The sequence below is a fragment of the Streptomyces sp. NPDC044002 genome (assembly GCF_056434525.1).
In genome coordinates, this window is sequence record NZ_JBWKEZ010000014.1 from 51043 (window position 1) to 91977 (window position 40935).

Consider the following 40935-nt stretch of genomic DNA (forward strand, 5'->3'; position numbering starts at 1 on the left):
TACGCAACCCACAGACTCCACCCCCCCCCCCCCCCCCCCCCCCCCCCCCCCCCCCCCCCCCCCCCCCCCCCCCCCCCCCCCCCCCCCCCCCGGACCCCCCCCCCCCCCCCCCCCCCCCCCCCCCCCCCCCCCCCGGGGTCCACCAGCCAGAGCTGAGATCGACTCTAGGGGGGAGTTGAAATCCGCAATGAACACACAGGCAGAATGGCTCGCACCGTCGTACGCCACACCGGCGCAGAGGGCCGCGGAAGAATGGGGGGAGCGATGTGACGACCTCCTGGAACAGGTGGGACTGCAGTTCTTCTCACGGTCCGACCTCAGGAACCACGCCCAGGAATACGTCCGCTCCCTGCTCGTGGGAACCACCAGGGCCGAAAGCATTCTGCCGGTCGCGGCGGAGAGCGGTGCGTTCTGGCTGCAACAGCATCTGCTCGGCCGGTCGGTATGGGATGCCGACAGCCTGCGCGACTTCACCACGCGCTATGTCGTGGAAGGGCTGGCCGACAGCAGCGGAACCGGTGTCCTCGTCCTCGACGAGACCGCTTTCAAGAAGAAGGGCAACGCCTCGGCCGGGGTCGCCCGGCAGTATTCGGAGGAGCTCGGCGGCGCCGTCTCCTGCCAGATGGGGGTGATGGCCTCCTGGTCCACCCGGACCGGCACCGCCCTGGTCGACCGGGAGCTGTACCTGCCGCCGGACTGGGACACGGACCGGGTCAGACGCCGCAACGCGCACGTTCCCGACAGGGCCCGCCACGTCTCCAGGGCCGAGCTCGCGCGCCGCATCGTCCAGCGCTTCCGGACCCGGGCCCCGGCCGGCGCCGCGGCGGGGATGTGGGTCGTGGCCGATACCCGGCTGGGCTGCGACCGGGCCTTCTGCACCTACCTGGAGGAGCAGGGAGTACCCCACGTGGTGGGAGTGCCTCCGGACCACCCCGTGCTGCCGCATCCGGGCTGGCGCCGGGTGTCCCGGCTGGTGCAGCGGTACGCCGAGGAGCGGGAATGGGACAGGCTGGCCGTCGGCTCCGACACGATGGACGCCGGCCCCTGGGAGTGGTGGGTGCGGCGCATACCGTCGGAGCCGGTGCAGACGGCCGGACAGGCGGCCGCGAGGCCGGGCGGCATGGCGCGCTGGCTCCTCGCCTGCCGCCGGGCGGGGGACCCGCAGCCGCGGCGGTATTTCATCGCCCGCGGCCCGGTGGACGTCTCCCTCTACGACCTGGCGCAGGCGGTCGCGGCCTGGCGGCACGGCCGCGACGCGATCGCCGGGGCCACCGAGCGCTGCGGCCTGGGGGCGTACCGCGTGCGCTCCTGGCACGGCTGGTACCGGCACATCACGCTCGCCCAGCTCGCGGCGGGCTTCCTGGCCGTGCACGCCGGCGGGCACTCCTACGGCGCGGCCCCGTGGGAGCCGGGGCCGTCCGTCCCGTGGGAGCCGCTGGCGGGCGTCGGCGGGGGGTGCTGACGGACGCCGTCCGGACATGGCGGCGGCGACGCCTGGCGTTCCTGTCGCCGGGCGTCGCCGCCGCCATGTCCGTGGCCTCTGCGCGGGATGCGTGCGGGATGCGTGCGGGCATCCGGGGAGGGCTCAGTCCAGTACGCGTCCGCGCACCCCGTCGAGCCATACGTCGCTGTGGACGTCGGCGGCGGCGTCGTCGCGGAAGGCGTACGTCTTCAGGAGCCAGCGCAGCCGCGTGGTCTCGAAGTGCTGGATGTCCACCATCTGGCGGCTGTGCAGGCCGTCCTGGTTGGCGATCACGAGGAGGTCGCCCTCCTGGATGCGGTGGTACTGCTCGCGGCTCTTGGCCAGCGCGTCACGGAACTGCCGCAGTGCCTCGTAGTGCGCCGCCGAGGAGGGGTCCGCGGGCATGGTGCGGGTGTCGTAGTAGCGGAAGCTGTGCTCGTTCTCCAGGAGCGTGTGCAGGTCGGAGACCTGCTGCTTCCGGTTGGAGGCCCGGGACAGCTCGTCGTAGGGGGTGACGAACGCCTTCTCCCGCAGCAGCTCCTGGTTCTCGGGGGAGATGAACTTCAGGAGTTCACGGCCGTCCACGTACTTCGTGTACACGAGGTCGTCGGTGGGGCAGCGCATGCCGAGCAGGGCCAGGTAGTCGGCCCGGACCGGGTGCGCCGTACGGTCGTTGTGCCAGTAGAGCTCCCAGTCCGTCTTCTGCGTCTGGGTGCCGCTGTAGCGGTTGTCGGCGTACACGTCGTGGAAGAAGTCGCCGTTGTTGCGCGTGGCGTAGGACAGGAGCGGGGTCGCGGTGAGCTGGGCGAGGAGTTCGAGCACTCCCTCCCCTACGAAGGTCTGCTTCTGTAGGTACTTGTCGTCCACCGGGTTCGCCTGGTCGAAGACCGGCCTGTCCACGTCCAGCGGGCAGTTGGACACTACGTGCGCGTAGGTCACCTTTTCCTCGCGCTGACTCTTGATCAGGCGGCAGGCTTCGACGAAGGCGGCCGGTACGCGCTCGTCGGCAATGAGGTTCCCGATCGCTTCGCGGAACTTCTCGTAATCCGCGTACGGGTTCGCCCCGAGGAACGTAAGAGAATCCGAAAGGCTGTTGCGGTCGGTTTCCGAGAAGGTGTAAACGGACTTCATGGGGCAGGTGATCCTCTGAGACTTGGAGGCGTGCTGCACCGGGATTCCCGGTGCAGCACAGTGGCGTTGATCGTCGACCTGGAGCGCTGTGGAGACGGGTTGTGCCCGAATCTCTGGCCGAATGGCTCCAATTGACTGCGTGCCGCCCTCTTGAGGCTTGATCAACTTATCCAAATCCCGTCGGCGGCAGGCGGATTCCGGCAGACGAGGATCTCCACCTGCAGAACTTTCTTTTCCTGTAAAAGGCACGCCTCCGCGCCCGAAGGGTTGTCCCGCGCGAATACGGGGAGACCGTCCCGGAACGGCCGGCGGCGGCCGGGACCGGGGCCGACGCCTGGTGCTGTACTTCGCCGCCCGGCCGATGTGTGACCCAGCGCACACCGACGGGGCCGATGAGTCCTCTCCTCGCCGCCGGTCATATGGGCGACACGTTCGAAGCGAGGAAGGCCCAGCCATGACCGACACGCTCACCGCGCCCCGCCGCGTCCTCTCCGCCGTGCCCGCGTCGCGATCCGCCGCGCGGCGGGCCCTGGCCGCTGGTGTCGTGGCGGGTCCGCTGTTCCTGGCGGCCGGACTCGCCCAGGGGTTCGTCCGGGACGGCTTCGACTTCACCCGGAACGCGATCAGCCAGCTCGCCCTCGGTGAGGCGGGCTGGATCCAGACGGCGAGCTTCGTGCTCACCGGAGCACTGCTGCTCGCCGGCGCGACCGGACTGAGGCGTGTACTGCGCGGCGGCCCCGGCGGGACGTGGGGCCCGGCCCTCGTCGCTGTCTTCGGCGTCTCCTTCTGGGCCGCGGCGGCCTTCCCCGCCGACGCCGGGGCGGGCTTCCCCGCCGGTGCGCCCGAGGCGACCGTGATGAGCGGGCACGGCGCCGCCCACATGTTCGGCGGCATGATCGGCTACCTCGCCCTGTGCGCCGCGCTCGTGGTTCTGGCCCGCCCGCTCGCGGCCAGGGGGCTGCGGGGCTGGGCCGTCGCGTCCCGGGCCGTGCCCGTGGCCGTCCTCGCCGGGTTCACGGCCTCGGCCGCCTCGGTGCTCGCGTTCACCGCCGGCGCCGGCCTCGGCCTGCTGTGGCTGAGCGCGGTGACGGCCCGCCTGGCCGCCGCTCCGGCCGACCGCTAGCCGCCCGGCGCCCTGACGGGCGTCATCCCTCCGCCGGCCGCTCCAGCCGCTCCGGCAGGCCGAACAGCGGGAAGAGGCGGGCGGTGTCGCGGAAGGCGGTGATGTCCGCGATGCGGTCGCCGGAGAATTCGACGACCTGGAGCGCCCAGGGCTCGTAGCCGGTTCCGTCTGTGTGGGGGCGGTACTGGCCGAAGGCGGGGGAGCCGTTGGCCACGGTCGGGACGAGCCGCGATCCGCGGCAGGCCGCATGTCGGCTCGACGGCTTGCCGATGAGCTGGGGGTCTCCGTGCGCACCGCCTACCGCGATCTCGACCGCTTGCAGGCGTCCGGGGTCCCGGTCTACGCCGAGCCTGGACCGAGGCCGTCATCCCGACCGAGAGCACCGGACACGCCTGCGGAGAACTGCTGCGGCTCGGTGCCGATGTCGAGGTCGTCGCGCCGGACGAACTGCGCCGGGCCATGACCGACGCCGTAACCGCACTCGCTCGGACCTATGGGCACGGCCGACCGGCCGCCGGCACGCCACGAGCGAGTTCCTGACCGAAGCCACTGAGGCGGCGTGCCTCGCGGAGGCCCCGGACCTGGTCAGGGGGTCTGGCGTGGAGAGTCCAGGGAGTCGAGCCAGCGGAGGAGGCGGGCTCCCTCGCGGGTCATGACGTCCGGGTCGCGCAGGGCGTTGGCCAGGAGTGACATGCCCTGATAGGCGGAGACGAGGGTGAGGGCGAGGTCGTCCGGGTCGGGCAGGCTCAGGGCGGCGAACTGCTGTCCGGCCCAGTCCAGCAGGCGCCGGATCACTGCACCGGCCTCCGCGTCGAGGGTCCCGTCCGCGCGCTTGTCCAGTTCGACGGCCAGGGTGCCGGTGGGGCACCCGTGGCGGGCGGCGACGTCGCGCTGGCCGACCCAGGCTTCGATCAGGGCCTTGAGGCGGTCGCGGGGGTCGGTCAACTCATCGAGCTGGCGGGTGAGTTCATCCAGATGCGCGCTGTGCTCGGACAGTGCGGCCCGGACCAGCTCGTCCTTGGTCTTGAAGTAGTAGTAGACGTTCCCGACGGGGACGTCGGCCACGCGCGCGATGTCGGCGAGGGTGGTCCGTTCGACGCCCTGCTCGTGCAGGATCCGGGCCGCCGCGGCCGTGAGCCGTCGGCGCTTGTCGGCCCCCCGAGTCGCCCGGGGCTTCACTGAGTCAGTCACCCAACCAACTATAGACAACACCCGAAGGGGCCGTGCTACAGTCCATCTCAGTCAGTCAGTCAGCCAACTAACTCTCTCGGGGGCCGTAATGATCGTGGTGACGGGTGCGACGGGCAACATCGGGCGGACGCTGGTGCCGCTGCTGGCCGAGGCGGGCGAGGAGGTCGTGGCCGTCTCGCGGCAGCCGCAGCATGCCGGGCTTCCGGCCGGCGCCCGGCACGCCCAGGCCGACGTCGGAGACGCCGCGAACATGCGGCCGGTCCTCGACGGCGCCGACGCCTTCTTCGTCCTGCTGGGCGGCGAGCTCAACGGCCACGGCGAGAGTCCGGAGGCCCTGTTGGCTGCGGCCGAGGCTGCCGGGGTCAAGCGGATCGTCCTGCTCTCCTCCCAGATCAACTCCACCCGCCCCGAGGCCCTCTCGCACACCCGCCTGCGCGAGTTCGAGGCCGCCGTGCGTGAGTCCGGACCGGACTTCACCATCCTGCGCCCGGGCGGTTTCGCCTCCAACGCCTTCGCCTGGGCCGAGTCGGTCCGCACGAAGCGCACGGTCTTCGCCCCGTTCGGAGACGTGGCACTGCCCGTCATCGACCCGGCGGACATCGCCGCGGTCGCCGCTGCCGCGCTGCGCGAGGACGGCCACACGGGCCGTACGTACGAGCTGACCGGCCCCGAGGCGATCAGCCCCCGGCAGCAGGCCGCAGTGATGTCCGAGGCCTTGGGTGAGGAAGTGGCCTTCGTGGAACTGTCCCGCGAAGACGCCCACGCGCACATGGCGCAGTTCATGCCGGAGGAGGTCATCGGCGGGACCCTGGACGTCCTCGGCCTCCCGCTGCCGGCCGAGCGGGAGGTCAGCCCCGATGTGGAGAGCGTCCTCCACCGTCCGGCCAGGTCCTTCGGTGACTGGGTCGCGCGCAACCTGCCGGCCTTCCGCTAGAGCCAGCCTCGTGGATCCCTCGGCGTCGTTCATCACTGGGCAATCCGTTCGCGCCGACGGCGGCCGGCTGCTGCACTGAGACCGTCAACAAGCAAGGAGACAGGCCGAAATGAAGGAACGAGTCCGCGCCGTCCTCGTCACCGCTGACGAAACGATGCTGGTCATCCGCCGCACCAAGCCCGACATCCCCCAGTACTGGGTCCTCCCCGGCGGCGGCGTCGAGCCCGGCGACGAGTCCCGGGAGGCCGCACTCCATCGGGAGATCCACGAGGAGATCGCCGGGAAGGCCGACATCGTCCGCCTCCTCCACACGATGGAGTCCGACGAGGAGCGTCAGCTCTTCTACCTCGCCCGCATCACGACCTGGTCCTTCGACGACCGCACCGGTCCCGAGTTCGGCGCCGAGGGACGCGGCGAGTACGCGCTGGAGGAGATTCCGCTGACCGCGGAAGGGCTCGACGGCATCGACCTCAAGCCCGAGGAGATCGCCCACGTCCTGCGGGGCGCCATCAGCGCCGGGACCCTCGCCCCGTTCAGTCGCTGAACGACCCGGGCGCGCTTCCGGGGCACACCTGCCTGCTCCGGGAGGGACGTGTCCGCCGCCAGTGATGGCGGCGGACATCGGCCTGCCGTCCGATCCGGCGACCGCCCGCGTCGGGGTGCGGTCGGGCCGCTCGGGCGAGGTGATCCTCACAAGGGGCACGTCACCAAACCTGATGCCCTGTGAGAGAACTTGTGGCACGCGAATGGCACGCGAGCCTCGATAGGTCTAGGCAACAAACAAGCCCCAGGTCGCTGACCTGGGGCTTTGCAATGGAGCGGATGACGGGAATCGAGGCCACTGCGCCGCATGTGCGCGGCGCTCAAGGGCGCCGTCCCGGCCTAAGCGCCGGCGGGCGCGGTTCTGTTGCGGAGGTGGCCGGGGGTGGTGCCGAGGCGCTGGCGCAGCAGGGTGGTGAGCGTGGAGGCGTTCTCGTAGCCGACGCGGCGGGCGACGGTTTCCGTGGGTAGGTCCGTGGTGCGCAGGAGGTGGGCGGCCTGTTCGAGCCGGATGGTCTGGGCGAATCGCAGGGGTGAGACGCCCAGGACCTTGTCCACGGCGCGCTGGAGGGTCCGCTCGCTCGCGCCGACAGCCCGGGCCGCTTCGGCCATTCGCAGGGGCTGGTCGAGGTGCGCGCGGACCCAGCTCTCGAAGGCGCTGACGGTGGGATCGGTGCGGGCGAGGTGGCTGGGAATGGCGTAGCCGGCTTGGGTGGGGCGGTCGTCGACCACGAGGTAGCGGGCTGTGAGGTCGGCGAGGGTCGGGCTTGCCTGCCTCACCAGGGCGAGGGCGAGGTCGAGGTGCGCCATGGCGGCTCCGGCCGTGGTCACCCCCGGGGCGTGGACCAGCATGTGGCTCTCGTCCAGGGTCACGTGGGGGTACGTCTGCCGGAAGGCCGGGGCCAGCCACCAGCTGGTGGTGGCGGCGAGCCCGTCCAGCACCCCTGCCTCGGCGAGGAGGAACGTACTCGTGCAGGCTGCGGCCAGGGGGACGCCCTCGCCCCGGGCCCGCCGGAGCGCCTCGCGTTCGGGTTCGCGTTCCGGCGCGGCCACCCACTCCAGCAGGGGTGCGGGCTGTTTGGGGCCGGCCCCGGGCACGATGAGGAGGTCGGGCCGGGGTCCGTCGCCGGCGGCCTGGGCTTCGATCACGTGCCCGGAGGCCGTGCGGACGGCACCCCGCCCGCTGACGCGGGTCAGTTCCCAGCGCGGTGGGGGGTGGGGTAGTTCCTCACGCAGTTCGTTGGCCATCTGCAGGACGTCGAGGACCGTGGCCAGCCCGGAGTCGAAGAGGTCGTCCATGACCAGTACCGAAATCCTCATGTCGGAAACGGTAAAACATCCGGCGGATCCGCCACTGACCGGAGCCCCTCGGCCGCTCATACGGTGATCACATCGCACGACGGCGCGACACCCCACCGGGTCGCCCCGCACCCACCATGCACCGAGGAGCACTCCATGACCAACGCCCTTGTCCCCGAGACCACCCGCATCGGTCTGCTCGCCCGCATCGAGGCCAAGCCGGAGTGCGTCCGCGAGGTCGAGGAACTCCTCACCGGTGCCCTCGCCCTGGCCCGGGAAGAGGCCGGCACCACCGTCTGGTTCGCCCTGCGCCTGAGCCCCACCACCTTCGGCATCTTCGACGCCTTCGGAACCGAGGAGAACCGCCAGGCACACCTCCAGGGCAAGATCGCGGCCGCGCTCATGGAGCACGCCCCCGAGCTGCTCGCCGAGGCCCCCGAGATCCTGCCCGTCGACGTCCTGGCCGCGAAGCTCTCCTAACCCGCCCGCACCCCCACGACGACGCCTGTCAGAACTCCCAACGCCCCGTCAACACCCCGGGAACCGCATGAGAATCCGCACCCTGGCCGGCCTCGCCGCCATCGGCACCGCCGTCGCCCTCACCACCCCCACGCCGGCCCTGGCTGCCGAGGCGCCCCGGCACTGCGTGGTGGACCTGTCCCAGGGCCCGGCGGCGCAGCCCGTCTGTGTCACCTCCTTCACTGCAGCCATTGCGAGGGCCACGGGCGGCCGCGTCACCGATGCTCCGGCCGACCCCGCCAAGGCCCTGAAGGACAGGAAGCTGGCCGACCGCATCTACAACAGCCCCGGCGGCGCGCCCCCGCTCGCCAAGGCCGACGGCCCGCGTCCCGCAGCGATGGCCACCGCGGACTCAGGCGGGGTCATCGTTGCCACGTTCTTCGAGCACTGGAACTACCAGGGCCCCAGCTTGACCTTCACCGCTCCCGCCAAGTGCAAGGACGACGGAGGCTGGGACTGGGGCTATCCCACGCTCAAGTACAACGACGCGGTCTCCTCCTTCTTCACCGCCGGCAACTGTCATGTCGAACTGTTCGAAGACACCTACTTCAAGGGCGCCCACGCCTACTACGAGAACGCGGTGCCGCGCCTGACCGTGATGAACGATGCGGCCAGCTCGATCAGGCTCCACTGATCCTGAAGGACACGCGCCCGCCGAGAGGTCTAGACAACGACGAAGGTCCAGGTCGCTGACCTGGGCCTTCTTTAAAGAGCGGATGACGGGAATCGAACCCGCGCTATAAGCTTGGGAATCGCGCGGCACTTGGCCCTGGCCGACCCTGTTGACCTGCGGGAACGCCCACCTTGAGGGTGTCGTGACTGCTTCTGGCGTGGCCCCTGTTGACCGCTGGTTACCGCCCCTGCTGGCACGTTGCGGCACGGTCCTGCCGAGGTGTCAGGCGCCGCAGGCAGGGCCATTCGGGTATTCTTCAGCTCTTTCATCATGAAAAGGACGCTATGGTCCGGGCACCGGCTTCTCGATGATGAGGACGCACTGCCTATGCGACGCGTTTCGGCCTTCGCCGCCACAGCCCTGCTCTTCTCGTCCCTGAGTGGGACCGCCTACGCGGAACCATCACCCCCTGAGCCCCGTGCGGCTTTCATCTGCCAAGTCAACGAGCACGCTCCGACCTTGGATGCCGAGGGGCGGATCTACGGCTATGCGGATCACACCTGCGACTCACGCCCTGACTGGGCCCCGAAGTGGCTGGAGGTCCGCCTCCTGAGCCGGGCTTGCGAGCGATGTGCGGACCGTGAGGTGACCGTCTGGCGTCGAAGCGACCGCAAGGAGGACAACTGGAGGGTCTCCCGCACCTGGTTCGCCACGCCGTGCAAGAGGAGTTCCGCTGCCCGGTGGTACGTGACGGAGGCAAGGGCCTACGTCCAGAACGGCGTCTTTCACGGTGGGGGCAAGTCATCTCCGGCGAAGCTGGGGTGCTCGAATTGACGACGCCCACGCCTGAGGGGCTGGGGTGGCTCCGGCCGCCGGCCGACGGAGCGGACGGCGCTGTCTGGTTGTTCGCCGAGCGGACGACCTCAGGAACGGAACTTCTCGTCGGATCCGTGGTCGCCGCCGATCCTGACCGGGCTCCGGACCCCGTCTGCTTCGTACCCGGACCGGACACGGCCCCGATCGCGGCCGACGAGCTGACCCTCCTTGGCCCACCTCGGGCCCGCCTGTCCCAGCTCATCCTCCCGGACGCCCCCGGAAGCGACGCCCGCATCCTGCTTCCCGACCGGGGCGAACAGTACGCGCTCAACAGGCTCGCCGAACCTGACATCAAACCGGGCGCCTTCCTGCGACTCCTGCTCCCGGGGGCCGTCGTGCACGAGGACACCGAGTGGACCGTTCGGCACGGCGGGGTCGTGTCATCACCCCAAGGCTGCCACGTCACCGCCCACGCCGTGCGACGCCCGGGCGCCCCTGACTTCCCCGACCCCTGGCCGCAGCAGCCTCTGAGGCTTCTCTTCGAGCACGGTCCGGACATGGAGGACCCCGAGGAAATTTCCGGCGGAGGAAGCGGCACACCCCCGCACTTCGACGAGTACCGTGCCGTCACCGCCACCACGGATCGCCGACCGAACGCCGTTGTCGTCGTCCTGGACGATCCGACCCGTGAAGGTCCCCCGATCCGGCTGAGGCTCCCGCTCCCCGCAACCTGAGCGTGTACGCCCTTCGTTGTCGTACAGGTCGCAGGGGTAGCTGATGGCGACCGTGCTCGGGCCGCGGGACCGGCGGCGGCTCCGAACCGTGCGTACAGGCCGGCCAGATGGCCAGGCCTTCGGGCATCCGCAAGAGCGAAGTTACGAGCAGACCCGCCGAGGGTGGGCAGGTCTGTACACGACAAAGCCCCAGGTCGCTGACCTGGGGCTTTGCTATGGAGCGGATGACGGGAATCGAACCCGCGCTATAAGCTTGGGAATCCCCCGGCACTTGAGCGCCCGGATGGCCTCTGACCTGCGAAAAGGGCATCAGATGCAGGGCCCCCGGCCGTCTTCCCCGTGCCTGCTGTTGACCGCTGTTCACCGCCCCTACTGGCACGCTGTGGCACGTTGTCGCACGGGATGTGCGCAGTGCGAGCGGTACAGGGGCAGCCACCTGGCGTACCGCTCCAGCGAGCGTACGGAGGACAGGCACGATGACGCGACGTACGCCGGAGCCCGCGGGGGGAAGCACCGTCGATGTGCGGAATATCGAGGGCGTGGCTCGCGGGCCGCAAGCTCACAGGTCGGCGAAGGGCGGGATGACCCGGATGACGGCGATGAGTTTCATGCGGGGCACGGGGAGTGCGTAGAACCAACCGTCGGTCAGCAGGGGGATACGGCGCAGACCGCCAGGGCCACCGTGGCTGGGTCCGGCGCCGATGTCGGAGATGTCGACGCCGACCTCGGCGAGGGCGACCAGTTCGCCGGAGAGCCGCTCGACTTCATGGATGACGTGCTGGGGCAGGCCGGAGATGACGTGTTCGGCATCGGGGTCGTACTCCCAGCGCCACTGTTCCTCGTCGCTCACGTGGGGCCCTGTCCGGGCTCGATTCCGGCTTCGGTGCATGCGGTGTCGATGATGCGGCCGATCTCGGCGGCGATGGCACGGGCCTCGGAGAGGTCGGTGGTCTGGGTGGCGCGTGCCTCGAGCTCGTGGAGGCGGGCTGCGCGCTCCGGGTGGCGTTCGACGGCGACGTAGACGGCCCATTGGCCGACGAAGCGGCGCATCGGCGCAGCACTGACCTGCTCCCGGGCCTGTTGGAGGGCGAGGGCCCGCTCTGCGTCGAAGGTCGCCAGTGTCTCGGGGGCGAGGAGCGCGAGGGCAGCGCGTAGACCTTCGGGGGTACTGGCGGGCTGCGGCAGGCGGGGAGCGCCGGATGGAGGGTCCCAGGCGGTTGTCATGCGGCCTGCCTCGTCTTGTCGGAGTCGCTGCTGTGTTTCAGCGTCCCGAATGCGGTGTGGAAACTCAAGCGCGGGCCAAAGCCGTCGTCCTGCGCCGGAGCTCGGTCACCCTCCACCCGCTCGCCGTGCGGATCACCGAGGCGGCCCTGGAACTGGACACCGGCCGCCGGGTCGAGGGCGACACCAAGTCGGCGGCGGGCGTCCGCACCATCCACCTGCCGGCCTTCCTCTACATGGAGGTCAAGCGGCACCTGGACTGGTTCGCGGAGAAGGAGCCCGACGGGCTGCTGTTCGTGGGGGAGAAGGGGGCGCCGTTCCGCCGCACGACCTTCGGCCGGAAGTGGGCCCAGGCCCGCGCGCAGGTCGGCCTGCCGAAGGACTTCCGCTTCTACGACCTGCGCCACACGGGCCACCCTGTCGACGCAGTCCGGCGCCACGCTGAAGGACACGATGGTCCGCGCCGGCCAGTCCTCGGAGAAGGCCGCGATGATCTACCAGCACTCCGACGACGAACGCCAGCAGGAGGTCGCCGGAGGCATCGACGCTCGGGTCCGTGCCGCTCGCGAGAGGGCAGGGGCGAAGCAGAGGCCTCGACTCGCCTGGGAAGCCTAGACGTACGCCGGCGGGCGGGAACAACCTCTTGGGTCGTTCCCGCCCGCCGGCGTACGTGTGATCGGGTGACGTCAGGCAGTGGGCTGCGGCTGGTGCAGTTCGGCCTGTCCGAAGAGGAGCGCGTAGCCGGTGGGGAGCCGGTGGAGGATGCGGCCGAGGAGGTCGGGTCCGGCGAGGCGGGTGACGACGGCGAGTACGGCGCCGGTGTCCCAGCGGGCGATGGCCGGGCTGGTGCCGGTGCGGGCGGCCAGGTCCTTGACGAAGTTCCAGCCGGTGAGCTGTTCGGTGTCGGGGATCTGGGCGGTCAGGGCGAGGGCGGCTTCGACGGGCAGGGCCTGGGCGAGGTCGACGCGTTCGTCTCCGACGAGCTGGCGGCCGAGTGCGGCCAGGACGGTGCGGACGGCTTCTTCTGCGCGTTCGCGGGTGGGGTAGGCGCCTTCGTAGCGCACGCGTTCCAGCATCTGCTCGAACGTCATGGCGGGGTGGGCCCGGTGCGGTCGAGGCTGGTCGTACATGGTGCCGTGGTTGCCTTTCTCATCGCTGGTTCGGTGTGCGCCCGGCGTCGGCCGGTCAGGTGGGCTGGGGGTGGCCGAAGAGGAGGTCGTAGCCGGGCGGGAGCTGGAGCAGGGCTTCGCGGGTGAGGTCCTCTCCGGCCGCGGCGGCCACGGTGGACAGGACCGCGCCGATGTCCCACAAGGCCGTCTTCTCGGTGGCGCCTTCGATCCAGGCCGCGGTGGCGCGGACGAAGCGTTCGGGGGTGAGGGGCTCCGCGGCCTGCAGGGGGTTGAGGAGGATCAGGGCGTAGGTCTCGGGGAGCCGGGCGGCGAGTGCGGCCCGTACGGCGCCGACGAGGTGGGCGCCCAGCAGGGCCAGGACGACGCGGGCCGCGCGTTCGGCTTCTTCCCGGGTCTGGTACTCGCCGCGTTCCTGGACGTGGTCCAGGAAGGCATCCCGGCGCATCGACATCTCACGTCACCTCCAGGGGAGGGGTGAAAGGTGAAGGGGGGCGAGGGCTGCGGAGGACGGGGTGCCGGAGGGGGATCGGGTTCCCCGTCCTCCGCCGCTGGTGCCGGCCTGGTCAGCCGGAGATCTGCTTGCGGCCGGACTCGCCGCCGATGGCGATCTTCCGCGGCTTGGCGCGCTCGGCGATCGGGATCCGCAGGGTCAGGACGCCCGCGTCGTAGTCGGCTTCGATGTGCTCGGTGTCGAGGGTGTCGGCCAGCATGATCTGGCGGGAGAAGACACCGAGGGGCCGCTCGGAGAGTTCCATCTGCACGCCGTCGGACTTCTCCGCGGGCCGGCGCTCGGCCTTCACGGTCAGCATGTTCCGCTCGACGTCGATGTCGATCGCCTCGGTGCTCACACCGGGCAGGTCGAAGGCGATCACGTACGCGTCGCCGTCGCGGTAGGCGTCCATGGGCATCACGGACGGCTTCGACCACGTGCCGGACGCTCCGGAGAGCTGCTGAATGATCCGGTCCATCTCGCGGAACGGGTCGGTGCGCATCAACATCGCGAAACACCTCCAGTCGGTTCAGGCAGGAACTGCCAATGCGCTTCAACGTGCTCCCGTTGTAACATGTCATCGAAACGATGACAAGCGAGGCGTCATCTGGAGGATGACAGAGTACGGAGACCGTCATGAACGAGGCTGCAGACCGGACCTCACCCGTCACCTTCCTCGCCGCCGCCGCGGCGCTGGAGGCCATCGACCAGGCCGTCAAGGACGCGCAGCAAGGCTCCACAAGCACGCCGGCAGCGATTTCGGAACCGGGCGCCGGCCCGCACCCGGCCCTGGCCGCGCTGCTGCTTCTGCGCGAGGTGCGCGAGCAGCTCGCCGGCTGGGAAACCGGCCTCATCGAAACCGCCCGCGGCGAGGGCGCCAGCTGGGCCGACCTAGCAGGCCCCCTCGGGGTCTCCAGCCGCCAGGCCGCCGAGCGCCGCTACCTGCGGCTACGCCCCGGCAAGGCCGGAAGCACTGGCGAGGAACGCGTCCAGGCCACCCGCGACACCCGCGCCGCCGACCGGAGCGTGGACGCCTGGGCCCGAGGCAACGCCGCCGACCTGCGCCGCCTCGCTGGCCAGATCACCGCCCTCACCGGCCTCGCCGCCGGCGCCGAGGGTGCCATCGGCGACCTGAACCAGGCCCTCGCCCACAGCGACACCGCCCGGCTGGTGCGGCCCCTCGCCGACACCCGCGCCCACCTGCGGCCCGAGGACGCCGAGCTCGCCGAACGCATCGACGCCATGACCCGACATGCCGACCAGCTCCGCCAGGACACCCGCGATCAGCGCAGCACGTGACCCGTCCCCCTGGGCGCCGGGAAGGGGCACATCCGTCGATGGAAGGAGTGATCACCATGGCCGCACAGCTTCCCCAGGATGCCGGCGGCAACGGCGTCGCCGTGGAGGTCCTGGACCACGCTGTCGCGATCAGGCCCACGGGCGAGATCGACATCGACACGGCACCCGCCCTGCGCCGCGCCCTCTGTGAGGCCCTCGCCCACGCCTCGGCGGCCAAGCCCGTGGCGGTTGACTGCAGCGGCCTCACCTTCTGTGACTCCTCGGCGCTGAACGTGCTCCTCACCGCGCGCCGCACAGCCCAAGAGGGACCGGCACCGTCATCCGCCTGGCGCCCCCCAGCCACCAGCTTTAGCGTCTCCTGGAGATCACCGGCGCGCGGCCCCTCTTCCCTGTGGACCCGGAACCGCCAGCCCGTCGACAGGGCGCGGGGGTAGCCGCCGACTGAGCGGGCGTCCGTCAACTGCCTCTTTGGGGTTGTGAATTCGCACAGGGCGGCCGCTGTTGTGGCGCAGTTACGCGAATCGCTTCTCGCGATATGAGACGCCGGCGCGTCCGAGTGGTGGAGGCGGGGCGCGGAAGCTCTCCGGCCTGGGCAATCACGCGAGTTGGGGCACGCGGAGGGCACGGCCAGGGCTGAGAGGTCTAGACAACGACGAAGGCCCAGGTCGCTGACCTGGGCCTTCGTTCAAGAGCGGATGACGGGAATCGAACCCGCGCTATAAGCTTGGGAAGCTCATGTTCTACCATTAAACTACATCCGCGCAGTGGTCCAGTTGCCTGGATCCCTACCGTTGCACACTGTACCCCATGATCGACCCCCGGTGAATTCTCCCGTCGGGGTCGTCATCGCCCCCGGCGCGCAGGAGGGTTCGTGGGGGCGGGAGTTGGGGCGTACCGTTGGGGTGCGGAGCGGCGGCTGGAGTGGGTCTTGTTCATCCCCTAATGTGGCGATTCATCGCGTTACGGCTCGTTGGGGAAAGGGACTCGATGGAGCACACAGTCGTCCGTTGTGCCGAAGGGCATGTTTTCAACACCGCTTCGTTCCCGTTGCAGCACCTCGGTGCCGGACGGATCGGGCCCGGGCGGCTGCTCCGGTGTCCGCGGTGCGCGCGGCTGAGGCACGCGGTGCCCGTCGGCGGCGTCAAGCGGTAGGACGGCGGTTCGGCGGTACGGGCGCGCGGGGGCCTTCTCGATTGGGGGTGGCCCGCGCGCTCTGCGTATCCTCGGGACGTGCTTCTCTCCGACAAAGACATCCGGGCCGAGATCGACAGCGGACGGGTTCGCATTGACCCGTTCGACGAGTCGATGGTGCAGCCCTCCAGCATCGACGTACGCCTCGACCGGTTCTTCCGGGTCTTCGAGAACCACCGCTACGCGCACATCGACCCCGCCATCGAGCAGCCCGACCTGACCCGCATGGTCGAGCCCGAGGGCGACGAGGCGTTCATCCTGCATCCGGGTGAGTTCGTGCTCGCCTCGACGTACGAGGTCATCTCGCTCCCCGAGGACATCGCCTCCAGACTGGAGGGGAAGTCCAGCCTGGGACGCCTGGGTCTGGTGACGCATTCGACCGCCGGATTCATCGACCCCGGCTTCTCCGGGCACGTGACCCTGGAGCTGTCGAACCTGGCCACCCTTCCGATCAAGCTCTGGCCGGGCATGAAGATCGGGCAGCTGTGCATGTTCCGCCTCAGCTCGCCCGCGGAGTTCCCGTACGGCAGCGAGCGGTACGGCTCCAGGTACCAGGGGCAGCGCGGGCCGACCGCCTCGCGCTCCTTCCAGAACTTCCACCGCACCCAGGTGAGGCACGAAGCATGAGTGACGTAGTACGCGAGAACCTCTCCTACGAGGGCTTCGGGCGCGCCGTCCGCGAGCTGGCGCAGACCATCGCCGACGACGGCTACGAGCCGGACATCATCCTGAGCATCGCCCGCGGCGGCGTCTTCGTCGCCGGCGGTCTGGCGTACGCGCTCGACTGCAAGAACATCCACCTGGTGAACGTGGAGTTCTACACCGGCGTCGGCACCACGCTGGAGATGCCGGTCATGCTGGCGCCCGTCCCCGAGGCGATCGACTTCACCGACAAGAAGGTCCTGATCGCCGACGACGTGGCCGACACGGGCAAGACGCTCAAGCTCGTCCACGACTTCTGCCTCGGCCACGTCGCCGAGGTGCGCTCCGCGGTCATCTACGAGAAGTCCCACTCGCTCGTCCAGTGCGAGTACGTGTGGAAGCGCACGGACGACTGGATCGAGTTCCCCTGGTCGGTCCAGCCGCCCGTGGTGAAGCGCGAGGGCCAGGTCCTCGACGCCTGAGCCGGGATAGGGATACGGGAAGGGCCCGTCGCGCGGTCGCGCGGCGGGCCCTTCCCGTACGTGTGTCGTACGTGCCGGCTAGAGCGTGCCCAGCTTGATCATCGAGAGCAGTGCGACCAGCTGGATCGCGGACGCGCCCAGGGCCTTCTGCCAGGGCAGGTCGTGCGACTTGCTCACCATCGAGGTGAAGAGCGCGCCGGCCGCCAGCCAGGTCACCCAGCCCAGCACCTGCACGAACATGTTGTCGCCGCCCAGGAACACCGCCACCAGCAGGCGCGGCGCGTCCGTGAGGGACATGACCAGCATCGACAGGCCGATGGTCGGCTGCCACGCGCCGTCGCCGCCCAGCTGGCGGGCCAGGGTGTGGGTCACCGCGCCGAGGATCATGCCGCACAGGACGAAGGCCACGCCGGCGCTGAGGATGATCGGGATCACCTGGGTGAGGGTCGCCTTGATGGCGTCCTCGCGGGCCTTGTCGAAGCCGAAGACCGCGAGCATGCCGTAGACGAAGGTCACGACCAGCGCCGGGCCCCAGACGGGGTAGTCCCGCATCTGGAGGAAGGTCGGCCCCGGGCGCAGCACGATGCCGCGCAGCAGGTCCTTCCACTGCAGCCGCGGCCCGACGGGGGCCGCGGGGGCCGCGCCCGCCTGGTACGTCGCGCCCTGGCCGTACGGGTCCTCGCCGACCGAGAAGGCCTGGGTGTACCCCGGGTCGTTCGCGTACGAGGCCCCCTGCCGGCCCGCGTACGGGGCCTGCGGCGGCTGCGGGTGCGCGTGCGGGTGCGGCTGGGAGTACGGGTCGAAGTACTCCGGCTCGCCGTGGTCGCCCGCGCCGCCCTGGGCCGGCCAGTGCTGCTGCGGCGGCGGGCCGGCGGGCGGGTAGGGCTGATGACCGTACGGGGCCTGCGGCGCTTGCTGCTGCTGACCGTACGGCTGCTGCCGCGGGGTGTGCGGGGGTTGCTGCGGAGGGTGGTTGTCGTCCCTGCCGCGTCCGATCCTGAATCCAGCCACGTGATCGAAAGTACCTGCTCCGCCGGGCGGCCGTGGCCGGGCCGCCGGAACGGGCGGCCTTTGCGGCTGAGCTGTGACATCCCCTAGGGGGAGCAGGGGGAGGGCGTTTTACACGGTTGCGGGTGCTTCTGTGGTGGTTCGTTACGCAGCCGACGGAATCCGTACGTATCCGGTCCGTAGTTTCGTGAACGTCGCCGCCACGGAGTCACGAACCAGAACGGAAACCCAAGTCATGCGCCGTACCCGCCGCAGCACCACCCTTCGTACCGCCGCAGTCCTCACCGGCGCCGCCGCCGTGCTGGCGCTGCCCGCCGGCTCCGCCTTCGCGGACTCGCCGACGGTGCCGGAGCCCGAGGTGCTGCCGGGGGTCGAGCGGCCGGTGGTGGACCCGTCGGTCGAGCCCTCGGTGAAGCCGTCGGAGAAGCCGGCCGAGAAGCCCGTCGAGAAGCCGGTCGAGAAGCCCGTCGAGAAGCCGTCGAAGGGGCGGGCGTACGTCACCACCGTGAAGCTGGCCGACGGGTCGGTCGCCAAGGTCTACAAGCTCGGCGACGGCCACTTCGAGGCCGACGTCTTCGCCCGGGGCACGAAGCTGGACACCCTGGTCAGCAAGAACGGAAAGCCGGCCCACGGGCAGAACAACGGCCTGCACGTCGTCCTCCAGCCGAACGGCACCGTGACCTCGTGGATCGAGGGCGGCTCCCGCAAGCCGGTCGAGAAGCCGGTCGAGAAGCCGAAGCCGAAGCCGAAGCCGCAGGTCAAGAAGGAGACCTCGGTGCGCATCACCATGCCGGACGGGCGGATCGCGCGGCTGATCGACGGCCCGACGGGCAAGCGCGCCGAGATCTCCATGCCGAACGGGAACCTGCTCGGCACGATCGACATGAAGAACCGCAGCGCGCTGAACGACGGCTGGACGTACAAGCTCGTCCAGGACGGGAAGCGCGTGAAGTTCGTCGTCATCGACGGCAAGGGGGGCGGGGACAGCTGGGTGTACGACTTCTCCACCGGCAGGCTGATCGAGCAGTACAAGGCGGAGAAGAAGCCGTCGAAGATGGAGCGGGTCGTGCCGAAGGGCGGCGTGAACGCCGGTGCCGGCGGCTCCGCCGAGCAGGGCGAGACCCCGCTGCTGCTGGCCGCGGGCGGCGGCATGGCCGCGACGGGCGCGGCGGGCCTCGGCTTCGCGATGCTCCGCCGGAACCGCACCAACGACTGATCCGGATACGCCGAACGGCCGGCCCCCGTGAGGGGACCGGCCGTTCGGTGCGTACGGGGCGCTCGGCCCGGGGCTACTTGGCCGCCTCGGGCTTCGCCTCGCCCTTGCCGTCCTCGGCCGCGTCCGTCGCGTCGGCCGGAGCGTCCGCCTCGGCCTGGGCCGGAGCGTTCGCCTCGGCCTCGCCCGCCGCGGCGGCCTCGTCCTCGCCCTTAGCCTCAGCCTCGGCCTTGGCCTCAGCCTCGGCCGGAGCCTCCTCCTCGGCCTCAGCCTCCGGCTTCGCCGCAGGCGCCTCGTCGGCGGCCTCGGTCTTCGCTGCGGGCTTGTCTTCGGCCTTCGCCTCGGAGTTGGCCTTCGACGCCGCCTCGTCCGCGGCCGGAGCCTCGTCCGCGGCCTCCGGCTTCGCCGCAGGCGCCTCGGCCTCGGCCTCGGCCTCAGCCGGAGCGTCCGCCTTGGCCTCAGCCTCGGCCGGAGCGTCCGCCTCGGCCTTGGGCTCGTCCTCGGCCGGAGCCTCGTCCGCGGCCTCCGCCTCCGCCTCCGCCTCCGCCTTGGCCTTCGCCTCCGCAGCGGCAGCCGCCTCGGCCTCCGCCTTGGCCTTGGCTTCGGCCTCAGCCTTGGCCTTCGCCTCGGCTTCCGCAGCCGCCTTCGCCTCGGCTTCCGCAGCGGCAGCGGCAGCGGCAGCGGCTTCGGCGGCTTCGGCCTCCGCCGCCAGTGCCGCGAGCTCCTCCTCCGTCGGCTCCGGGGCCTTCACCGACTCCAGCAGCAGCTGCGCCACGTCCACGACCTGGACGGATTCCTTCGCCTGGCCGTCGTTCTTCTTGCCGTTCACCGAGTCGGTCAGCATCACCAGGCAGAACGGGCAGGCCGTGGAGACGATGTCCGGGTTCAGGGACAGGGCCTCGTCGACGCGCTCGTTGTTGATGCGCTTGCCGATCCGCTCCTCCATCCACATCCGCGCACCACCGGCGCCGCAGCAGAAGCCGCGCTCCTTGTGGCGGTGCATCTCCTGCTGCCGCAGCCCCGGTACGGCGGACATGATCTCGCGCGGCGGCGTGTAGACCTTGTTGTGCCGGCCCAGGTAGCAGGGGTCGTGGTACGTGATCAGGCCCTCGACCGGCGTCACCGGCGTCAGCCGGCCCTCGTCGATCAGGTGCTGGAGCAGCTGCGTGTGGTGGATGACCTCGTACTCGCCGCCCAGCTGCGGGTACTCGTTCGCGATGGTGTTGAAGCAGTGCGGGCAGGTGGAGACGATCCGCTTCGCCGACTTCGGCTTCTTCGTCGACGGGTCGTCGTCGTCCTCGCCGAACGCCATGTTCAGCATGGCCACGTTCTCCTGGCCCAGCTGCTGGAACAGCGGCTCGTTGCCCAGGCGGCGCGGCGAGTCACCGGTGCACTTCTCGTCGCCGCCCATGATCGCGAACTTGACGCCCGCGATGTTCAGCAGCTCCGCGAAGGCCTTCGTGGTCTTCTTCGCCCGGTCCTCCAGGGCGCCGGCGCAGCCGACCCAGTACAGGTAGTCGAACTCCGAGAGGTCCTCCGCGTCCTTCCCGATGATCGGGACCTCGAAGTCGACCTCCTTCGTCCACTCCACGCGCTGCTTCTTGGCCAGACCCCAGGGGTTGCCCTTCTTCTCCAGGTTCTTGAGCATCGTGCCCGCCTCCGACGGGAACGCGCTCTCGATCATCACCTGGTAGCGGCGCATGTCGACGATGTGGTCGATGTGCTCGATGTCGACCGGGCACTGCTCCACGCACGCGCCACAGGTCGTGCAGGACCACAGCACGTCCGGGTCGATGACGCCGTTCTCCTCGGCCGTGCCGATCAGCGGGCGCTCCGCCTCGGCCAGGGCCGCCGCCGGGACGTCCTTGAGCTGCTCGGCGGTGGCCTTCTCCTCGCCCTCCATCGTCTTGCCGCCGCCCGCGAGCAGGTACGGGGCCTTCGCGTGCGCGTGGTCGCGCAGCGACATGATCAGGAGCTTCGGGGACAGCGGCTTGCCGGTGTTCCAGGCGGGGCACTGCGACTGGCAGCGGCCGCACTCGGTGCAGGTGGAGAAGTCGAGGATGCCCTTCCAGGAGAACTGCTCGACCTGGGAGACGCCGAAGACGTCGTCCTCGCCGGGCTCCTCGAAGTCGATCTCCTTGCCGCCGCTCGTCATCGGCTGGAGGGCGCCGAGCGCCGTCGAGCCGTCGGCGTTGCGCTTGAACCAGATGTTCGGGAAGCCGAGGAAGCGGTGCCAGGCCACACCCATGTTGGTGTTGAGCGAGACCGTGATCATCCAGATGAAGGAGACGCTGATCTTCACCATCGCGGTGAAGTAGATGGCGTTCTGGATGCCGCCGTAGGTGAGCCCCTTGAAGGCCAGTACCAGCGGGTACGAGGCGAAGTACGCCGGCTCGTACGACTCGACGCCGTGGATCGCGCCCTCGAGGCCGCGCAGCGCGAGGATCGCGAGGCCGATGGTGAGGATGACGTACTCGACGAAGTACGCCTGCCAGGCCTTCGAGCCGGCGAAGCGCGACTTGCGACCGGCCCGCGAGGGGAGGTTGAGCAGGCGGATCACCATCAGGACGACGATGCCGACGACGGTCATCACGCCGATGAACTCGGTGTAGAGCTCGAAGGGCAGGAAGTCGCCGACGATCGGCAGCAGCCAGTCGGCCTGGAAGAGCTGGCCGAAGGCCTGCACCAGGGTGGGCGGCAGCGTCAGGAAGCCGATCGCGACGAACCAGTGCGCGAAGCCGACGATCCCCCACCGGTTCATCCGGGTGTGGCCGAGGAACTCCCGGACCAGGGTGATCGTTCGGTCCTTCGGGCGGTCCGTGCGGCTGCCCGCCGGTACGGGTTGGCCGAGCTTCACGAACCGGTAGATCTGCGCCACGGCTCGGGCGATCAGCGCGACGCCGACAACGGTCAGGACCAGCGACACGATGATCGCGGCGAGTTGCATGGGAGGGCTCCTCGGGCGGGACTTACTAAGCGGTAACTTATTGAGTCAAGGCTTGAGGTTACCCAGTTCCCGCGCCGCACTGTAGGTGAGCGTGCGGTGATCTGTGTCGCTCAGGCATGCCTCTGTCGGTAGGCCGCCCGAGGGGTCTGCGCGAGGATCGCGAGATCCATCCCCAGCCAATGGCTCTCCACATAGTGCCGGTCGAGCAGGGCCATCTCCTCCCAGGGGAGGTCGGAACGCGCGCTGACCTGCCACAATCCGGTCATTCCGGGACGTACGAGCAGCCGTTCCGGGTGGTCGGTACGGGCCTCGGGGCGCGGCCCGACCAGCGACATCTCGCCGCGCGCCACGTTGAGCAGCCGCGGCAGCCCCTCCAGTGCGCACCGCCGGACCAGCGCGCCGACCCGCCCGGCGTCCTCCGTGCGCAGCCGCCAGGCGAGGAAGGGGCGCCCGCCGAGCCCGAGCGCGGGTTCGCGTACGAGGACCCGCGCGCGGGTCGCCGCGTACAGCGCGGCGGCGGTCAGCAGCAGCGGGACGGCCGCCGCCGCGAGCAGGGCCACCGCGCCGATCAGGTCGAACACCCGCTTGGCCGGCGGCACGGCCGGCCGCAGCCCTGGCCGGGCGGTGAGGGTGGTCAGTCGCAGCCCTGGCCGGGCGGTGGGGAGGCGCAGCAGAGGCATGCCAGCACGCTGCCGGACGCCTGTCCGCCCCCCGGCGCGCCGCGCGGCCGTGGCTCCACCGGGAACCCGTTCGGGTGCGGCCCGGCGGGCTGGGGGCTCTGCCCCCAGACCCCCGCGCCTCAATCGCCGGCGGGGCTGAGGATGCTGCGGCCCCCGGCGGGGCTGGGTTCGGCTGCGAGCGACGGCCGCTGGCCGCCGGCCGCAGGTCCGGCCGCGCCGGCGATCGGGGCGACGGGTGCGCAGCGCCTGCGCGGTCCCGCGGCTCGGCGCGGGTGCGGGCTCGGGGCCGGCCCGGGCCAGGGGCTGTGCCCCTGAGCGTAAGCGCAGCCTAAAGGTTGAGCCCCCTCGACTCACCTCTGTTGACGCCAGCGCAGCGTTACGGCATTCTTGAGCCTGTTCCACTCAAGTCAGCTGGAGGAATTGAAATGGCACGTGCGGTCGGCATCGACCTGGGCACCACTAACTCCGTCGTCAGCGTTCTCGAAGGCGGCGAGCCCACCGTCATCACCAACGCCGAGGGTGCCAGGACCACGCCGTCCGTCGTCGCCTTCGCCAAGAACGGCGAGGTCCTCGTCGGCGAGGTGGCCAAGCGCCAGGCGGTCACGAACGTTGACCGGACCATCCGCTCCGTCAAGCGCCACATGGGCACTGACTGGAAGATCAACCTGGATGGCAAGGACTTCAACCCGCAGCAGATGAGCGCCTTCATCCTGCAGAAGCTGAAGCGCGACGCCGAGGCGTACCTGGGCGAGAAGGTCACGGACGCGGTCATCACCGTTCCTGCCTACTTCAACGACTCCGAGCGCCAGGCGACGAAGGAGGCCGGCGAGATCGCCGGTCTGAACGTCCTGCGCATCGTCAACGAGCCGACCGCCGCCGCCCTGGCGTACGGCCTCGACAAGGACGACCAGACCATTCTCGTCTTCGACCTCGGTGGCGGCACCTTCGACGTGTCGCTCCTGGAGATCGGCGACGGTGTCGTCGAGGTCAAGGCCACCAACGGTGACAACCACCTCGGTGGCGACGACTGGGACCAGCGCGTCGTCGACTACCTGGTGAAGCAGTTCGCCAACGGCCACGGCGTCGACCTGTCCAAGGACAAGATGGCGCTCCAGCGCCTGCGCGAGGCCGCCGAGAAGGCGAAGATCGAGCTGTCCTCCTCCACGGAGACCTCGATCAACCTGCCCTACATCACGGCCTCCGCCGAGGGCCCGCTGCACCTGGACGAGAAGCTCACCCGCGCCCAGTTCCAGCAGCTGACCGCGGACCTGCTCGACCGCTGCAAGACCCCGTTCCACAACGTCATCAAGGACGCCGGCATCGCGCTGTCCGAGATCGACCACGTGGTCCTGGTCGGCGGCTCCACCCGCATGCCGGCCGTCGCCGAGCTCGTCAAGGAGCTCACCGGCGGTCAGGACGCCAACAAGGGCGTCAACCCGGACGAGGTCGTCGCCATCGGCGCCACCCTCCAGGCCGGTGTCCTCAAGGGTGAGGTCAAGGACGTCCTGCTCCTCGACGTGACCCCGCTGTCCCTCGGCATCGAGACCAAGGGCGGCATCATGACCAAGCTCATCGAGCGCAACACGACCATCCCGACCAAGCGGTCGGAGATCTTCACGACGGCCGAGGACAACCAGCCGTCCGTGCAGATCCAGGTCTACCAGGGCGAGCGCGAGATCGCGGCGTACAACAAGAAGCTCGGCATGTTCGAGCTGACGGGCCTGCCGCCGGCCCCGCGCGGCGTCCCGCAGATCGAGGTCTCCTTCGACATCGACGCCAACGGCATCATGCACGTCACGGCCAAGGACCTTGGCACGGGCAAGGAGCAGAAGATGACCGTCACCGGCGGCTCCTCGCTCGGCAAGGACGAGGTCGACCGCATGCGCCAGGAGGCCGAGCAGTACGCGGACGAGGACCTGCGCCGCAAGGAGGCCGCCGAGTCCCGCAACCAGGGCGAGCAGCTCGTCTACCAGACGGAGAAGTTCCTCGCGGACAACGCGGAGAAGGTCCCGGCCGAGGTCAAGACCGAGGTCGAGACGGCCGTCACCGAGCTGAAGGACAAGCTCAAGGGCGAGGACACCGCCGAGATCCGCACCGCGACGGAGAAGCTGGCCGCGGTCAGCCAGAAGCTCGGCCAGGCCATCTACGCCGACGCCCAGGCCGCCCAGGGTGCCGCCGGCGCCGCGGGTGACGCGGGCCAGGCCAAGGCCGACGACGACGTCGTCGACGCCGAGATCGTCGACGACGAGAAGCCGAAGGGCGGCGCTGCCTGATGTCGGAGGAGACCCCGGGCTTCGACGAGAAGCCCGAAGTCCCCGCCGGCGCCGGCGCTGACGACGCGGAGCCGAAGGCCGCCGACTCCTCCAAGAAGGAGGACGAGGCGGCCCCGGCCGGGGACAAGGCTCAGGATGTTGCGCTGCTGGCGCAGCTGGACCAGGCCCGTACCGCGCTCGGCGAGCGCACCGCGGACCTCCAGCGGCTCCAGGCCGAGTACCAGAACTACCGTCGCCGCGTGGAGCGGGACCGGGTCGCCGTCAAGGAGATCGCGGTCGCGAGCCTGCTGACGGAGCTCCTCCCGACCCTGGACGACATCGGCCGGGCCCGGGAGCACGGCGAGCTGGTCGGCGGCTTCAAGTCGGTGGCCGAGTCGCTGGAGACCGCCGCCGCCAAGATGGGGCTGCAGCAGTTCGGCAAGGAGGGCGAGCCCTTCGACCCGACGATCCACGAGGCCCTGATGCACTCGTACGCGCCGGACGTCACCGAGACGACCTGCGTGGCGATCCTGCAGCCGGGGTACCGGATCGGCGAGCGCACGATCCGCCCCGCGCGGGTCGCGGTGGCCGAGCCCCAGCCGGGCGCGGCACCCGCCGCGAAGTCCGAGTCCGGCGACGGCGACACGCCGTCCGACAAGGACACGGATGCCCCCGACAAGGGCTGACGCACACCATGTAGGGATCCGAGAGGAGGGACACCGGGGATGAGCACGAAGGACTTCGTCGAGAAGGACTACTACAAGGTCCTCGGTGTCCCGAAGGACGCCACCGAGGCCGAGATCAAGAAGGCGTACCGGAAGCTCGCCCGCGAGTTCCACCCGGACGCCAACAAGGGCGACGCCTCGGCCGAGGAGCGCTTCAAGGAGATCTCCGAGGCGAACGACGTCCTCGGCGACGCCAAGAAGCGCAAGGAGTACGACGACGCCCGCGCGCTGTTCGGGAACGGCGGCTTCCGCGCCGGTCCCGGCGGCGGCGGCTCGTTCAACTTCGACCTGGGCGACCTCTTCGGGGGCACCCAGGCCGGCGGCCAGGGCGGCTTCGGCGGCGGCCTCGGCGACGTCTTCGGCGGCCTGTTCAACCGCGGCGCCGGGGCCGGTGCGGGGACCCGCACCCAGCCGCGCCGCGGCCAGGACATCGAGTCGGAGGTCACGCTCTCCTTCACGGAGGCCGTGGACGGCGCGACCGTGCCGCTGCGGATGTCCTCGCAGGCCCCCTGCAAGGCCTGTTCGGGCACCGGCGACAAGAACGGCACGCCCCGCGTCTGCCCGACCTGCGTCGGCACCGGCCAGGTCTCCCGGGGCAGCGGCGGCGGCTTCTCGCTGACCGACCCCTGCGCGGACTGCAAGGGCCGCGGCCTGATCGCGGAGAACCCCTGCGAGGTCTGCAAGGGCAGCGGGCGCGCGAAGTCCTCCCGCACCATGCAGGTCCGGATCCCGGCGGGCGTCTTCGACGGCCAGCGGATCCGGCTGCGCGGCAAGGGCGCCCCGGGCGAGCGCGGCGGCCCGGCCGGCGACCTGTACGTCGTCGTGCACGTCGGCAGCCACCCGGTGTTCGGCCGCAAGGACGACAACCTCACGGTGACCGTGCCCGTCACGATCGCGGAGGCGGCCCTCGGAGCCGACATCAAGGTTCCGACCCTGGGCGGCCCGGCGGTGACGCTGAAGCTGCCCCCGGGCACCCCGACCGGCCGTACGATGCGGGCCCGCGGCAAGGGCGCGGTCCGCAAGGACGGCACCCGCGGCGACCTGCTCGTCACGGTGGAGGTCGCGGTTCCGGCGGAGTTGTCCGACAAGGCCCGCGAGGCCCTGGAGATGTACCGGGACGCGACCGGGTCCGAGGATCCGCGTGCCCTCCTGTTCGAGTCCGCGAAGGGAGCATGACATGGACGGCCGCCGACGACAGCCCCGCTTCGGCGAGGGGGCGTACCAGCTCACCGACGAGACCCCGGTCTACGTGATCTCGGTGGCCGCCCAGCTCTCGGGCCTGCATCCGCAGACCCTGCGCCAGTACGACCGCCTCGGTCTGGTCTCGCCGGACCGTACGGCCGGCCGCGGCCGGCGGTATTCGGCGAGGGACATCGAGCTGCTCCGCACGGTGCAGCAGCTGTCCCAGGACGAGGGCATCAACCTGGCCGGCATCAAGCGGATCATCGAACTGGAGAACCAGGTGGCCGCGCTCCAGCAGCGCGTGGCCGAGCTGTCCGCCGCCGTGGACGGGGCGGCCGCCGCCCTCCAGGCCCGTGAGGCCCAGGTGCACGCCTCGTACCGCCGCGACCTGGTCCCGTACCAGCCGCCGGTGCCGGGCAGCGCGCTGGTCGTCTGGCGCCCCACCAAGCGCCCGGGCGACTGACCGCGGCCCCCGCACGCCGTGAAGGCCCCGTCGGGCCTCTCCCGCACAGGAGGAGCCCGACGGGGCCTTCGGCGTGTCCCGGGGGCTCCTGAGGGCCTCCCGAGGGCCCCTGTCAGCCCTCGGGGAGCTGGGCGGGCCCCTGGCCGTGCAGGATCCCGGACTGGGCGATGAGGTAGCCCAGCTGGGCCCTGCTGCCGCTGCCCAGGGCGGCGGCCAGCTTCGCTATGTGCGCGCGGCAGGTGCGTACGTTCATTCCCAGCCGGCGGGCGATCGCCTCGTCCACGTGGCCCTCGATCAGCAGCTGTGCAATGGAGCGCTGCACTCCGGAGATACCATCCGGACTGTGCGTGTACGTGACCTCGTCGCCCAACGGCACGGCCCTGCGCCAGAGTTGCTCGAAGACCTTGATGAGGTAGTCCACCAGTCCCGGGTGCCGCAGCTCCAGGGCCACCCGCCGGTCGTCGCTGGCGGGGATGATGGCCACGGTGCGGTCGAAGATCATGAGACGCTCGATCAGCTCCTCCAGCGTGCGGATCTCGACCTTTCCGGCGGAGATCCGGTCCACGTAGGCGAGCGTGCCCTGGCTGTGCCGCACCGTGTGCTGGTAGAGCGTGCGGATGCTCACCCCGCGGTCGATCATCGGCGTGGCCCGCTCCAGGGACTCGCTGAGCACGTTGGTCGGCCGGGCGCCACCCGGCTGGACCGTCAGGGCCTCGGTGTGGCACTCGGCGGTGGCCAGGTCGATGGCGGCGTTGATCTGGTCGAAGCCCTCCAGCACCGTGATGGCGTGGGTGTTGGCGGGGCTTTGTGCGCTGATGGTCAGGAACGGCTCGAATGCGTCGGTGAGATCTACGGCGGTGCGCCTGCGCTCCTGGATCTCGCGTTCGAGCGGATGGAGCCGTTGGGCCAGTGCGATGGACGGGGGAACCGCGCGCAGCTGGTTGGCGTCGTCCGGGTCGGGTCGCAGTAGCGCGAATTCGAGCAGGCAGGGGGCGTTCGCGACCTCGCCGCGGGCGACGCGGCCGGTGCTCAGGGCCGCCGCGTAGAGTCGCGCGCCCTCGGTGCACATCTCCGTGACGGGGTGGCGATGTGTCGGGTTTATGTCGCTCTTGGGCAAATCTCCACCCCCCAGGGTCCTGAACATGTAAGAACATGATGCATCGTCCCTGTGGCACTGACGTGCCTGAATGAGCCATCGTCTGACAGTGCGGGGGAGAGGATTCCATCAAGTGAGGACGAAGCCGACCATGTATAAGAGAATGCTTCGCTCGGCGCTTGCCGTTGTTTTCTCCGCCGTTGCGGTCTTTGGGGCGGTCGTCGCCGTCGACGGGGACACGGGAAGCGCTCAGGCTGCTGCCGGTCCGTCGGCCGGAACCGCCGTCGAGAGCGATTTCGGCTGGAACAGCACCCCTGCGAAGGCCTCGTCATGACCCCCGACGACCGCGACTTCCGCCGCGAAATGGCATCCGCGTACCGCTCGGGATGGCAGTTCATAGACCTCGCCACGGCGATCCCCTACGCCGGCGATTCGTTGATGGTCACTCTTTTCGGCCAGCCGATCGTCGTCGTGCGCGAAGAGGACGAGGACGTCCGCGCCTACCGCTGCCTGCGCCGCCCCCGGGGCGCACCGCAGCCCGTCCGCTGTGAAGTGCGGTACGGCATGGTCTTCGTCAACCTCGACCAGCGGGACCACCAGCTGTTCGAGCCCGATATCACCACCGCCACCCCCCGCAGTGCCTGAGGCGATTCCCCCGTCGTTGCAGATCGCTCCAGGTGCTACCCCCACACAACGGCGCCATCGTGGACCTGACCACGATGGCGCCGTTGTGATGTCCGCGTCCAGTGGTTGAACCGGACAATCGCTTTCCGGGCTCAGGTCCGGCCCAGGCCCGCCTCGGGCCCGCCTCAGGCCCGGCCCATGGCCCGGTCGAGGGTGATCTCCAGGACCACCCGGTCCGGATTGGGCGAGGGCATCCGCCCGTACCGCTCCGCGTAGCGCGCCACGGCCTCGGCGACCGCCGCCTCGTCCGTACGGATCACCGCGCGCCCCTCCAGGGTGGCCCAGCGCCGGCCCTCCATCTGGCAGACCGCCACCCGGGCGCCGCCGCCGGCCGCCGCCAGGACGTTGCGGACCTTCTTGCTGTGCTTGTTGCTGATCACCCGCGCCAGCCCCGCCTCCGGGTCGTAGGTCACGCCGACGGGCACCACGTGCGGCGTGCCGTCCGGGCGCGGGGTGGTCAGGGTGCAGACGTGCCGCTCCCGCCAGAAGGCGAGGTACTCGGGCGTCGGGTTGAGTACGTCATGGGACATGGGCCGAAGCGTACGCCCGCGTACCCGCCGGATCCGGCGGCAGAATGGCCCCGGACGATGCCTTGAGTGGAATAGACTCAACTTTGCAGATGCTGAATCTGTCAGAGTGCGCATCCGGCCAGCCGGGTGCGACGCGTCACGTACGCCCGCCGGAGAGGAGAAACCGAGAGTGGACGCCGAGCTGACCAACAAGAGCCGCGACGCCCTGAACGCGGCCACGAGCAGGGCCGTCAAGGACGGCCACGCCGACCTGACCCCCGCGCACCTCCTGCTGGCGCTGCTCGCCGGCGAGGACAACGAGAACGTCGTCGACCTGCTGGTCGCCACCGACGCCGACCAGGCCGCCGTCCGCGCCGGCGCCGAGCGCCTGCTCGCCGCCCTGCCCAGCGTCACCGGCTCCACCGTCGCGCCCCCGCAGCCCAGCCGCGACCTGCTCGCCGTACTGGCCGAGGCCGACTCCCAGGCCGGCCGCCTCGGCGACGAGTACCTCTCCACCGAACACCTCCTCATCGCCATCGCCGCCAAGGGCGGACCGGCCGGTGAGGTCCTTTCCGCCCAGGGCGCCACGGCGAAGAAGCTGCTGGACGCCTTCCAGAACGCACGAGGAGCACGGCGGGTGACCACCCCCGACCCCGAGGGCCAGTACAAGGCCCTGGAGAAGTTCGGCACCGACTTCACCGCCGCCGCCCGCGACGGCAAGCTCGACCCCGTCATCGGCCGCGACCACGAGATCCGGCGCGTCGTCCAGGTCCTCTCCCGCCGCACCAAGAACAACCCGGTGCTCATCGGCGAGCCCGGCGTCGGCAAGACCGCCGTCGTCGAGGGCCTGGCCCAGCGCATCGTCAAGGGCGACGTCCCCGAGTCCCTCAAGGGCAAGCGGCTCGTCTCCCTCGACCTCGGCGCGATGGTGGCCGGCGCCAAGTACCGCGGCGAGTTCGAGGAGCGCCTGAAGACCGTCCTCGCCGAGATCAAGTCGAGCGAGGGCCAGATCATCACCTTCATCGACGAGCTGCACACCGTCGTCGGCGCCGGGGCCGGCGGGGACTCCGCCATGGACGCGGGCAACATGCTCAAGCCCATGCTGGCCCGCGGCGAGCTGCGCATGGTCGGCGCGACCACCCTGGACGAGTACCGCGAGCGCATCGAGAAGGACCCGGCGCTGGAGCGCCGCTTCCAGCAGGTGCTGGTCGCCGAGCCCACCGTCGAGGACACCATCGCGATCCTGCGCGGGCTCAAGGGCCGCTACGAGGCCCACCACAAGGTCGTCATCAACGACAGCGCCCTCGTCGCCGCCGCCACCCTCTCCGACCGCTACATCACCTCCCGTTTCCTGCCCGACAAGGCCATCGACCTCGTCGACGAGGCGGCCTCCCGGCTCCGCATGGAGATCGACTCCTCGCCCGTGGAGATCGACGAGCTCCAGCGCTCCGTGGACCGGATGCGGATGGAGGAGCTGGCGCTGAAGAACGAGTCCGACCCGGCCTCCCTCGAACGCCTCGACAAGATCCGCAAGGACCTCGCCGACCGGGAGGAGGAGCTGCGCGGCCTCACCGCCCGCTGGGAGAAGGAGAAGCAGTCCCTCAACCGCGTCGGCGAGCTCAAGGAGCGCCTGGACGACCTGCGCGGCCAGGCCGAGCGCGCCCAGCGCGACGGAGACTTCGACACCGCCTCCAAGCTGCTCTACGGGGAGATCCCGGGGCTGGAGCGGGAGCTCGCCGAGGCCACCGAGGCCGAGGAGGAGGCCGCCAAGACCGGCGCCGCGAAGAACAGCATGGTCAAGGACGAGGTCGGCCCCGACGACATCGCCGACGTGGTCGGCGCCTGGACCGGGATCCCGGCCGGCCGGCTCCTCGAAGGGGAGACCCAGAAGCTCCTGCGCATGGAGGACGAGCTGGGCCGCCGCCTGATCGGCCAGACCGAGGCCGTACGGGCCGTCGCGGACGCCGTGCGCCGCACCCGGGCCGGCATCGCCGACCCGGACCGCCCCACCGGCTCGTTCCTCTTCCTGGGCCCGACGGGCGTGGGCAAGACCGAGCTGGCCAAGGCCCTCGCGGACTTCCTCTTCGACGACGAGCGGGCCATGGTCCGCATCGACATGTCCGAGTACTCCGAGAAGCACAGCGTGGCCCGGCTCGTCGGCGCCCCGCCCGGCTACGTCGGCTACGAGGAGGGCGGCCAGCTCACCGAGGCCGTCCGGCGCCGCCCGTACAGCGTGGTGCTGCTGGACGAGGTCGAGAAGGCCCACCCCGAGGTCTTCGACATCCTGCTCCAGGTCCTCGACGACGGCCGCCTCACCGACGGCCAGGGCCGTACGGTGGACTTCCGCAACACCATCCTGATCCTGACCTCGAACCTGGGCAGCCAGTTCCTGGTGGACCCCGTCACCCCGGCCGAGCAGAAGAAGGCGCAGGTCCTGGAGGTGGTCCGGGCGAGCTTCAAGCCGGAGTTCCTCAACCGCCTCGACGACCTCGTCGTCTTCTCCGCGCTGACCCGCGACGAGCTGGCGCACATCGCCGAGCTCCAGATCGCCCGGCTCGCCAAGCGCCTCGCCGACCGCCGGCTCGCCCTGGACGTCACCCCCGAGGCCCTGGCCTGGCTGGCGGACAAGGGCAACGACCCGGCGTACGGCGCCCGCCCCCTGCGCCGCCTGATCCAGACGGCCGTGGGCGACCGCCTCGCCAAGGAGATCCTCTCCGGCGAGGTCCGCGACGGCGACACCGTACGGGTCGACGTGGCCGGCGAGGACCTGCTGGTCGGCCGGGCCCTGTAAGGGCCGCCGGGGCCCCGTGTCCGCCGGGAGCGGATCGCGGGTGCGGGGCTGGACACGGGGTAGGCGAGATGGGGGAGGATGGCGTCATCCGCACGAAGGGAAGTACACGGTGAGCATCGACCCGGCCTCGATTCCGAACTTCGGGGGTCAGCCCGAACCGCAAGGCCAAGGACCGGCGGGCCCCGTCGTCCCCGACCAGGACCTGGTGAAGCAGCTCCTGGAGCAGATGGAGCTGAAGTACGTCGTCGACGACGAGGGTGACCTCGCGGCGCCGTGGGAGGACTTCCGCACCTACTTCATGTTCCGCGGCGAGGGCGAGCAGCAGGTCTTCTCCGTGCGGACCTTCTACGACCGTCCGCACGCCATCGACGACAAGCCGCAGCTGCTGGAGTCGATCGACGACTGGAACCGCCGCACCCTGTGGCCCAAGGTCTACAGCCACACGCACGACGACGGCTCGGTCCGCCTGATCGGCGAGGCGCAGATGCTGATCGGCACCGGCGTCAGCCTGGAGCACTTCGTGTCCTCCACGGTCAGCTGGGTCCGCGCGTCGATCGAGTTCGACAAGTGGCTGCTGGAGCAGCTCGGCCTGGAGAAGGACGTCGACTCCGCCGAGGGCGACGAGAAGAAGGAGGAGGACGGCGAGTAGCCGTCCCCCCTCCCCCTGCAGGCCTCCTCCCGGGCCTCCAGGGCCTCCTACAGGGGCACCTCCGCCATGAGCAGCAGGTACGCCCCGTAGGTCCACGAGAGCCCGGCCAGGCCGGCGGTCACCGCGACCGCCGTGCGCGGCCGGGCTCTCGCCACTGCGGCCGCCACCGGCAGCAGCAGCGGGAACGCGGGCAGCAGGAAGCGCGGCTTCGACTCGAAGAAGCCCGCCCCGCCGAAGGTGATCACCAGCAGTGTCGCGGTGTACACGAGCAGCGGCAGCGGCGTCCGGTCCAGTACGGCCGGCACCGCCAGCAGCCCGGCGGCGGCGAGCACGGCCAGCGTCACCGCGACCGGTACGGTCACGGGCCCGCCGGACAGGGCCTTCCAGGCCGTCTCCAGGGTCCCGCCGCCGAAGTCGAAGCGCGAGCCCCACTGCCGCTGGACGGTGAAGTAGCCGAGGGGGTCGTGGCGGTGCGCCCCGACGGCCACGACGTACGAGGCCCAGCCCGCGGGCGCGAGCAGCCCGGCCGCCCACACCCCGGGCGCCCGGTTGCCCCGTACCAGCAGCTCCCGCAGGGCCACGACGGTCACGGCGGCGGCGACGGCGATCCCGGTGGGCCGGGTCAGACCGGCGAGCGCGGCCAGGGAGGCCGCCCACAGCCAGCGCCCCCGCAGCAGCGCGTACAGCGACCAGGCGGCCAGTGCGCACAGCAGGGGCTCGGTGTAGGCCAGGCCCAGCACCACCGCGTGCGGCAGCGAGGCCCACAGCGCGACGAGCAGCACCCCGGCCCGCGCCCCGAGCAGCAGCTCCCCGATCCGGTACACCCCGACGGCGGCAGCGGCGGCGGCCGTCCAGGACACGACGAGCCCGGCGACGGGGCCGCCGCCGGTGAGGTCCACCAGCAGCGGGTACAGCGGGAAGAAGGCGTAGTCGCTCTGGATGGAGTCGGAGGCGGGCCACATCTGGGTGCGGCCGTAGCCGCGGGAGGCGATGGAGAGGTACCAGAAGGAGTCCCAGGAGCCGCCGAGCACCTTCACCGGGTCCTTGCCCGCCCACCAGGCACCGAGGGCGACGACCAGCGCCCCCGTCCCGCGCACGGCGGCGAACGCCCCGAGCGCGACCCCGGCCGACCGGGCCGTCCCCCGTCTTCGCCGGGTCCGCCCGGGGGCGGACGCCACCTCTCTCGTCGGCGTGTCCATACCGGGCCTCAGAGCCGGCGGAGGCGGTCCACGGCCTCCTGGAGGACGTCGGTCCGCTTGCAGAAGGCCCAGCGGACCTGGGTGGCCCCGGCGGACTTGTCGTCGTAGAAGACCTGGTTCGGGATGGCGACGACCCCGCACCGCCCGGGCAGGGCGCGGCAGAAGGCGAGGCCGTCCTTCTCGCCCAGGGGCGAGACGTCGGTGGTGATGAAGTACGTGCCCTGCGGGCGGAAGACCTCGAAGCCGGCGGCGGCGAGCCCGTCGGAGAGGAGGTCGCGCTTGGCGGCGAGGTCCGCGCGGAACTCGTCGAAGTAGGAGCCGGGGAGGGCGAGTGCCTCGGCGACGGCGTACTGGAAGGGGCCGGAGGAGACGTACGTCAGGAACTGCTTGGCGGAGCGGACCGCAGAGACCAGCGCGGGCGGGGCGGTGATCCAGCCGACCTTCCAGCCGGTGAAGGAGAAGGTCTTGCCGGCGGAGGAGATGGTGACGGTGCGTTCGCGCATGCCGGGCAGGGAGGCCAGCGGCACGTGCGCGCCCTCGAAGACGAGGTGCTCGTACACCTCGTCGGTGACGACGAGGAGGTCGCGCTCCACGGCGAGTTCGGCGATGACGGCCAGTTCCTCGCGGGTCAGGACGGTGCCCGTGGGGTTGTGCGGGGTGTTGAGCAGGAGCAGCCGGGTGCGCGGGGTGATCGCGTCGCGCAGGGCGTCGAGGTCGGGGCGGAAGTGCGGGGCGCGCAGGGTGAGCGGGACGCGGACCGCGCCCGCCATGGCGATGCAGGCGGCGTAGGAGTCGTAGAACGGTTCCAGCGCGATGACCTCGTCGCCCGGTTCGAGGAGGGCGAGGAGGGAGGCGGCGATGGCCTCGGTGGCGCCGGCGGTGACGAGGACCTCGGTGTCCGGGTCGTAGGACAGGCCGTAGAAGCGCTGCTGGTGGGCGGTGATCGCGGTGCGCAGTTCGGGGATGCCCGGGCCGGGCGGGTACTGGTTGCCGCGGCCGTCGCGGATCGCGCGTACGGCCGCTTCGGCGATCTCGGCGGGGCCGTCGGTGTCGGGGAAGCCCTGGCCCAGGTTGATCGACCCGGTGGCGGCGGCCAGCGCCGACATCTCCGCGAAGATCGTGGTGCCGAAGGCGGCGAGGCTGCGGTTGAGGAAGGGGCGGCTGCTGTTGCCCGCGGGTGCGCTCATGGGCGTCATCCTCGGGGGAACCTCTGGAGTTGCTCAAGTGTGCTTTCGAGGCTTTGGCCTGCGGGCATCCCTCCTCCACGCGGGCCACGGGGGTGCCGCGACCCGGGCGACCGGGGTGTGGGGAAGGAGGCGGGAACGTGACCCTGGTTCTGATTCTCGTGGCGGTGGCGGTCGTGGGCTTCGTCGTCCTGGTGGCGCGTTTGGGCGGGTCGGGCGGCAGCGGGTCCGGCTCCGGCTCCGGCTCCGGTGGTTCCGGGTCCAGCTGGTGGGCCGGCGGCGGGGGCTCCTCGTCCTCCTGCGGTTCGTCCTCGTCGTGCGGGTCCTCGTCCTCCTGCGGTGGCGGGGGCTGCGGGTCCAGCTGACACTGGTACGTGCGCCGCGGGCCGTGTTCCGTGAACCGCGGTCCGCGCCGTGTGCGGAAGGCGCGCGTACCCCGTGTGGACAAGACGCCCGGCGGGGACAACTTCCTTCGGGCGTCTTCTTGTTCGGGCGGTCACTACGGCGTACGGGCGGCGTGGTGTTGAACAGGTGAACCGTGAAGCCCCCGGGGGGATGTAAACCCCGTCAAGTTGGGTAAAAACGCTGTGAGTGCCGTGCCTTTCATGATTCCCTCGGTTGAGTAGACCAGTCTCCGGACCTTCCGGGACTTCCTGTGGACCCGTGCCGGTGTCCCCCCACCCGTTGACTACCGCTGGCGGGCCCCGGCCCATCTCCCTCGCGCGTTTGCGGAGCCGACTCATGCTCACGACCCTCCAGACCACCTACACCGACACGCGTGCCGCCGATCTCGCCTGGGCCCTGGGACGCGACCGGCTGCCCGCCCTGGCCGTACTGAACCTCCAGCTCGCGGACGCGAAGGTGGAGTTGCGCCTGCTCGGGGCCTCTCACCAGGTGCTCCTGGAGGAGGGCGAGGTGCTCTGTTCGGAGACGGTCGCCTGTATGCCCGGCAGCAGTACGCCGCTGCCGCTCGGCGTGGCGAAGCGGGTGGGCGACTGGGAGTACGAGTTCGCCGCGCGGGTCGAGACCCTCTCCCGGGGGTCCTTCGCGGGGCGGGCGCAGGAGCTGCTCGCGCTGGTCGCGGATCACCCGAACGGGCTAGCAGGCACCTTCCCCGGTGACCCGCACGCGTTCACCGCGATGCTCGCGCAGCGGCACGAGGGCCAGGTGCGCTGGCGCACCTGGCACGCCTACCCGCAGGAGGGTCAGCTGGTGGCCACCCGCACCCGGGTGGGCGTGCGCATGGGGGCCCCCGTCTAGCCCCCGTCCAGCCCCCGCCGGGACCCGGTGCGATTACGCCAACTGGCCTGATCGACAAGGTACTTGCACCCATGTGGGTGACAGGGTGTCGGTGGGCGGTGACGTACGGTTCGCTGCATGATCGACCGTTCCGCCCCCCGCGGGGTGCTCCCGGCGGCGGAGCCGCGGGGCGTGCAGACCGTCCAGGCCGCCCTGCCCGTACGCCCCCGGACCGGCCGACTCCTCGTGCTGGCCACCGTGTTCGTCTGCGCCGCCTGCGGGCTCGTGTACGAGCTGGAACTGCTCGCCCTCGGCTCGTACCTCATCGGCGACTCCGTCACGCAGGCGTCGGTCGTCCTGTCCGTCATGGTCTTCGCCATGGGCGTCGGCTCCCTCCTCGCCAAACGCCTGCGCCACCGGCCCGCCTTCGGCTTCGGCGCCATCGAGGCCGTGCTCGCCCTGCTCGGCGGCTTCTCCGCCATGGCCCTGTACGCCAGCTTCGCCTGGCTGGGGGAGTCCCGGCCGGCCCTCGTCGCGTTCTCCTTCGGCATCGGGGTCCTCATCGGCGCCGAGATCCCGCTGCTGATGGTCCTCATCCAGCGCATCCGCAGACAGGACGCCGGCGGGGCCGTCGCCGACCTCTTCGCCGCCGACTACGTGGGCGCCCTGGCCGGCGGGCTCGCGTTCCCCTTCCTGCTGCTGCCCGTGCTCGGCCAGCTCACCGGAGCCATGCTGACCGGCACGGTGAACGCCGTCGTCGGCGGCGGACTCGTCCTGTGGCTGTTCCGCCACGACCTCAGCAGACGCTGCCGCTGGCTGCTGGTCACCGCCAACGCGACCGTCCTCGCCCTGCTCGCCTCCGCCACCGTCCTCGTCGACGACTTCGAGCGGGCCGCGCGCACCGCCGTCTACGGCGCCGAGGTACGGGTCGCCGCACAGACCGGCGTGCAGGAACTGGTGCTGACCGGGCCGTCGACCGGCTCCCCGCGCTCCCTGGACCTCTTCCTCGACGGGCGGCTGCGGGTCAGCGGCTACGACGAGTACCGGTACCACGAGGCCCTGGTCCACCCCGCGATGACCGGCCCGCACGCCCGGGTCCTGGTCCTCGGCGGCGGCGACGGGCTCGCCGCCCGCGAGGTGCTGCGCTACCGGGACGTCGCCTCCGTCACCGTCGTCGAGCTCGACCCCGGCGTGGTCCGCCTCGCCCGCACCGACCCGATGCTCTCCGCGCTCAACGCCCGGGCGTACGCGGACCCGCGCCTGGGCGTCGTCACCGAGGACGCCTTCCGCTGGCTGCGGGGCCCCGCCGCGCGGGACCGCTTCGACGTCATCGTCTCCGACCTGCCCGACCCGGGCATCACCCCGAGCACCAAGCTGTACTCGCAGGAGTTCTACGGGCTCGCCGCGCGGGCCCTGAAGCCGGGCGGGCGCATCGCGGTGCACGCCGGCCCCCTCACCACGAGGCCGCGTACGTACTGGACCGTCGAGTCCACCCTGCGCGCGGCCGGGCTGCTCACCACCCCGTACAGCACGGGCGGCCGGCTCTCCGGCTTCGCCGCCGGGCCCGACCGCACCCAGGGCGCGGCCGACGCGCCGCCGCAGGACTGGGGCTTCGTGCTCGCCGCCCGCGACCGGGTCCCCGAGCTGCGCGTGGACCGCGACACCCCCGCCCTGCGGGCCGTGTCCACCCGGGGGCTGCAGGACGCGGCCCGGGACGCCGCCCGCAGCCGGCCGGCCGCCGGGCTGCCGCCGTCCACGCTGCCGCATCCGCGTTACCACTGACCCGTGGCGTCGTGTCCGTGTGCAGGGGCGGGCACCCTCGGTAGGCTCGGCCGCATGGAGCATCAGGTGTTCGTTCCGGTACCGGCACAAGACGTCCGCGCCGTGCTGCGCGACCCCGCCCGGGTGGCCCGCTGCGTCCCCGGGCTCCAGCAGGACGCCGACACCGCGTCCGGGCCGCTGGCCGGGCGGCTCAAGGTGCGGGTCGGCGGCCACACCGTGACCTACCGGGGCGCCCTGGCCATCACCGAACGGGACCCCGACCACTTCGCCGCGGAGGGCGGGGGCAGCGAGGTGCGGGGCAGCGGCACCGTCACCCTCGCGCTCGTGCTGAGGCTGGTCCCGCACGACGGCGGGACCCTGCTGGAGTTCAGCGGCGGGGCCACCGCCGACGGCCGGGCCGCCGCCTTCGACCCGGGGGCCACCGCCACCGCCGCCGGACGGCTCCTCGACCGCTTCGCCGCCAACCTGGCCGGCGCGGCCGGCACCGCGGGCGAGTCCGTCGCCGGGGCCGGGCAGGAGGGGGCCGGACCCGCCGGCGCCGTGCCGTCCGAGCCGTCCGTGTTCGACACCGAGGTGCCGCCGCCCTCCCTCGACCCCTTCCTGGAAGGCGAGTTCGCGGACTTCGCCGCCTTCGCCGAGCCGGAGGAGGAGGAAGGGCAGGGCGCGGGCCCCGCCGGCCCCGGGCGGCCGCCGGCCGAGGCCGCCCACGCCCGCCGCACGATGATCGGCCGCAGCGCCGAGGAGGTCGACCACGCGCCCCCGCGCGGCCGTTACGCCCCGGTCCCGGCGCCTTCCGCCTCCGACGGGGGCAACGGCCTGCGCTGGATCGCCCCGGCGGCGGCCCTGGCCCTCGCCTCGGCGGTCGTGGTCGGAAGGGCGTTGCGCCGCCGTCGCTGACGAGCCGTAGGGTCGCCGTATGACTACGCGACTGAGCGCCGGCGGCGCCGAAATCACCATCGATCAGGAGAACGGCTGCCGGGTCAGCGGTCTGCGCGTCGACGGCATCGAGCTGCTGCGGCAGGGCCCGAAGTACGGGGCCTTCCCGATGGTCCCGTGGTGCGGGCGCACGGCGAACGGGCGGTTCCACGACGGCGCCGCCGTCCACCAGCTGCCGCTCAACCACCCGCCGCACGCCATCCACGGCTTCGCCCGGGACGCGCCCTGGAAGACGGCCTCGGCCACCGCCACCACCGCGGCCTTCACCTACGACCTCACCGACCCCTGGCCCTACTCCGGCCGGGTGACGCAGCTCTTCGAGCTGGGCGCGGACGCGCTGACGATCCGCCTGGGCGTGGAGACGTACCAGGACTCCTTTCCGGCGCAGGCGGGCTGGCACCCCTGGTTCAACCGGGTCCTGACCGAGGGCGGGGAGCCGGCCCGGATCGGCTTCGACCCGGCCTGGCAGGAGGAGCGCGACGAGGACCACATCCCCACCGGCCGCCGCACCGACCCGAAGCCCGGCCCCTGGGACGACTGCTTCGGCATGCCCTACGGGGTCGACGTCACCCTCACCTGGCCCGGTCAGCTGGAGCTGAAGGTCACCAGCCCCGCCGAATGGGTGGTCGTGTACGACGAGCAGCCCGAGGCCGTCTGCGTCGAGCCCCAGTCCGGCCCGCCGAACGGCCTCAACAGCCTCCCGCGCCTGGTCACGCCGGTGGACCCGCTGGAGGTCTCCACGACCTGGACGTGGCGACGCCTCGGCTGAGCCGCCGGACGCACCCCCTAAGCTCGACGGCATGACTGACGTACGCGATGCGCTTCTGCAGCAGATCAAGGACAAGGCCGTCGTGCACGGCAAGGTGACGCTCTCCTCCGGCAAGGAAGCCGACTACTACATCGACCTCCGCCGGATCACCCTCGACGGCGAGGCCGCCCCGCTGGTCGGGCAGGTCATGCTGGACCTCACCGCCGACCTGGAGTTCGACTGCGTCGGCGGCCTGACCCTGGGCGCCGACCCGGTCGCCACCTCGATGCTGCACGCCTCCGCCGCGCGTGGCGAGCGCCTGGACGCCTTCGTCGTCCGCAAGGCGCAGAAGGCCCACGGCATGCAGCGCCGCATCGAGGGCACCGAGGTGAAGGGCAAGCGCTGCCTGGTCGTCGAGGACACCTCGACCACCGGCGGCTCCCCGCTGACCGCCGTCGAGGCGGTCCGCGAGGCCGGCGGCGAGGTCGTCGCCGTCGCCACCATCGTGGACCGCGGCGCGGCCGACGCGATCGCCGCCGCCGGCCTGCCCTACCTCACCGGCTACCAGCTCGGGGACCTGGGCCTCGCCTGACCCCTCCCGCCCCGGCCCGGCCGTCTCGGATCGTGGTCGCGCGGGGGTGACGGGCAGGCCTGGGAGCGGGTACGGGACAACTGGTGACCAAGGTCCCGGAAGTCCATGCTCCGGTCCTGACCTGCGACTTTCCCGGCGGGGGGGGGGGGGGGGGGGGGGGGGGTAGGCCGGGGGGGGGGGAGAGGAAAAGAAGCGGAACCACACACAACAAAACAAAACAGGGGAGGGAGGGGGGGGGC

General features: G+C 71.2%; 42 protein-coding genes, 1 tRNA gene and 3 pseudogenes. 29 read left to right on the forward strand and 17 right to left on the reverse strand.

Annotated elements, in window-relative coordinates:
* Window positions 1-187: 187 nt before the first annotated feature.
* Window positions 188-1381, forward strand: a pseudogene (locus AC07A6_RS13400) (IS701 family transposase); the annotation flags it as partial.
* 204 nt (window positions 1382-1585) lie between these two features.
* Here the strand turns inward: AC07A6_RS13400 and AC07A6_RS13405 are convergent.
* On the reverse strand, window positions 1586-2593 hold the full coding sequence (locus tag AC07A6_RS13405) for a TauD/TfdA family dioxygenase (protein ID WP_362467003.1): 1008 nt from the start codon (window positions 2591-2593) through the stop codon (window positions 1586-1588).
* A 454-nt stretch (window positions 2594-3047) separates the two neighbouring features.
* Between AC07A6_RS13405 and AC07A6_RS13410 the strand changes: the two genes are divergently transcribed.
* Complete coding sequence (locus tag AC07A6_RS13410) at window positions 3048-3716, forward strand: DUF998 domain-containing protein (protein WP_478777177.1); 669 nt, start codon at window positions 3048-3050, stop codon at window positions 3714-3716.
* Window positions 3717-3738: 22 nt separating this feature from the next.
* Here AC07A6_RS13410 and AC07A6_RS13415 read toward each other — a convergent pair.
* A pseudogene (locus tag AC07A6_RS13415) lies at window positions 3739-3957 on the reverse strand (RNA polymerase subunit sigma-70); the annotation flags it as partial.
* Between the two features lie 6 nt (window positions 3958-3963).
* Between AC07A6_RS13415 and AC07A6_RS13420 the strand changes: the two are divergent.
* Complete coding sequence (locus tag AC07A6_RS13420; RefSeq protein ID WP_478777178.1) at window positions 3964-4179, forward strand: HTH domain-containing protein; 216 nt, start codon at window positions 3964-3966, stop codon at window positions 4177-4179.
* Complete coding sequence (locus AC07A6_RS13425) at window positions 4122-4256, forward strand: WCX domain-containing protein (RefSeq protein ID WP_478777215.1); 135 nt, start codon at window positions 4122-4124, stop codon at window positions 4254-4256. The genes AC07A6_RS13420 and AC07A6_RS13425 overlap by 58 nt, the downstream gene beginning before the upstream one ends.
* Before the next feature lie 45 nt (window positions 4257-4301).
* Here AC07A6_RS13425 and AC07A6_RS13430 read toward each other — a convergent pair whose 3' ends face one another.
* Window positions 4302-4907, reverse strand: coding sequence for a TetR/AcrR family transcriptional regulator (locus AC07A6_RS13430; RefSeq protein ID WP_362467001.1), 606 nt, complete (start codon window positions 4905-4907; stop codon window positions 4302-4304).
* 88 nt (window positions 4908-4995) lie between these two features.
* On the opposite strand from AC07A6_RS13430, the gene AC07A6_RS13435 reads away from it, so the two are divergent.
* Window positions 4996-5841, forward strand: a complete 846-nt coding sequence (locus tag AC07A6_RS13435) for an SDR family oxidoreductase (protein ID WP_478777179.1) — start codon at window positions 4996-4998, stop codon at window positions 5839-5841.
* Window positions 5842-5950: 109 nt separating this feature from the next.
* On the forward strand, window positions 5951-6385 hold the full coding sequence (locus tag AC07A6_RS13440) for an NUDIX hydrolase (protein WP_362466999.1): 435 nt from the start codon (window positions 5951-5953) through the stop codon (window positions 6383-6385).
* Between the two features lie 338 nt (window positions 6386-6723).
* Here the strand turns inward: AC07A6_RS13440 and AC07A6_RS13445 are convergent, their stop codons facing one another.
* Window positions 6724-7701: a GlxA family transcriptional regulator gene (locus AC07A6_RS13445; RefSeq protein WP_478777180.1), complete on the reverse strand. Its 978-nt coding sequence runs from the start codon at window positions 7699-7701 to the stop codon at window positions 6724-6726.
* 135 nt (window positions 7702-7836) lie between these two features.
* Between AC07A6_RS13445 and AC07A6_RS13450 the strand changes: the two genes are divergently transcribed.
* From AC07A6_RS13450 to AC07A6_RS13460, 3 genes are all read left to right on the forward strand, one after another.
* Entirely contained in the window at window positions 7837-8160 is a 324-nt protein-coding gene (locus AC07A6_RS13450) for a putative quinol monooxygenase (RefSeq protein WP_362466997.1), read from the forward strand.
* A gap of 67 nt (window positions 8161-8227) precedes the next feature.
* A complete protein-coding gene (locus AC07A6_RS13455) occupies window positions 8228-8833 on the forward strand; it encodes a peptidase inhibitor family I36 protein (RefSeq protein ID WP_478777181.1) in 606 nt (201 codons plus the stop codon).
* A 695-nt stretch (window positions 8834-9528) separates the two neighbouring features.
* Window positions 9529-10362, forward strand: coding sequence for a hypothetical protein (locus tag AC07A6_RS13460; RefSeq protein WP_362466995.1), 834 nt, complete (start codon window positions 9529-9531; stop codon window positions 10360-10362).
* A 559-nt stretch (window positions 10363-10921) separates the two neighbouring features.
* Here the strand turns inward: AC07A6_RS13460 and AC07A6_RS13465 are convergent.
* A complete protein-coding gene (locus tag AC07A6_RS13465; RefSeq protein ID WP_362466994.1) occupies window positions 10922-11212 on the reverse strand; it encodes a hypothetical protein in 291 nt (96 codons plus the stop codon).
* Window positions 11209-11586 (reverse strand): DUF6247 family protein, encoded by a 378-nt coding sequence (locus AC07A6_RS13470; protein WP_362466993.1) that lies wholly within the window; start codon window positions 11584-11586, stop codon window positions 11209-11211. The genes AC07A6_RS13465 and AC07A6_RS13470 overlap by 4 nt, the downstream gene beginning before the upstream one ends.
* Before the next feature lie 89 nt (window positions 11587-11675).
* On the opposite strand from AC07A6_RS13470, the pseudogene AC07A6_RS13475 reads away from it, so the two are divergent.
* Window positions 11676-12198, forward strand: a pseudogene (locus tag AC07A6_RS13475) (tyrosine-type recombinase/integrase); the annotation flags it as partial.
* Between the two features lie 71 nt (window positions 12199-12269).
* On the opposite strand, the gene AC07A6_RS13480 reads toward AC07A6_RS13475, so the two are convergent.
* The 3 genes from AC07A6_RS13480 to AC07A6_RS13490 form a co-directional block, all read right to left on the reverse strand.
* Window positions 12270-12713, reverse strand: a complete 444-nt coding sequence (locus tag AC07A6_RS13480; RefSeq protein ID WP_478777182.1) for a DUF2267 domain-containing protein — start codon at window positions 12711-12713, stop codon at window positions 12270-12272.
* A 55-nt stretch (window positions 12714-12768) separates the two neighbouring features.
* Complete coding sequence (locus tag AC07A6_RS13485; protein ID WP_362466991.1) at window positions 12769-13164, reverse strand: DUF2267 domain-containing protein; 396 nt, start codon at window positions 13162-13164, stop codon at window positions 12769-12771.
* Window positions 13165-13276: 112 nt separating this feature from the next.
* The gene (locus AC07A6_RS13490) at window positions 13277-13711 is read right to left on the reverse strand and encodes an Hsp20/alpha crystallin family protein (protein ID WP_478777183.1); all 435 of its coding nucleotides are present in this window, start codon (window positions 13709-13711) and stop codon (window positions 13277-13279) included.
* Window positions 13712-13839: 128 nt separating this feature from the next.
* On the opposite strand from AC07A6_RS13490, the gene AC07A6_RS13495 reads away from it, so the two are divergent.
* Both AC07A6_RS13495 and AC07A6_RS13500 read left to right on the forward strand, forming a co-directional pair.
* The gene (locus AC07A6_RS13495; protein WP_478777184.1) at window positions 13840-14502 is read left to right on the forward strand and encodes an HSP18 transcriptional regulator; all 663 of its coding nucleotides are present in this window, start codon (window positions 13840-13842) and stop codon (window positions 14500-14502) included.
* A 56-nt stretch (window positions 14503-14558) separates the two neighbouring features.
* On the forward strand, window positions 14559-14936 hold the full coding sequence (locus AC07A6_RS13500; RefSeq protein ID WP_386272134.1) for an STAS domain-containing protein: 378 nt from the start codon (window positions 14559-14561) through the stop codon (window positions 14934-14936).
* A gap of 256 nt (window positions 14937-15192) precedes the next feature.
* Here the strand turns inward: AC07A6_RS13500 and AC07A6_RS13505 are convergent.
* A tRNA-Gly gene (locus AC07A6_RS13505) sits at window positions 15193-15263 on the reverse strand.
* A 469-nt stretch (window positions 15264-15732) separates the two neighbouring features.
* Here AC07A6_RS13505 and dcd point away from each other — a divergent pair.
* The gene (gene dcd, locus AC07A6_RS13510; protein WP_007265045.1) at window positions 15733-16320 is read left to right on the forward strand and encodes a dCTP deaminase; all 588 of its coding nucleotides are present in this window, start codon (window positions 15733-15735) and stop codon (window positions 16318-16320) included.
* Window positions 16317-16817, forward strand: a complete 501-nt coding sequence (locus AC07A6_RS13515) for a phosphoribosyltransferase (RefSeq protein WP_362458742.1) — start codon at window positions 16317-16319, stop codon at window positions 16815-16817. The genes dcd and AC07A6_RS13515 overlap by 4 nt, the downstream gene beginning before the upstream one ends.
* Window positions 16818-16895: 78 nt before the next feature.
* Here AC07A6_RS13515 and AC07A6_RS13520 read toward each other — a convergent pair whose 3' ends face one another.
* Window positions 16896-17828, reverse strand: a complete 933-nt coding sequence (locus AC07A6_RS13520; RefSeq protein WP_478777185.1) for a Yip1 family protein — start codon at window positions 17826-17828, stop codon at window positions 16896-16898.
* Window positions 17829-18060: 232 nt separating this feature from the next.
* On the opposite strand from AC07A6_RS13520, the gene AC07A6_RS13525 reads away from it, so the two are divergent.
* Complete coding sequence (locus AC07A6_RS13525) at window positions 18061-19041, forward strand: hypothetical protein (protein WP_478777186.1); 981 nt, start codon at window positions 18061-18063, stop codon at window positions 19039-19041.
* Between the two features lie 73 nt (window positions 19042-19114).
* Here the strand turns inward: AC07A6_RS13525 and AC07A6_RS13530 are convergent, their stop codons facing one another.
* Together AC07A6_RS13530 and AC07A6_RS13535 are read right to left on the reverse strand one after the other, a co-directional pair.
* Entirely contained in the window at window positions 19115-21985 is a 2871-nt protein-coding gene (locus AC07A6_RS13530; RefSeq protein WP_478777187.1) for a heterodisulfide reductase-related iron-sulfur binding cluster, read from the reverse strand.
* A gap of 110 nt (window positions 21986-22095) precedes the next feature.
* A complete protein-coding gene (locus tag AC07A6_RS13535) occupies window positions 22096-22665 on the reverse strand; it encodes a sugar transferase (protein WP_478777188.1) in 570 nt (189 codons plus the stop codon).
* 425 nt (window positions 22666-23090) lie between these two features.
* Here AC07A6_RS13535 and dnaK point away from each other — a divergent pair, with 425 nt between their 5' ends.
* From dnaK to AC07A6_RS13555, 4 genes are read left to right on the forward strand one after another with little or no spacing between them, the layout of a single operon-like run.
* Window positions 23091-24938: a molecular chaperone DnaK gene (gene dnaK / locus AC07A6_RS13540; protein WP_362458754.1), complete on the forward strand. Its 1848-nt coding sequence runs from the start codon at window positions 23091-23093 to the stop codon at window positions 24936-24938.
* Window positions 24938-25603 (forward strand): nucleotide exchange factor GrpE, encoded by a 666-nt coding sequence (grpE, locus tag AC07A6_RS13545; protein ID WP_362458757.1) that lies wholly within the window; start codon window positions 24938-24940, stop codon window positions 25601-25603. The genes dnaK and grpE overlap by 1 nt, the downstream gene beginning before the upstream one ends.
* A gap of 39 nt (window positions 25604-25642) precedes the next feature.
* Window positions 25643-26818, forward strand: a complete 1176-nt coding sequence (gene dnaJ / locus AC07A6_RS13550) for a molecular chaperone DnaJ (protein ID WP_362458760.1) — start codon at window positions 25643-25645, stop codon at window positions 26816-26818.
* Window position 26819: 1 nt separating this feature from the next.
* Window positions 26820-27287, forward strand: coding sequence for a heat shock protein transcriptional repressor HspR (locus tag AC07A6_RS13555; protein ID WP_125813228.1), 468 nt, complete (start codon window positions 26820-26822; stop codon window positions 27285-27287).
* Between the two features lie 112 nt (window positions 27288-27399).
* Here the strand turns inward: AC07A6_RS13555 and AC07A6_RS13560 are convergent, their stop codons facing one another.
* Complete coding sequence (locus AC07A6_RS13560) at window positions 27400-28431, reverse strand: helix-turn-helix transcriptional regulator (protein WP_362458764.1); 1032 nt, start codon at window positions 28429-28431, stop codon at window positions 27400-27402.
* An 85-nt stretch (window positions 28432-28516) separates the two neighbouring features.
* On the opposite strand from AC07A6_RS13560, the gene AC07A6_RS13565 reads away from it, so the two are divergent.
* Together AC07A6_RS13565 and AC07A6_RS13570 are read left to right on the forward strand one after the other, a co-directional pair.
* On the forward strand, window positions 28517-28717 hold the full coding sequence (locus AC07A6_RS13565) for a hypothetical protein (protein WP_285343631.1): 201 nt from the start codon (window positions 28517-28519) through the stop codon (window positions 28715-28717).
* Complete coding sequence (locus tag AC07A6_RS13570; protein ID WP_030228709.1) at window positions 28714-29028, forward strand: Rieske (2Fe-2S) protein; 315 nt, start codon at window positions 28714-28716, stop codon at window positions 29026-29028. Before AC07A6_RS13565 ends, AC07A6_RS13570 begins: the two co-directional genes overlap by 4 nt.
* Before the next feature lie 164 nt (window positions 29029-29192).
* Here the strand turns inward: AC07A6_RS13570 and AC07A6_RS13575 are convergent, their stop codons facing one another.
* Complete coding sequence (locus tag AC07A6_RS13575; protein ID WP_385762828.1) at window positions 29193-29597, reverse strand: pyridoxamine 5'-phosphate oxidase family protein; 405 nt, start codon at window positions 29595-29597, stop codon at window positions 29193-29195.
* A 169-nt stretch (window positions 29598-29766) separates the two neighbouring features.
* Between AC07A6_RS13575 and clpB the strand changes: the two genes are divergently transcribed.
* Window positions 29767-32367: an ATP-dependent chaperone ClpB gene (gene clpB / locus AC07A6_RS13580; protein ID WP_478777189.1), complete on the forward strand. Its 2601-nt coding sequence runs from the start codon at window positions 29767-29769 to the stop codon at window positions 32365-32367.
* Window positions 32368-32476: 109 nt separating this feature from the next.
* A complete protein-coding gene (locus AC07A6_RS13585; RefSeq protein WP_362458774.1) occupies window positions 32477-33016 on the forward strand; it encodes a type III secretion system chaperone family protein in 540 nt (179 codons plus the stop codon).
* A gap of 47 nt (window positions 33017-33063) precedes the next feature.
* Here AC07A6_RS13585 and AC07A6_RS13590 read toward each other — a convergent pair whose 3' ends face one another.
* Together AC07A6_RS13590 and AC07A6_RS13595 are read right to left on the reverse strand one after the other, a co-directional pair.
* Window positions 33064-34215 carry a hypothetical protein gene (locus AC07A6_RS13590; RefSeq protein WP_478777190.1) on the reverse strand — a complete coding sequence of 384 codons (1152 nt, stop codon included), beginning with the start codon at window positions 34213-34215 and terminating at the stop codon, window positions 33064-33066.
* Between the two features lie 8 nt (window positions 34216-34223).
* A complete protein-coding gene (locus tag AC07A6_RS13595) occupies window positions 34224-35411 on the reverse strand; it encodes a pyridoxal phosphate-dependent aminotransferase (protein WP_478777191.1) in 1188 nt (395 codons plus the stop codon).
* A 128-nt stretch (window positions 35412-35539) separates the two neighbouring features.
* Between AC07A6_RS13595 and AC07A6_RS13600 the strand changes: the two genes are divergently transcribed.
* The 6 genes from AC07A6_RS13600 to pyrE all read left to right on the forward strand — a co-directional run bounded on the left by AC07A6_RS13600 (window position 35540) and on the right by pyrE (window position 40696).
* Window positions 35540-35764, forward strand: a complete 225-nt coding sequence (locus AC07A6_RS13600; protein WP_478777192.1) for a hypothetical protein — start codon at window positions 35540-35542, stop codon at window positions 35762-35764.
* Window positions 35765-36140: 376 nt separating this feature from the next.
* Window positions 36141-36659 (forward strand): DUF2617 family protein, encoded by a 519-nt coding sequence (locus AC07A6_RS13605; RefSeq protein ID WP_042801168.1) that lies wholly within the window; start codon window positions 36141-36143, stop codon window positions 36657-36659.
* Between the two features lie 117 nt (window positions 36660-36776).
* Window positions 36777-38420, forward strand: a complete 1644-nt coding sequence (locus AC07A6_RS13610; RefSeq protein ID WP_362458786.1) for a polyamine aminopropyltransferase — start codon at window positions 36777-36779, stop codon at window positions 38418-38420.
* Between the two features lie 54 nt (window positions 38421-38474).
* Entirely contained in the window at window positions 38475-39317 is an 843-nt protein-coding gene (locus AC07A6_RS13615) for an SRPBCC domain-containing protein (protein ID WP_478777193.1), read from the forward strand.
* 19 nt (window positions 39318-39336) lie between these two features.
* Entirely contained in the window at window positions 39337-40125 is a 789-nt protein-coding gene (locus AC07A6_RS13620; protein ID WP_362458792.1) for an aldose epimerase family protein, read from the forward strand.
* A gap of 31 nt (window positions 40126-40156) precedes the next feature.
* Window positions 40157-40696: an orotate phosphoribosyltransferase gene (gene pyrE, locus AC07A6_RS13625; RefSeq protein ID WP_007265023.1), complete on the forward strand. Its 540-nt coding sequence runs from the start codon at window positions 40157-40159 to the stop codon at window positions 40694-40696.
* The last annotated feature ends 239 nt before the right edge of the window (window positions 40697-40935 follow it).

Bases quoted from the DNA above. Each gene is read 5' to 3' on its own strand.
- AC07A6_RS13405 (WP_362467003.1), bottom strand. From the start codon at position 2,593: ATGAAGTCCGTTTACACCTTCTCGGAAACCGACCGCAACAGCCTTTCG.
- AC07A6_RS13410 (WP_478777177.1), top strand. From the start codon at position 3,048: ATGACCGACACGCTCACCGCGCCCCGCCGCGTCCTCTCCGCCGTGCCC.
- AC07A6_RS13420 (WP_478777178.1), top strand. From the start codon at position 3,964: ATGTCGGCTCGACGGCTTGCCGATGAGCTGGGGGTCTCCGTGCGCACC.
- AC07A6_RS13435 (WP_478777179.1), top strand. From the start codon at position 4,996: ATGATCGTGGTGACGGGTGCGACGGGCAACATCGGGCGGACGCTGGTG.
- AC07A6_RS13440 (WP_362466999.1), top strand. From the start codon at position 5,951: ATGAAGGAACGAGTCCGCGCCGTCCTCGTCACCGCTGACGAAACGATG.
- AC07A6_RS13445 (WP_478777180.1), bottom strand. From the start codon at position 7,701: ATGAGGATTTCGGTACTGGTCATGGACGACCTCTTCGACTCCGGGCTG.
- AC07A6_RS13450 (WP_362466997.1), top strand. From the start codon at position 7,837: ATGACCAACGCCCTTGTCCCCGAGACCACCCGCATCGGTCTGCTCGCC.
- AC07A6_RS13455 (WP_478777181.1), top strand. From the start codon at position 8,228: ATGAGAATCCGCACCCTGGCCGGCCTCGCCGCCATCGGCACCGCCGTC.
- AC07A6_RS13470 (WP_362466993.1), bottom strand. From the start codon at position 11,586: ATGACAACCGCCTGGGACCCTCCATCCGGCGCTCCCCGCCTGCCGCAG.
- AC07A6_RS13480 (WP_478777182.1), bottom strand. From the start codon at position 12,713: ATGTACGACCAGCCTCGACCGCACCGGGCCCACCCCGCCATGACGTTC.
- AC07A6_RS13485 (WP_362466991.1), bottom strand. From the start codon at position 13,164: ATGTCGATGCGCCGGGATGCCTTCCTGGACCACGTCCAGGAACGCGGC.
- AC07A6_RS13490 (WP_478777183.1), bottom strand. From the start codon at position 13,711: ATGTTGATGCGCACCGACCCGTTCCGCGAGATGGACCGGATCATTCAG.
- AC07A6_RS13495 (WP_478777184.1), top strand. From the start codon at position 13,840: ATGAACGAGGCTGCAGACCGGACCTCACCCGTCACCTTCCTCGCCGCC.
- AC07A6_RS13500 (WP_386272134.1), top strand. From the start codon at position 14,559: ATGGCCGCACAGCTTCCCCAGGATGCCGGCGGCAACGGCGTCGCCGTG.
- AC07A6_RS13515 (WP_362458742.1), top strand. From the start codon at position 16,317: ATGAGTGACGTAGTACGCGAGAACCTCTCCTACGAGGGCTTCGGGCGC.
- AC07A6_RS13525 (WP_478777186.1), top strand. From the start codon at position 18,061: ATGCGCCGTACCCGCCGCAGCACCACCCTTCGTACCGCCGCAGTCCTC.
- AC07A6_RS13530 (WP_478777187.1), bottom strand. From the start codon at position 21,985: ATGCAACTCGCCGCGATCATCGTGTCGCTGGTCCTGACCGTTGTCGGC.
- AC07A6_RS13535 (WP_478777188.1), bottom strand. From the start codon at position 22,665: ATGCCTCTGCTGCGCCTCCCCACCGCCCGGCCAGGGCTGCGACTGACC.
- dnaK (WP_362458754.1), top strand. From the start codon at position 23,091: ATGGCACGTGCGGTCGGCATCGACCTGGGCACCACTAACTCCGTCGTC.
- grpE (WP_362458757.1), top strand. From the start codon at position 24,938: ATGTCGGAGGAGACCCCGGGCTTCGACGAGAAGCCCGAAGTCCCCGCC.
- dnaJ (WP_362458760.1), top strand. From the start codon at position 25,643: ATGAGCACGAAGGACTTCGTCGAGAAGGACTACTACAAGGTCCTCGGT.
- AC07A6_RS13555 (WP_125813228.1), top strand. From the start codon at position 26,820: ATGGACGGCCGCCGACGACAGCCCCGCTTCGGCGAGGGGGCGTACCAG.
- AC07A6_RS13560 (WP_362458764.1), bottom strand. From the start codon at position 28,431: ATGTTCAGGACCCTGGGGGGTGGAGATTTGCCCAAGAGCGACATAAAC.
- AC07A6_RS13570 (WP_030228709.1), top strand. From the start codon at position 28,714: ATGACCCCCGACGACCGCGACTTCCGCCGCGAAATGGCATCCGCGTAC.
- AC07A6_RS13575 (WP_385762828.1), bottom strand. From the start codon at position 29,597: ATGTCCCATGACGTACTCAACCCGACGCCCGAGTACCTCGCCTTCTGG.
- AC07A6_RS13590 (WP_478777190.1), bottom strand. From the start codon at position 34,215: ATGGACACGCCGACGAGAGAGGTGGCGTCCGCCCCCGGGCGGACCCGG.
- AC07A6_RS13595 (WP_478777191.1), bottom strand. From the start codon at position 35,411: ATGACGCCCATGAGCGCACCCGCGGGCAACAGCAGCCGCCCCTTCCTC.
- AC07A6_RS13605 (WP_042801168.1), top strand. From the start codon at position 36,141: ATGCTCACGACCCTCCAGACCACCTACACCGACACGCGTGCCGCCGAT.
- AC07A6_RS13610 (WP_362458786.1), top strand. From the start codon at position 36,777: ATGATCGACCGTTCCGCCCCCCGCGGGGTGCTCCCGGCGGCGGAGCCG.
- AC07A6_RS13615 (WP_478777193.1), top strand. From the start codon at position 38,475: ATGGAGCATCAGGTGTTCGTTCCGGTACCGGCACAAGACGTCCGCGCC.
- AC07A6_RS13620 (WP_362458792.1), top strand. From the start codon at position 39,337: ATGACTACGCGACTGAGCGCCGGCGGCGCCGAAATCACCATCGATCAG.
- pyrE (WP_007265023.1), top strand. From the start codon at position 40,157: ATGACTGACGTACGCGATGCGCTTCTGCAGCAGATCAAGGACAAGGCC.